Source organism: Pedobacter sp. R-06, from assembly GCF_049913135.1.
Classification (GTDB): Bacteria; Bacteroidota; Bacteroidia; order Sphingobacteriales; family Sphingobacteriaceae; genus Pedobacter.
Genome location: NZ_CP183977.1, coordinates 173015 through 230685, shown reverse-complemented (window position 1 = coordinate 230685; position 57671 = coordinate 173015). Strand labels below are relative to the sequence as shown.

The 57671-nt window shown below is 41.3% G+C and carries 45 protein-coding genes and 1 tRNA gene (2 of these 46 running past the window's edge); 15 read left to right on the top strand and 31 right to left on the bottom strand.

The features are described from left to right. Together ACN9MR_RS01020 and ACN9MR_RS01015 are read right to left on the bottom strand one after the other, a co-directional pair. A protein-coding gene (locus ACN9MR_RS01020) for a multicopper oxidase domain-containing protein (RefSeq protein ID WP_426327788.1) crosses the window boundary here: on the bottom strand, positions 1 to 2025 show its 5' portion. It extends 255 nt beyond the left edge of the window; 2025 of the gene's 2280 nt are visible here — the first part of the coding sequence; it begins with the start codon at positions 2023 to 2025; its stop codon lies beyond the left edge, outside the window. A gap of 15 nt (positions 2026 to 2040) precedes the next feature. Next, positions 2041 to 2517, bottom strand: coding sequence for a DUF3347 domain-containing protein (locus ACN9MR_RS01015; protein ID WP_426327787.1), 477 nt, complete (start codon positions 2515 to 2517; stop codon positions 2041 to 2043). A gap of 750 nt (positions 2518 to 3267) precedes the next feature. Between ACN9MR_RS01015 and nth the strand changes: the two genes are divergently transcribed. Both nth and recA read left to right on the top strand, forming a co-directional pair. After that, positions 3268 to 3933, top strand: coding sequence for an endonuclease III (gene nth, locus ACN9MR_RS01010; RefSeq protein ID WP_057935219.1), 666 nt, complete (start codon positions 3268 to 3270; stop codon positions 3931 to 3933). Positions 3934 to 4068: 135 nt separating this feature from the next. After that, positions 4069 to 5082, top strand: a complete 1014-nt coding sequence (recA, locus tag ACN9MR_RS01005) for a recombinase RecA (protein ID WP_057935221.1) — start codon at positions 4069 to 4071, stop codon at positions 5080 to 5082. A gap of 213 nt (positions 5083 to 5295) precedes the next feature. Here the strand turns inward: recA and ACN9MR_RS01000 are convergent, their stop codons facing one another. The 3 genes from ACN9MR_RS01000 to tsaD all read right to left on the bottom strand — a co-directional run bounded on the left by ACN9MR_RS01000 (position 5296) and on the right by tsaD (position 9187). Next, positions 5296 to 7650, bottom strand: coding sequence for a TonB-dependent receptor (locus ACN9MR_RS01000; protein WP_426327786.1), 2355 nt, complete (start codon positions 7648 to 7650; stop codon positions 5296 to 5298). Between the two features lie 78 nt (positions 7651 to 7728). After that, positions 7729 to 7926, bottom strand: a complete 198-nt coding sequence (locus ACN9MR_RS00995; RefSeq protein ID WP_057930348.1) for a hypothetical protein — start codon at positions 7924 to 7926, stop codon at positions 7729 to 7731. 259 nt (positions 7927 to 8185) lie between these two features. Further along, on the bottom strand, positions 8186 to 9187 hold the full coding sequence (tsaD, locus tag ACN9MR_RS00990) for a tRNA (adenosine(37)-N6)-threonylcarbamoyltransferase complex transferase subunit TsaD (RefSeq protein ID WP_426327784.1): 1002 nt from the start codon (positions 9185 to 9187) through the stop codon (positions 8186 to 8188). A 74-nt stretch (positions 9188 to 9261) separates the two neighbouring features. Between tsaD and ACN9MR_RS00985 the strand changes: the two genes are divergently transcribed. Next, the gene (locus ACN9MR_RS00985) at positions 9262 to 13692 is read left to right on the top strand and encodes a translocation/assembly module TamB domain-containing protein (RefSeq protein WP_426327783.1); all 4431 of its coding nucleotides are present in this window, start codon (positions 9262 to 9264) and stop codon (positions 13690 to 13692) included. A gap of 714 nt (positions 13693 to 14406) precedes the next feature. Here the strand turns inward: ACN9MR_RS00985 and ACN9MR_RS00980 are convergent. The 3 genes from ACN9MR_RS00980 to ACN9MR_RS00970 form a co-directional block, all read right to left on the bottom strand. Beyond that, complete coding sequence (locus ACN9MR_RS00980) at positions 14407 to 15618, bottom strand: bifunctional 3,4-dihydroxy-2-butanone-4-phosphate synthase/GTP cyclohydrolase II (RefSeq protein WP_086544752.1); 1212 nt, start codon at positions 15616 to 15618, stop codon at positions 14407 to 14409. 139 nt (positions 15619 to 15757) lie between these two features. After that, positions 15758 to 17182 carry an LptF/LptG family permease gene (locus tag ACN9MR_RS00975; protein WP_426327782.1) on the bottom strand — a complete coding sequence of 475 codons (1425 nt, stop codon included), beginning with the start codon at positions 17180 to 17182 and terminating at the stop codon, positions 15758 to 15760. Positions 17183 to 17211: 29 nt separating this feature from the next. Continuing rightward, positions 17212 to 17592, bottom strand: coding sequence for an START-like domain-containing protein (locus ACN9MR_RS00970; protein ID WP_029278206.1), 381 nt, complete (start codon positions 17590 to 17592; stop codon positions 17212 to 17214). A gap of 1076 nt (positions 17593 to 18668) precedes the next feature. Between ACN9MR_RS00970 and ACN9MR_RS00965 the strand changes: the two genes are divergently transcribed. Continuing rightward, positions 18669 to 18742, top strand: a tRNA-Met gene (locus ACN9MR_RS00965). A gap of 5 nt (positions 18743 to 18747) precedes the next feature. Further along, positions 18748 to 18930 (top strand): hypothetical protein, encoded by a 183-nt coding sequence (locus ACN9MR_RS00960; protein WP_426327780.1) that lies wholly within the window; start codon positions 18748 to 18750, stop codon positions 18928 to 18930. Positions 18931 to 19290: 360 nt separating this feature from the next. Here ACN9MR_RS00960 and ACN9MR_RS00955 read toward each other — a convergent pair whose 3' ends face one another. After that, positions 19291 to 19449: a winged helix-turn-helix transcriptional regulator gene (locus tag ACN9MR_RS00955; RefSeq protein ID WP_426330209.1), complete on the bottom strand. Its 159-nt coding sequence runs from the start codon at positions 19447 to 19449 to the stop codon at positions 19291 to 19293. Between the two features lie 215 nt (positions 19450 to 19664). On the opposite strand from ACN9MR_RS00955, the gene ACN9MR_RS00950 reads away from it, so the two are divergent. The 4 genes from ACN9MR_RS00950 to ACN9MR_RS00935 are packed head-to-tail and all read left to right on the top strand — an operon-like array spanning position 19665 to position 23919. Next, entirely contained in the window at positions 19665 to 20705 is a 1041-nt protein-coding gene (locus ACN9MR_RS00950; protein ID WP_426327778.1) for a CBASS cGAMP-activated phospholipase, read from the top strand. A 3-nt stretch (positions 20706 to 20708) separates the two neighbouring features. Next, positions 20709 to 21704: a CBASS cGAMP synthase gene (locus ACN9MR_RS00945; RefSeq protein WP_426327776.1), complete on the top strand. Its 996-nt coding sequence runs from the start codon at positions 20709 to 20711 to the stop codon at positions 21702 to 21704. Between the two features lie 5 nt (positions 21705 to 21709). Beyond that, complete coding sequence (locus ACN9MR_RS00940) at positions 21710 to 23464, top strand: ThiF family adenylyltransferase (RefSeq protein ID WP_426327775.1); 1755 nt, start codon at positions 21710 to 21712, stop codon at positions 23462 to 23464. After that, positions 23464 to 23919 (top strand): Mov34/MPN/PAD-1 family protein, encoded by a 456-nt coding sequence (locus ACN9MR_RS00935; protein ID WP_426327774.1) that lies wholly within the window; start codon positions 23464 to 23466, stop codon positions 23917 to 23919. Before ACN9MR_RS00940 ends, ACN9MR_RS00935 begins: the two co-directional genes overlap by 1 nt. Before the next feature lie 8 nt (positions 23920 to 23927). Here the strand turns inward: ACN9MR_RS00935 and ACN9MR_RS00930 are convergent, their stop codons facing one another. The 3 genes from ACN9MR_RS00930 to ACN9MR_RS00920 all read right to left on the bottom strand — a co-directional run bounded on the left by ACN9MR_RS00930 (position 23928) and on the right by ACN9MR_RS00920 (position 26455). Continuing rightward, positions 23928 to 24479, bottom strand: coding sequence for a hypothetical protein (locus ACN9MR_RS00930; protein ID WP_426327773.1), 552 nt, complete (start codon positions 24477 to 24479; stop codon positions 23928 to 23930). Between the two features lies 1 nt (position 24480). Continuing rightward, on the bottom strand, positions 24481 to 24699 hold the full coding sequence (locus tag ACN9MR_RS00925; RefSeq protein ID WP_426327772.1) for a CHC2 zinc finger domain-containing protein: 219 nt from the start codon (positions 24697 to 24699) through the stop codon (positions 24481 to 24483). Positions 24700 to 25231: 532 nt separating this feature from the next. Further along, on the bottom strand, positions 25232 to 26455 hold the full coding sequence (locus tag ACN9MR_RS00920) for a putative phage abortive infection protein (protein ID WP_426327770.1): 1224 nt from the start codon (positions 26453 to 26455) through the stop codon (positions 25232 to 25234). Positions 26456 to 26879: 424 nt separating this feature from the next. Here ACN9MR_RS00920 and tcmP point away from each other — a divergent pair, with 424 nt between their 5' ends. The 3 genes from tcmP (at position 26880) to ACN9MR_RS00905 (ending at position 29068) form a co-directional block, all read left to right on the top strand. Beyond that, the gene (gene tcmP, locus ACN9MR_RS00915; protein ID WP_426327768.1) at positions 26880 to 27713 is read left to right on the top strand and encodes a three-Cys-motif partner protein TcmP; all 834 of its coding nucleotides are present in this window, start codon (positions 26880 to 26882) and stop codon (positions 27711 to 27713) included. Positions 27714 to 27718: 5 nt separating this feature from the next. Next, the gene (locus ACN9MR_RS00910) at positions 27719 to 28480 is read left to right on the top strand and encodes a DUF5131 family protein (protein WP_426327767.1); all 762 of its coding nucleotides are present in this window, start codon (positions 27719 to 27721) and stop codon (positions 28478 to 28480) included. A gap of 111 nt (positions 28481 to 28591) precedes the next feature. After that, entirely contained in the window at positions 28592 to 29068 is a 477-nt protein-coding gene (locus tag ACN9MR_RS00905; RefSeq protein ID WP_426327765.1) for a hypothetical protein, read from the top strand. Positions 29069 to 29946: 878 nt separating this feature from the next. Here ACN9MR_RS00905 and ACN9MR_RS00900 read toward each other — a convergent pair. The 3 genes from ACN9MR_RS00900 to ACN9MR_RS00890 form a co-directional block, all read right to left on the bottom strand. Beyond that, positions 29947 to 31077, bottom strand: coding sequence for a Gfo/Idh/MocA family protein (locus tag ACN9MR_RS00900; protein WP_426327764.1), 1131 nt, complete (start codon positions 31075 to 31077; stop codon positions 29947 to 29949). A gap of 28 nt (positions 31078 to 31105) precedes the next feature. Beyond that, entirely contained in the window at positions 31106 to 32104 is a 999-nt protein-coding gene (locus ACN9MR_RS00895) for a hypothetical protein (protein ID WP_426327763.1), read from the bottom strand. A 113-nt stretch (positions 32105 to 32217) separates the two neighbouring features. After that, on the bottom strand, positions 32218 to 32541 hold the full coding sequence (locus tag ACN9MR_RS00890; RefSeq protein ID WP_138820248.1) for a nuclear transport factor 2 family protein: 324 nt from the start codon (positions 32539 to 32541) through the stop codon (positions 32218 to 32220). Between the two features lie 202 nt (positions 32542 to 32743). Here ACN9MR_RS00890 and ACN9MR_RS00885 point away from each other — a divergent pair, with 202 nt between their 5' ends. Then, on the top strand, positions 32744 to 33058 hold the full coding sequence (locus tag ACN9MR_RS00885; RefSeq protein WP_426327762.1) for a winged helix-turn-helix transcriptional regulator: 315 nt from the start codon (positions 32744 to 32746) through the stop codon (positions 33056 to 33058). A 73-nt stretch (positions 33059 to 33131) separates the two neighbouring features. Here ACN9MR_RS00885 and ACN9MR_RS00880 read toward each other — a convergent pair whose 3' ends face one another. Beyond that, positions 33132 to 34019, bottom strand: coding sequence for a pirin family protein (locus tag ACN9MR_RS00880; RefSeq protein WP_426327761.1), 888 nt, complete (start codon positions 34017 to 34019; stop codon positions 33132 to 33134). Between the two features lie 100 nt (positions 34020 to 34119). Between ACN9MR_RS00880 and ACN9MR_RS00875 the strand changes: the two genes are divergently transcribed. Further along, a complete protein-coding gene (locus ACN9MR_RS00875; protein WP_426327760.1) occupies positions 34120 to 34467 on the top strand; it encodes a winged helix-turn-helix transcriptional regulator in 348 nt (115 codons plus the stop codon). Positions 34468 to 34494: 27 nt separating this feature from the next. Here ACN9MR_RS00875 and ACN9MR_RS00870 read toward each other — a convergent pair whose 3' ends face one another. Continuing rightward, positions 34495 to 35289 carry an SDR family oxidoreductase gene (locus ACN9MR_RS00870; RefSeq protein ID WP_426327759.1) on the bottom strand — a complete coding sequence of 265 codons (795 nt, stop codon included), beginning with the start codon at positions 35287 to 35289 and terminating at the stop codon, positions 34495 to 34497. A gap of 616 nt (positions 35290 to 35905) precedes the next feature. Between ACN9MR_RS00870 and ACN9MR_RS00865 the strand changes: the two genes are divergently transcribed. Further along, positions 35906 to 37183, top strand: a complete 1278-nt coding sequence (locus tag ACN9MR_RS00865; protein WP_426327758.1) for a condensation domain-containing protein — start codon at positions 35906 to 35908, stop codon at positions 37181 to 37183. Between the two features lie 241 nt (positions 37184 to 37424). Here the strand turns inward: ACN9MR_RS00865 and ACN9MR_RS00860 are convergent, their stop codons facing one another. The 14 genes from ACN9MR_RS00860 to ACN9MR_RS00795 all read right to left on the bottom strand — a co-directional run. Continuing rightward, the gene (locus tag ACN9MR_RS00860; RefSeq protein ID WP_426327757.1) at positions 37425 to 38249 is read right to left on the bottom strand and encodes a hypothetical protein; all 825 of its coding nucleotides are present in this window, start codon (positions 38247 to 38249) and stop codon (positions 37425 to 37427) included. A gap of 155 nt (positions 38250 to 38404) precedes the next feature. Continuing rightward, the gene (locus ACN9MR_RS00855) at positions 38405 to 38878 is read right to left on the bottom strand and encodes a DinB family protein (RefSeq protein WP_426327756.1); all 474 of its coding nucleotides are present in this window, start codon (positions 38876 to 38878) and stop codon (positions 38405 to 38407) included. 640 nt (positions 38879 to 39518) lie between these two features. Further along, entirely contained in the window at positions 39519 to 40079 is a 561-nt protein-coding gene (locus tag ACN9MR_RS00850) for a TlpA disulfide reductase family protein (RefSeq protein ID WP_426327755.1), read from the bottom strand. A 2-nt stretch (positions 40080 to 40081) separates the two neighbouring features. Continuing rightward, positions 40082 to 41254: a DUF4369 domain-containing protein gene (locus tag ACN9MR_RS00845; RefSeq protein ID WP_426327754.1), complete on the bottom strand. Its 1173-nt coding sequence runs from the start codon at positions 41252 to 41254 to the stop codon at positions 40082 to 40084. Between the two features lie 9 nt (positions 41255 to 41263). Continuing rightward, a complete protein-coding gene (locus ACN9MR_RS00840) occupies positions 41264 to 42736 on the bottom strand; it encodes a RagB/SusD family nutrient uptake outer membrane protein (RefSeq protein ID WP_426327753.1) in 1473 nt (490 codons plus the stop codon). A 4-nt stretch (positions 42737 to 42740) separates the two neighbouring features. After that, positions 42741 to 46373: a SusC/RagA family TonB-linked outer membrane protein gene (locus ACN9MR_RS00835; protein WP_426327752.1), complete on the bottom strand. Its 3633-nt coding sequence runs from the start codon at positions 46371 to 46373 to the stop codon at positions 42741 to 42743. A gap of 116 nt (positions 46374 to 46489) precedes the next feature. Then, positions 46490 to 47617, bottom strand: coding sequence for a FecR family protein (locus ACN9MR_RS00830; protein WP_426327751.1), 1128 nt, complete (start codon positions 47615 to 47617; stop codon positions 46490 to 46492). A 67-nt stretch (positions 47618 to 47684) separates the two neighbouring features. After that, positions 47685 to 48266 carry an RNA polymerase sigma-70 factor gene (locus ACN9MR_RS00825; protein ID WP_426327750.1) on the bottom strand — a complete coding sequence of 194 codons (582 nt, stop codon included), beginning with the start codon at positions 48264 to 48266 and terminating at the stop codon, positions 47685 to 47687. Between the two features lie 498 nt (positions 48267 to 48764). Further along, on the bottom strand, positions 48765 to 49193 hold the full coding sequence (locus ACN9MR_RS00820) for a hypothetical protein (protein WP_426327748.1): 429 nt from the start codon (positions 49191 to 49193) through the stop codon (positions 48765 to 48767). 97 nt (positions 49194 to 49290) lie between these two features. After that, on the bottom strand, positions 49291 to 50043 hold the full coding sequence (locus ACN9MR_RS00815; RefSeq protein WP_426327747.1) for a hypothetical protein: 753 nt from the start codon (positions 50041 to 50043) through the stop codon (positions 49291 to 49293). 141 nt (positions 50044 to 50184) lie between these two features. Next, positions 50185 to 51840: an alpha-glucan family phosphorylase gene (glgP, locus tag ACN9MR_RS00810; RefSeq protein ID WP_426327746.1), complete on the bottom strand. Its 1656-nt coding sequence runs from the start codon at positions 51838 to 51840 to the stop codon at positions 50185 to 50187. 327 nt (positions 51841 to 52167) lie between these two features. Next, positions 52168 to 52536, bottom strand: coding sequence for a BON domain-containing protein (locus tag ACN9MR_RS00805; RefSeq protein WP_426327745.1), 369 nt, complete (start codon positions 52534 to 52536; stop codon positions 52168 to 52170). Between the two features lie 60 nt (positions 52537 to 52596). Next, positions 52597 to 54957: a phosphoketolase family protein gene (locus ACN9MR_RS00800; RefSeq protein WP_426327744.1), complete on the bottom strand. Its 2361-nt coding sequence runs from the start codon at positions 54955 to 54957 to the stop codon at positions 52597 to 52599. A 326-nt stretch (positions 54958 to 55283) separates the two neighbouring features. Then, on the bottom strand, positions 55284 to 57671 hold the 3' portion of the coding sequence (locus ACN9MR_RS00795) for a cation-translocating P-type ATPase (RefSeq protein WP_426327743.1). It continues 303 nt past the right edge of the window; only the last 2388 of its 2691 coding nucleotides appear in the window; the start codon falls outside the window, past its right edge; it ends in the stop codon at positions 55284 to 55286.

Here is a 57671-nt window from a genome sequence, read left to right as displayed (position 1 = left end):
CATACTTCTTTTATCCTTTGTGCTTTTCTGGCCAAAAATATTGGTTTCGGGTTCACCAGTTTCCATTTTCCGGTAGCGCCAATCAAAACCCACAAAAGGCATTAGCCACTGCATCCGGTCTATATACCGGCCAATATGGGTTTCGGTTTCAAAGCCATGCATCTTATTGTAACCTAAGCGCCACTCAGCTCCAATACTCCAACGCGTATTTGCCAACATGGCCATGCCGTCGTTCCCGTTGCTGGCAAAATCGTTTTCGGCCATAAAATGAAACATCCTGTCGTCGGCAAAAAGTTTTCGCTGTGCCAATTTAGGGTTTGGGATTTCGGGGTTTAACGGTGAGTTTTCATAGCTGAAAATTTTACCCATCCCGCTCATCATGTGGTATAAAATATGGCAGTGAAAAAACCAATCGCCACTTTCTGAAGCGCTAAACTCAATAGTATCGCGCTCCATGGGCATGATATCGAGTACATTTTTTAAAGGGGCGTAATCGCCCTGGCCATTAATTACCCTAAAATCATGCCCGTGCAGGTGCATAGGGTGGCGCATCATACTGTTGTTATATAAAATGATCCGCAGGTTTTCGCCCTTTTTGATGAGGATTCTGTCTTCTTCAGAGATGGTTTTATTATCCAAAGTCCAAACATAACGGTTCATATTGCCCGTTAACTGAAACTCCATTTCACGGGTTGGGGCTTTAGGCAAAACCGTTTTTTCAGGCGAGCGCAGCATATTATAATTCAATGTTGTCATGGGGCCTTTTACGCCTTTACCGTTACCCATATCATGGCCCTTATGTGCATCAGCAACAACCGTATCAGTCCCGGCATCATCCAGTTCAGCATACATTACGGTATTCATATCCATTACCTGGTTCTGCATTTTCATGCCTTCCATCTGTACCAGATTACCGTTCATATCCATCATTTCGTTCATCATTTTCATGCCTTCGAAATACTTCAATTTGGGCAATTTTTGAGCAGATACTTTTTGTCCGCTACCCAGCCATAAAGAGGCATATTGGGTACGGTCTTCGGGCGTGAACAAAAACTCATAACTTTTATTTTCAGGAATGGTTACGATTACGTCATAGGTTTCGGAAACGGCAATAATCAGCCGGTCTACCTCTACCGGCGTTACATCGTTACCATCATTGGCCACTACCGTTATTTTACCACCCGCATAAGTGAGCCAAAAATAAGTAGATGCTCCTCCGTTAGCAATGCGCAACCTTACCTTGTCGCCTGCTTTGAGGTTGTTAGGTACCTGGTACTGATTTTTTCCATTCACTAAAAAAGCTTCGTAATATACGTCACTCACATCCATGGCGGTCATCCGTTTCAGTTCGTTGGTGAGTTTGGTTTTAAAGTGTCCGCCTTTTATGGCTTCGGCGTAACTTTGTGTAGTGCCTTTTTTTATCGCGAACCAATCATTGGCATTGTGTAACCGTCTGTCAACTTCGTGGGGCATCATATTTGTCCACTCACTTAAAACAACAGGTACTGTAGGTATAGCGGGCTCTTTCCTTTTATTTAAGATCATTGCGCCGTACATTCCAATCTGCTCCTGCAAACCCGAATGGCTATGGTACCAATGGGTACCGTTCTGTATAATAGGAAAACGGTAAACATGGGTTTTATTGGGTTCAATAGGCATTTGGGTCAAATAAGGAACCCCATCATATTGATTAGGGAGAAACAGCCCGTGCCAATGCAATGAGGTTGACTCTTTTAGCCTGTTGTGCACATGTATTTCTGCCGTATCGCCCTCGGTAAAGGTTAGTGTTGGCATGGGGATTTGCCCATTCACCGCAATGGCTCTTTTAGCTTTCCCGCCAAAAGTTACGGTTGTATCGGCAACATATAAATCATAGCGCACAACCCTTGGCGGCTTGTTGTTGCCTAAAGTTTTTACATCACTTGCTTTCTGGAGGTCAGCTGCTTTTACCTCGTTGTGCTGATGTTGGCCAAAAGCAAAACTACTGAGCAAAATACTAAGGCAACAAACTAAAATAAACTTCATTTTGTAGCGTGTGTTTTATTTAAGTACTTCGGCAACCTTGCCACAAGTTAACATTTTATTGCCGTAATATGGATTTTTTATCGCCTCGCCTTCGCTTAACCAATAGCTTTTCTTCATCGGACAATAAGCATAATAAACAGGCTTATCGTTAAGTTTTACCGCTTTTACCAAGGCATAAAAATCGGTTGATAAAGAAGTAAAATGATCTCTTTGGTGTTCGATATCTTTACTCTCGGCAATGTGCTCGGCATCAAATAATATTTTATCGCGTAATACTTTCGAAGCGTTGGTTTTTTCGTTGGCTTTTATCGCATTAATTAATGCAGTAGCCTTGGTGCCAGCAACGCTTGCATTGCTGCCAATTAAGGCATCTTTAACTTCGTAATAAGCCTGTAAAGGGTTAACTGCTGCTGCTTTTTCCTGTGCTGTTACACTGCCGGCCATAATTAGTACAATAACCTGGATCGTACATAATTTAAATAAGGTTTTCATTGTGTGTTTAAATTTTAAACAAAACTAGCGGTATGGCCTTTCCGGATGTTACACATTTACCGAAAATGTTTACATAATTATGTGTTTCATGATCGGATCAAAGGCTGGCATTAAGCCATTAACAATTAAATGGATTAAAACAATTATAAAGGTATTTCTACACTAGCAGTTACTTACCATATCTTTTTTTTGTTTTTGGAAACGGACGTCCGGTAATTCTTCGGGAGCAGCAGTCCCGTTATCCGCTTTATCCCGATAGAAACCTGTGAAACAAGCAAGCATACCAAAGTTAACATAAACGGGTGCTTAAATCGGGATGCACGCTCCTACCGGGTTTATTTAACAAAGGTTACTGCAAAAACGGCGAAACTCTTTAGTAATATCTCACGCTCATCCAATATCTATCTGATCGGGTTTAGAAACTAGGGATTATGCAGCCTGCAAACCCTAAAAATGAAATACTGTATTGCCCACCTAGCCCTGGTTGCAGCGTTACCCTGCAGCAACGAGGCACGAGGCAGCGAAGCGTAAAAGCGGAAAACAGGAAAAAACCTTAATCTTAGCAGCAAATTGCGCTCCTAATCCTGAACTGATTAATGTCTTTACCTTACCCGTCAAATCTGGTCAGGGCTGAAAGGTTCCTATATAATTCAAAGCGACAAATTACAGTTTATCTTCTGGTTCTTCCGTTCTACATGCTCTTCTTCCAATTTAGCAGTTACATTTTCCATCTTTAACCTATATTTGCACATGCTTAAAAAAGAACGCTACAAACTTTTTGTAGAACATTTTTCGGCCAAGCAGCCTGATGCAGAAACCGAGTTACATTATAATAATCCTTATCAGCTTTTAGTGGCGGTAATCCTTTCTGCACAGTGCACCGATAAAAGGGTAAATATGGTAACCCCTGCGCTTTTTCAACGCTTCCCTAATGCTAAAGCGCTGGCCGAAGCTACTCCCGATATTGTTTTCGACTATATCAGAAGCATCAGCTACCCCAACAATAAGGCGAAACACCTGGTGGGTATGGCCAATATGCTGCTTAACGAATTTAACGATGTGGTGCCATCAGGCATAGACGACTTACAGAAAATGCCGGGTGTTGGCCGCAAAACCGCCAATGTAATTGCCTCGGTAATTTACAATGCACCGGCCATGGCGGTTGATACCCACGTTTTCCGTGTGGCCAACCGTTTGGGTTTAACCAATGGTAAAACCCCCTTGGCAGTTGAAAAAGATTTAGTTAAAAACCTTCCCGAACACGATATCCACATTGCACACCACTGGCTTATTCTGCACGGACGTTACGTTTGCGTAGCCAGAAGCCCCAAATGTGATGTTTGCGAAATTACCTACATGTGCAGGTACTTCGAACGTTTAACCGCACAAAACGAAAGGGATAAATTAAAAGCTTAAAAAATTATTTTTACTTTACTATTGACATTAGCTAAAAAACATTTACCTTAGCTAAATATATTAGCATTATAAATATCAACATTTAAGCATATTAGCCGATAAACGATTATATTTACGCAATCAATGAAAAAAGAAATGAGCACTGCAAATCCAGATAAATTAAAAGCCCTACAACTTACTTTAGATAAGCTAGAGAAATCATACGGTAAAGGTACCATCATGAAACTTGGCGATTCTGCCATCGAACCGATAGATTTTATTTCTACAGGATCAATCAGTTTAGATATTGCTTTAGGTATCGGCGGTATTCCAAAAGGCCGTGTAATTGAAATCTATGGTCCGGAATCTTCTGGTAAAACAACTTTAGCTACACATATTATTGCCGAAGCACAGAAAAAAGGTGGTATTGCTGCTTTTATTGATGCAGAGCATGCCTTTGATCAGTTTTATGCGAAAAAACTGGGTGTAGATACCGATAACCTTTTAATCTCTCAACCCGATAATGGCGAGCAGGCATTAGAAATTGCCGATAACTTAATCCGTTCGGGTGCTATTGATGTAATTGTAATCGACTCTGTTGCCGCTTTGGTTCCTAAAAGTGAAATTGAAGGTGAAATGGGCGACAGTAAAATGGGTTTACATGCACGTTTAATGAGTCAGGCACTACGTAAATTAACCGGAACAATTTCGAAAACCGGATGTTGCTGTATTTTCATTAACCAGTTACGTGATAAAATTGGAGTAATGTTCGGCAACCCAGAAACCACAACCGGTGGTAATGCATTGAAATTTTATGCATCGGTACGTTTAGATATCCGTCGTATTTCGCAGATCAAAGATTCTGACGAAGTTTCCGGTAACCGTGTGAAAGTAAAAATTGTTAAAAATAAAGTGGCGCCGCCTTTCCGTATTGCAGAATTTGATGTGATGTTCGGCGAAGGTATTTCTAAAAACGGTGAGATTATCGACTTAGGTGTTGATTTTGGCATCATCAAGAAAGCAGGATCATGGTTCTCTTACGGAGATACCAAACTTGGCCAGGGTAGAGATGCCGTAAAACAATTGTTGAGCGACAACCCTGAATTGGCAGAAGAATTAGAAATTAAAATCAAAGCTGAAGTAACCGGCGATAAACTGGCTGAGAAATAGAAATCACCATATATTCATTTACAAAAAGAGGCTGTATCATAAATTGTAATTAGATTTGTCACGTTGAGCCTCCCGAAGAATCGGGACAAGTTGTCGAAACGCCTTGTAAGACATTTAAAACAGGTCTTTCGACAAGCTCTCCGTAGGAGTCCTTTAGACAGGATGACAATTCTATATTTATGAGGCAACCTCTTTTTCTATTTTAGAATTTGGTTAATAACTAACCGAAATTCCAAAATTTACAGCAGTACCTCGCCCTTTTGAGTAAAAACCAGGCTGCATAAACCATTGCGCCCTGGCAGGAAAATAATCCTGGTTAAAAATATTATCAACACCTAAGCTAAGCTTGGTGTTCTTTTTAACCTGGTAAATCCCGGCAAAACTGAATAAATGATAAGCCTTTACTGCACCTTCGTTTCCATTGTACACTCCATTGCTGTTTTTCTCGAACCTATTGCGGGAATTGATCCCGGTATAATTCAATGTTAAATCTAATACCTTTAATGGGCTATAGCTTACCGAAGCCGTAACTTTAGGCGCAGAAATGCGGCGGCCGTTCAGGTACAGATCTCCGTCATCGTTAAACTTTCCGTTTTTATCAATATCACGTTTGCCTTCTGTATAGCTGTAGCTTGCAGACAAATCCAGTTGATCAAAAAAGCGGTAATCAGCGGCCAGTTCAAAGCCATAAATTTTTTCAGGATTTCTGGCGGTATTAAATAAACCGGTAGCAGGATCGTAAACCACTTCGATACCTAACTTAGAAGTACTGATATATCCTGAAGCAGAAAATGTTAGTCCGGCAATCCTGCTTTCAAAACCTGCTTCGTAATTATTAACTTTTACCGCATCGGTATTGATCTTATCGATGCTATTTACTTTCGCATCGCGCAAAGCAAGCCCGATATCCATTACCGAAAAGCCTTGAGAGAAACTTACAAATGGACTAAAAACATTAAATTGGTTGTACCTTAAACCTGCATTAAAAAGATAGGTATTGTATTTCAAATTGCCACCAGCTACATCAAAAGAAGGTGTAATGGTGCTATTATTGGCACCTGTAGTCCTTAAAGTACGGTAATCATCAACTGCTATGTTTACATTTTCGTAACGCAGTCCGGTTTTGAATACGAGCTTTCTTAAAATATTAAAATCTGCCTGGGCAAAAGGGGCAATATTGGTCATATCCATGGTTGGCACCCACACCCTACCATCTACCAGTGGCTGAGCAGTTTTATCTTTCATAAAATCGGCACCATAGGCAATCCTCGCTTTTAAGAAATCAAGATTCAATACTGGCGTTTCCAAAAACAAACGTGCTCCTTTTTTATCATTTTTGGCAAGCGATTGTCCGTCTCCTCCATCAAAGCGGCCTAAAGAAACATAAAAAACATCTTTACGGGTTTCGTAGTAAACATCTACGTTCAAACTCGAATGCAAAAAAGTACTATCAATCTTGTACGATAGATTTAAATTGTGGTTATAATCAACTCCGGTCGGGATACCAAGTGGCTTCCCTAGAACACCGGTTGCTTTCTGACCAGTTGCCAGATTACCGTTTACCAAAGTAAAATTACTGTTCTGCAAGCTGCTGTATGTATTATAGGTAAGCTGAATACGTTGATTTTTTGCAGGTGTATAACCAAACTTGGCAAAAGCATTATAGCTGTCGGTTTCACCTAAACTATAATTAGGTCCTACAATATCGCCCTTTGCATCTTTATACTCCCCGGTTTGCTCGTACATACCACTCACCACATAATCGAACTTTCCAAGTTTGCCATAAAACATCTGGTTAATCCTTCCGCCTGCGGAGTTTTTTACCTTTACCAAGGAACCGTTTAAATTGATCTGGGTTTTACCGGCAAACCTTGCAGCGGTATCCGGAACCATGGTAATATAATTTACCAATCCACCGGCAGCACCGTTTCCATAAATTGCGGTTGCGCCTTTTACTACCTCTATACGCTCCAATACCGAAGGATCGATGGATCTTAAATCCACCTCGGCATTTCTTAACGGCGAAGACTGCGAAACCCCATCGATCATCACCAACATAGGCCTACCTCTTAAATTCTGGCCCACATTATTACCTGTTTGTGCAGTAGGTGCAAAACCTGGCACCTGATTGGCGAGTATAGCACTCAAATCAGGGTTAATGGCAATCTCTTTTTCGAGCTTTTTCTTATTTACAATACTTACCGAAGTGGTAACATTTCTAATATCCTCCGGTTTCCTGGAAGTAGAAATCACAACGTCATCAAGTGTATTGCTTAATGCTTCCAGGGCAACATTTATAGTGGTATCGTTTTTAACCGATAAAATATGCTGGGTAAACGTTTTGTAACCCACGGCATTGATATCGATTTTAAAAGAAATACCGCTTTTGATATACAAGGAGTAATAACCTCTGCTATCTGTTTGAACTTTTTGCCCCAACAGGGAAACGGTTACATAAGGGATTTCGCTTTTTTTGTCTTTAACATATCCTTCAACCTTAACGTTCTGTGCATGCACGCGAAGGAGATTAAGCAAGAAGACGGCAACGATCAGTATAATTTTTTTCATCTATCTTTAATTTGCGGCAAAGATAGGCAATCGACCTTAAATAGATTAGGTCTAAATAAGATTAACAGAAATATTCTTTTAATTCTGACTAAAAATGGCGCTAAAATCTTTAGTTACATATACAATTACCAAAAGTGCAGCAATAACCAAAGCACCCAGGATAATTACGCCCCAGCTTCCTTTCAGCTTGTTTTTATCATTTCTGATCAACCAATATAAAATACCGATTAGCGGTATCGCACAAACAATCCAAAATATTAACGATGCTCCAGTCATATATATAAATTCAATTTAAACAATTCTCATTGCCAGTTTTCTCTTGGCGGTTTACAGTTTTTTGCCACGGAAGCACAGAAACACGGAGGTACATTGCATTAACCACTGTGGTAGATTGCTTCGTTCCTCGCAATGACGAACGAGGGAATTAACCAGTTTTCAGTTGCCAGTTAACTACTCCAGGCAATTAACCATAAACTATTGACCAATGAACCAATGACCAATGAACTAATGACAAATGAACCAATGAACCAATAACCTAAAACTCCATCCGCGCCATTGGCGAAACATCCTGCCCTACGAAATCCTTTTTCAGGTATTTCTGGTAGCCTGCTATGGCAATCATGCCCGCATTATCTGTACAGTATTGAAATGCGGGGATATAAACCTTCCAGCCCAGTTCATCGGCAGTTTGCTGTAATCCATTTCTTAAGCCAGAGTTCGCCGAAACACCTCCTGCAATAGCAATTTCATTAATTCCGTATTGTTTTGCCGCTTTCTTTAACTTATTCAGCAAAATCTGCACAATGCTATGTTGAACCGATGCACAGATATCAGCTAAATTTTCGGCAATAAAATCAGGGTGCTCTTTTTCCTGTTTCCTGATAAAATACAGGATAGAAGTTTTAAAACCGCTAAAGCTAAAATTCAGATCGGCAATCTGCGGTTCGGCAAATTTAAAGGCCAACGGATTTCCATGCTGCGCATGTTTATCAATCAGGGGTCCACCAGGATAAGGCAGCGCCAGTAATTTAGCGGTTTTATCAAAAGCTTCTCCTGCAGCATCGTCTAATGTTTCGCCAATTATTTCCATGTCAAAGTAATCTTTTACCAGCACAATCTGTGTGTGCCCGCCCGAAACCGTTAAACAGATAAACGGGAAACCTGGCTTAGGATCATCAATAAAGTGCGCTAAGATATGCGCATGCATGTGATTCACAGAAATTAAAGGTATATTTAAAGCTAATGCAAAAGATTTTGCGAAAGAAACACCAACCAGCAACGATCCTAAAAGACCGGGGCCACGTGTAAAAGCTACGGCATTAATGTCCTGTTTTGTAACTTTAGCATTAATTAAAGCTTGTTGTACGGCAGGCACAATATTTTGTTGATGTACCCTTGAAGCTAATTCAGGTATAACACCACCATAATTTTGATGAATTGTTTGGTTTGCAATAACATTGGCAGTAATTTTGCCGTTGTTACAAATAGCAACGGATGTATCATCGCAAGAAGACTCGATAGCAAGTATAACAGACAAATTATTAATATTTAAGCTGCAAAATTATTAAAAAACTATTTAAAATACTCCTTTGGGTAATCGCATCAATAATCTTGCTGCTTGCGCTTATTATTTTTTCGCTACAATTTAAGCCTGTTCAAACTTATTTTGCGCAGAAAGCTGCCGCATATTTATCTAAAGAGCTTAAAACCACCGTATCCATCAAGAGTCTCTACATCAAGCCATTTAAATCTATTGTACTCGAAGATTTATTGGTTTTAGATTTACAAAAAGACACCTTACTGAGCACACCACAGTTTATGGTCGATATTAATCAATTATCCATTGATAAAAAGATCATTGATATCAATACCGTTCAAATTAACAATGGGCAGTTTTTCCTAAAGGATTTCAAAGATAAGTCTTCTAATCTCGATTTCATTATAAACTACTTCGATTCTGGTAAACCTACTGTAAAGAAAAAGAAAAGCAAACCATACGATATTAATATTGGCCGCATTATCCTAAATAAATTTGCCTTCAGGTATATCAACTACAGGGCAAAAGATACTACCCAGGGTAAAAGTGTAAACTTCGAAAACGTAAGTGTTAAGGAGTTGAGCGGAATTTTTGAAGGGCTCGATACCAAAAACCATCTGATTAAAACCAATATTAAAAACCTCACTTTTAAAGAGCGTAGTGGGTTTTACCTTAAAAACCTAACGGCCCAAACCACGATAGACAGTAATGCCATCGAACTGAAAAACCTATTGCTCGAAACCAATCAGAGCCGTTTAACCGATTACTACCAGATGCGGTTTAAAAGTTATAAAGACTTTAACCACTATGTAGATAATGTGCGGATGAAGGCCATTTTTAAAGATAGCCACATCAGCTCAAGAGACGTTGCGTTTTTTGCGCCGGAAATGAACACCATGAAACTTGATCTGGATGTTGATGGCCAGATTACGGGTTTAGTGAACAACCTTAAAGCCAAAAAACTATCGTTAAAAACCGGAAGGGCCACACATATTAAAGGCGATTTTATTTTAAAGGGACTGCCAAAATGGAAAGAGACCTTTATGGACCTCAACATAGAAATGGCGGGAACAAATAAAACCGATCTGGAGGAAGTGCTGGCAGGCATTACCAACAGCAAAAAGAAAATTGTTCCGGTAATTGTAAATAAATTCGGCAACATTAACTTTAACGGAAGTTTTACCGGTTTCCAGAACGACTTTATTGCCTACGGCGAATTTAAAACCAAACTTGGCCGTATTGTTTCGGATGTGAACATGAAAATCGATAAAAACGATGTTCCGTCTTATACCGGGAACGTAAAAACCTACGATTTTAACCTGGGTAACCTGATTGACGAAAAAAGCCTTGGCCGGATCAGCTCCTCGCTATATGTTAAGGGCCGCGGCACCGAGCTTAAAGAATTAACCGAGAAGATAAACGGCAATGTAGACTATATCGACTTTAATAATTACCGTTACCATAATGTGAAGATTGACGGAACTTTTAACAAAAAGTATTTCGATGGCAAGCTGAGCATTAACGACCGTAACGTTAAACTGGTTTTTGACGGCGGGGTAAACCTGAATCCTAAATTGCCGGTATTTAACTTTAATGCCACTATTTCTAAAGCAAGATTAAAGGCTTTAAAACTCCTGAAAGATTCATTGCAGGTTGATGCTAAATTTACCACCAATTTCTCGGGCACCAACCTGAACAATATTTCCGGAAAATTATTAATAGAACAAATCAGGCTGCAAAATCCGAAGGGTATCTATAGTGTAGATTCGGTACAGTTAATTGCCGCAGGAACGGGCGCCAGCCGCGTACTCGATATCCGGTCAGATATTTTAGATGCCAGTATTAAAGGCGAGTACGATTTAAATTCTATTGTTTCGTATTACAAAGCCATCGCCAAAACGTATATCCCTTCGTTAAAGGCCGATATTATCAAATACAACCACCAGATTTTTCAATTTAACCTGAAGGTTAAAAAGTTCGAACCGCTGGCGCAGATATTTGCACCGGGTTTAGAATTAGAAGAAGGCGCTACGGTAACCGGCGATTTCGATTCGCGCAACAATACCGCAACGCTGAACGGCTTTGTTAAGAAACTAAAGTACAATGGTATTGTGGTAAACAACATCATCCTCGATGAAAATACCACCACACAACAGCTTCAACTGATTGTAACTTCCGACAGGGTGCAGATTAACGACAGTTTGTTTATTAAAGATGTAAACATTTCCAACATCCTGCGGAACGACAGTTTGGCTTTCAACGTAAAAATGTCGAACGCCGAAGAGGACAATCAGCTCGATTTAAACGGCCTGGTAGAATTTACCAAAAACCAGGATACCACGGCAAGACTAAGCGTATTGCCTTCTATCTTAAAAATCAACAATGAAGAGTGGCGCATCCAGGAGAAGGTACGCATTGTGCTCAACAATGGCAAAACCGAGATCAGTAATTTCGATTTAACCAACGGAAAGCAGCAGGTTATTATTGATGGATTAATTTCGGAAGACCCTAAAGATTTAATCAGTGTTGGTTTTAAAGATTTCAACCTAAAAACCCTCAACCCTTTTACCAAAGGCTTTGGTGTTAAACTGGGCGGAAACCTGAACGGAACAACCGATCTGTACGGCATATTAAAAGCGCCAAGGGTAACCGACGATTTAAAGATCGATTCATTAAATTTTAACGATATCTATATCGGTACTTTAACCGATACCTCATCGTACAGCAACGAGAGTAAAAAAATCAATGTATTTACCCGCATCATGGCCGACGATTCGGAGACTTTTAAGCTGACCGGAAATCTCGATCTAAAAGAAAAAGAAATCGACCTTGCTGTAAAAATGGATGAAAGTAAACTTACCATCCTTGAACCTTTCGTTAAACAACTGGTATCGAATTTAAAAGGGAACATCTCTGCCGACTTAACGGTAAAGGGAAAATTCGAAAAGCCAGAAATTAACGGAACTGTAGCGCTAGATAAAGGCCAGCTCATGGTAAACTACCTTAAAACCACTTATGTAATTACCGATGATGTGGAAATAAATAACAGCGTAGTTGAACTCGGCGATTTTGAGCTTAAGGACCTGGAAGGGCATGAGGCTACTGCACGCGGCACTGTCGATTTAAACGACATCAACTACCCTACATTAAAAGTAACGGTAAATGCAAACAGTTTAATGGCCTTAAACACTACCGCGAAAGACAATTCGGTATACTATGGCCGTGCTTATGGCACAGGTGTATTTACGTTTACCGGGCCTACCAATAAAATGAAAATCGATATTAAGGCGAAAACGGAGAAAGGAACCGTGTTTAACCTGCCTTTAAACAGTTCAGAAACCATATCGGATAAAGATTTCATTAATTTCGTAAGCCGCGATTCGACCGTTCTGGTTAAGAAAAAGACCAACTTTGATGGCCTCACCCTAACCTTCAAATTAACCATCGACCCGAATACCACGGCGAATATATTTACTACCCTGGGTAATTTAAGTGGCAAGGGTAATGCCGAGCTGAACTTAAACATCAACAGTTTTGGCGATTTTGAAATGTCTGGCGATTATATCATCGAGACCGGAAGTTTCGATTTTACGGCCCAGGAGGTCATCAACAAAAAATTCGAGATCAGGCAAGGTGGAACAATCCGCTGGACGGGTAACCCTACGGCTGCACAGATTAACTTAAAAGCAGTATACGCTTTGAGGGCGAGTTTGAACGATCTTTACAAGGCAGCCAACCGCGATGCCAGTAGTAATGCCAACCAAAGGGTAAATACCGAGGTTGAGATGGGCTTAACGGGCTTACTCTTAAAACCAGATATTAAACTTGATATCAATTTCCCTGCCCAGCCTTCTATCAAAGAAGAACTGCAAACCTATTTCAGCGATCAGAACAACCTGAACCTGCAGGCTTTCAGTTTAATTATCAGAAGAAGTTTTGCTCCTGGAAACGGAGGAGAATCGATCGGGAACCAGCTCAGTTCTACCGCAGCCAGTACAGCTACCGAGTTGGTATTCAACCAGTTTAACAATGTACTTTCTTCATTAAACTTAAACTTTGTCGATCTGAACGTACGCTCCTTGAGCGAGGCCAATGCATCGTTCAAATTCTTTAGCGATCGTTTAATTATCAACGCAGGTATTGTAGACCGGAACAGTGTGAACGATTTTACGGTTATCGATTTCTCTAAAGATAACGTGGGCAGAGAGGTTGAGGCCCTTTTCTTAATTAAAAAAGACGGAAGTTTAACCATTAAGGCCGCAAATAAACCACCTACGCAACAAAGTATCTTTTTGAACAGCGGGATTAGCTCAACGGCAAACGTAACCTCTTTTGGTTTGGTGTATACCCAGCAGTTTGATACGTTTAAGGAATTTATTCAGAAAATTTCTGGTGCTTACCGTCGGAATTTGAAGCGGAAACAAAGTCAGGCTCCTGTTAAAACAAATAAATCGATCAATAAAGAAGCGATTATCAATCAGAGTAAGGGGAACCAACGGAGGTAAGTTCATTAGTCAATAGTTCATTGGTCATTGGTCCAGGCGAGGGCCGGGCAATGTCATTAAATTAAGCATAGGTGTTGTCAGTCTGGCTATCAATGAAAGATTCTAAAAATCGGCGCCATCTCGACCGGAGCAACGCGTAGTGGAGAGATCTGTGGACTATATTTTACCTACCGGTTGGTGTCCCATCGGAATGACGCATACCACGATCTGACCCATAAGTAAGGAATCGACCCGGACTATGGCGGTCGTCATTCACGCGCAGGCGGGAATCTTTCACCTATCGGTTGGTGTCCCACCGACCGAAACTTAATCAGTGTGAACAAGATGAAATAGAAACATTTACCTATCGGTTGGCGTCCCACCAACCGAAACTTAAAAACATCCTGACCACGAAGCAGCTATTAGGCCACTGAAAACAATTAAATCTACTAATAAATAAATCCGATAACTATCGGATCAGCATGACGAGGCGCCTGGATTAGAAGCGATAAAAAGCAAATACATGCTGCTAATATTAATCGAACTTAGGTTATAAAGATCCTGAAACAAGTTCAGGAAGACGAACGCCCCGTGATGACTCCCGATTTTGAACTAAACAAAAAAACCAACAATCGAACACCCGTTCAACTGTTGGTCTTGTATAAGTTTTCATTTAACAATTTTCAGTTCGCACAATCCAAACTGTCAACTGCAACCTGTTAACTGCCAATTAAATTATCCTTTCATAATCGAATGGCCCATTTTATCTCTTTTGGTGGTTAAATAACGTTCGTTATGTACATTACTGGCAATTTCGATCGGGATGTTTTCCACCACTTCCAAGCCATAACCAATTAAACCAGCTCTTTTGGTTGGGTTATTACTCATTAAACGCATTTTAGTCACCCCTTCCGATCGCAGGATCTGCGCACCTACACCATAATCGCGTTCGTCGCCTTTAAAGCCTAATTTAATATTCGCTTCTACCGTATCGAAACCGGCATCCTGTAAGTTGTACGAACGTAATTTATTGATCAGCCCGATACCTCTACCCTCCTGGTTCATGTATACCACTATACCTTTACCTTCTTTTTCGATCATTTCTAATGCTTTGTGCAACTGCGGACCGCAGTCGCAACGGCATGATCCAAAGATATCGCCCGTTACACAAGAGCTGTGTACACGTGCTAAAATCGGTTCGTTGGCATTCCATTCGCCTTTAGAAATGGCTAAATGGGTGGCATTGTTATCTAACTGCGTATAAGCCGTCATTTTAAAATCGCCCCAAGCCGTAGGTAAGTCGATGCTCACCTCTTGTTTAATCAAACTATCTATGGTTAAACGGTAAGCGATTAAATCTTCTATTGATATAATTTTTAACTGGTGCTGTTCGGCAATTTTAAATAAATCAGGAAGTCTGGCCATTTCGCCATCTTCTTTTAAAATCTCTACCAATAAACCTGCAGGTTTCATGCCCGCTAAACGCGCTAAATCTACCGCAGCTTCTGTATGACCTGCACGGCGGATTACGCCGCCATCTTTGGCAATTAAAGGGAAAATATGTCCTGGTCTGCCCAGCTCTTCAGGATTGGTTTTAGGATTAACCAGGGCCAGCATGGTTTTGGAGCGGTCGCTTGCTGAGATCCCTGTGGTACAACCGTGTCCAACCAGATCTACCGAAACCGTGAAATTAGTTTCGTAAGCGGCTGTATTTTTACCCACCATCAGGTTCAGGTTTAACTCTTTACAACGTTCTTCTGTTAAGGGCGCACAGATTAAACCACGGCCGTAAGTAGCCATAAAATTGATGATCTCGGGCGTTGCGTTTTCGGCTGCCGTTAAAAAATCACCTTCGTTCTCTCTATTCTCGTCATCTACAACAATAATCACTTTACCAGCTTTTATATCTGCGATGGCCTCTTCTATTGTGTTTAATTTTGTTTGCATGTTATAAACATTATGGGGCAAATGGTGTGTAAAGCGTATTAAAATCAGTTTTTACCACAAACAATAACCCGTACAAATGTACAACCTTATTGAGCAATATTTGGATTAAAATATCATCTGTAAGTAAAGGAAAAGGCGCCTATTTTTTCTTCTTTTTAAACAGCTGAACGAAGAGCTGTTTGTAGTAATTTACATCAAACAGGGCCGAATCTACGGTAGCTTTATAGGTTAAAAAGGCCGCCAGCGGCGATAAAACAATTACGGCGATCCACATCCCGAATATCGGGTTTAAATTACCTTCGCGTGCCGATTTTTCGGCCACCGTGGTAATAATGTGGTACACCAGGAAGAAACAAATGGCTACCACCACTGGTAAACCCATGCCCCCTTTTCTAATGATGGCACCCAATGGTGCACCTATGAAAAACAAGAGGATACAGGATGCAGCCAGGGTAAATTTACGCTGGTATTCTACTGTGGTAAAAATAATCTCGCCGGTTAAATCGGTTTGGCGCGGCCCCCAGTTGGGTACGTGCTGCATAATATTCGCTACCGTATTATTTGCATTATCGAGGGCCAGTTTCCGCGATCCGTTCGGGATATTCTTCAGTATTACATCATCAATCGCTTTCGGCGCGGCTTTTACTTTGCTATAACCTTTAGTTACATTAAACTGCTTAAAGTTGCTGGTGAGGTTGGCAATGGTCTGCATTTTCATCGTATCCAATTGCTTGGTCAGCGAGTCGCGCTTTTTAACAATCCCTTTCAGGTTTAACATGGGCGTACTGTTTCCGAAAGCATTCGGATCGGTGGTATTGGGATCAAAAGACGACATATCGAAACGCGGTGAGGTCTCTTTAAAACGGTTCCGCGTAAAAATCTGCCGTGGGTTGTACATCCCGTTTTTCGAAGATTGCTCTTCGTACTGCACGCCATTTTTAAGGTAAAGTACCAAAAACTTACCATCGGAGGTTTTATTCATTTTACCTTCTCTGGCCAGAATTACTTTCGGAATCCCGTTATTTTCACGGTGATCGTAAATCATGATATTGTGTAACGTACCGTCTTCCTCTTTCGAATCGACACGGATGGCATAACCCGGAATGGCATTATTAAAAACCCCTGGTTTGATTAAAAATGAAAGTTTTTTGTTTCTGATATCGTACAGTAGCGAGCCAAATTTGAGGTTGGCTTTGGGCAGCATGTAGTTGGCAAAAAAGAAGGAGGCTATGGTGAGCATCAAAATCACCACAAACAGGGGGCGCATGGCTTTCTGTAAAGAAATTCCTGCCGATTTAATGGCCACCAGCTCATAATTTTCGCCTAGCGTACCAAAAGTCATGATAGAAGAAAGCAGTACCGATAGTGGCAGCGCCATCGATACGTTGGCAGCCGAGGCATAATACATCAGCTCCAGAATGGTATACCATTCGAAACCTTTTCCTATTAAATCATCAATCCATTTAAACAGAAAAAACATCAATAGAATAAACATCATAACAAAAAATGTTGCTATGAATGGCTTCACAAATGCTTTTATTAATAGAAGATGTATTTTTTTCACCCTACAAAGGTAAACAATACGAAGGTAATTTATGCACCCAAAACGCTAATCAGATAATCGATCTGGTTATCCCAGATTAATTTTTTCTCTGCAAGAAGCTCATCGGTTGTAAAATCAGTAATCGAGAGGGCAACATCATTGGTTAGTTCGTCCTGTACAATTTCCATCTCAAAATAACATTGAGGTTCATCATCCAGCCACTTAAATTTAACGAGTTTATTTTCTTTAATGGAAACCAGTTTTGCTTTTTGCTGCTCATCATCCCAGGTAAAAGTATATACCTGATCGCGGAAATTCACATCGTCCGCAAACCATTGCGATAAGCCGTTTGGTTCACTTATAAAACTATACAATATTCTTGGTGACGATCTAACTTCGTACTCTAGTGTAAATTTTTTCTTTTCTGCCATGTTAGTACACTACCAGGATAATTTCCGGACTATTTTTTAATATTATTTTTCTAAAGAAAGGTAATTTATTCTATATCTGCAACAATATAATTTTTATTGGTTCAAGGTGCATCAGTTCATTGGTCATTGGTTCATTCGTCAGTGGTCATTCCCCTCGTTAGTTCATGCCAGAGGGCTATTTTGATGACGAACGCAGGGTGGTATTTGATTAATCGGCTCCTAATTTCTGCTCAACATCTGCAATACTAACCAATAAAAAATCTGATGTTTATATAAACCTGATATGATTAAGAAAAAGATGCCAAGTAGCTGACCACTTTGCGGGAGTAAAGAATACCACTAAATCTGTTATAAAAAGCTTGCGTACAGCCCTTTCACCACATAAGGAATTTTAGTCCATTTAAGTTTTCGATTGAACTGATATGAACCTTATATGCCTTAGTTGTTAAGAAAAGGCGGGTAATTGTTGAAATTATTTCAGTATAGGACAGGCAAAATGTTGTTTACCCTTCTCTACCCCCTTGTTTACCTTTCTCTACCTATTCTTTACCCTTTGTTTACCTTTTATTTACCCTTTCTGTACACCAAGTTAACCCCAGGGTTACCCCATGGTTACCTTTTCTTTACCCTGGCGCTACCTAATTTATTACCTAAAAGGTAAAGAATTGGCGAATATCAGCTACAGATAAGGTTACCTTAGGGATAACTTGGTACCACCAGGGGGTAATCAATCTTTTTGAAACCATTAATTTTATCAGCACAAATGGTCAGTTGAAAATATCCCTCACACCTACCTTAGGCAATAGACTTAATGATATACCAAGAACAGAAATACGGTTAATTTTGCGGTATCTGCCAAAATGCTGCGTTTTGTTGTGTTGTAATTTCTAAAAACAGGCTACCCTAAAGGCTTAAAATGACCCATGCAGCCTCTTAAAAACAATCAAATTTACTGAGCAGTAAGGCTTTAAAGTATTTTTCAAATTTCTTTTTAATAGAATGTATATTTATTCTATATTTGCAGCTCTTAAAAATAACCACATCGATATTTACGTTATGTAGTAAATATTAAGCCCGGCGGGGTAGCTCAGATGGTTAGAGCGCAGGATTCATAACCCTGAGGTCGGCAGTTCGATCCTGCTCCCCGCTACTCAAATGGCAAAAAGCCTTGAAGTTCGAACTCTTTCGTCGAAAGAAGCTCAAATTCAAGGCTTTTTTCTTTTCATTCCATTTTACCCTGAAAAGAAAAGAGAGACTACAAAGTCGCAATTAACTGAAAATAAATCAATTAGTAGTTCGATCCTGTTTGCGTTAACCGAAGCGGCAAAAAAACATTAACTACTGATTACCAAACAGTTAGAGTTCGAACTTAAAATCATTAATGATCTTTATTTTTGGCTCTTAAATGATTATTCACTATTATCTCTGAAAATCTTTTCAGTGTTCGAACGACTTCTTCAGCGTTACTGTCAGAAAAGTTTTTAAACATTGGCAGAGCCTTTGTAAAGTAATATCCGTTCATCTATTCGATTGCTGTAAAGCTATATCCGATAAGACGCATTAATAACACTGTGTTGATTGATATATACTCGCCGCCTGCTCATCGAGCAAAGATGCTATATGTAAAGTGCACAGCACGAGTAGCTATGTTCTACACAAGCGTAGCACATAAAACCAATATAGGATTATAACGGATAACTACGAGTCACTACCGCTAGCTGTGGCAATTGCCCCTCCGTGCTTAGCTCTCCATATTTCAAGTTGCTTCCAGATTGGCACCAGTTCCATAAACAATTCGGTCAGTTCATACTTAACTCTTGGTGGAGCTTCATTGTATTGGTCGATATAATTTCTCAAAACACCCGAAAAAAAAACGCCAAACTGACAGTAAATCAATACCTATTATGCCCAGATGTCTGTCATCTTTACTGTTGAATAAATTCTGAAAATCATTCCCGGAGGCTATATGTTATCGTGTAGTACTAGGAGACGAACTTTTATACTAAAGTTCAGATCGGTATAAAAATCATTGGCACTCTATGTGTCCCGGTACTCATAACCAAATATAAACTATGGAGGAAAGAACTACTCAAAAAGAAGAAAAGGTTTTTAAGATATTATCGATTGACGGTGGCGGCATTAAGGGACTTTACAGTGCTACGATTTTGCGTCACCTGGAAGAAAAATTCGAGTGCCAGTTATCGGATTATTTTGACATGTTCTGTGGGACTTCGACTGGTGGTCTGATCGCACTGGCTCTTTCGCTAAAAATACCGGCGTCTGAGATCTGCGATTTCTATGATCAGGAAGGACCGAAGATATTTCCCAATTTCAGGAAAATCAAATTCAGGGGTAAAAAATACAGCAACGGCACGATTAAGCAATTGATCAACGGCGGAAAATTCAAGGACAAAAACCTTAAGGCCGCACTGGTGAAAATTTTTGGGGAACGCAAGATTGGCGAAAGCAATAATCTGCTCTGTATCCCAAGTTATAATGTCACCGAGGCACGCCCTTTTATTTTTAAATATGACCATAAAGAAGGTGATCTGAACCGGGATAATAAGGCTTACTACGTGGATGTGGCATTGGCGACGAGCGCAGCGCCCACCTATTTTCCGATGGCACAGATCCCCTACTATGACAATAAACAGTTTATCGATGGAGGCGTGTGGGGAAATAATCCGACATTGGTGGGCTATTTAGAGGCCCTCCAGTATTTTGTGGGTAAGGACAAACCTTATGATAGGCTCAAAATACTTTCGGTCAGCAGCCTTTCACTTACCGGTGGAAAGCCTACTGGGCTTAAACGCCAACGCTCCTTCCTGGATTGGAAGGATGAACTTTTCGAAACTTCTTTTACCGGGCAGGCCTTTTTTACTGATTTTTTCATGAAAAAAATTGCTACTCTGAATGATCTTCCAGTGGATTACTTACGAATTCCTTCGTCAGAGGTGTCCAGTTCGCAGGAAGAATTGGTGCAGTTGGACGTGGCTACTCCTGCCGCGCTGGATCTGATCCGTGGGAAAGGAAACGATATGGGCGATCAGTTTCGCAAGAAATCCGAGGTAGCCGACTTTTTTAAACAGCAAAAACTTTATAAAACCAACTAAGTTATGGCAAACTGTCACGCTCAATTCGTCGATTTCAATTCGACGATTTCTTTAACGGACGACCGTAAAAGGAAGCTTAAAAAATCCCGGACTAACCTCAGGGACTGGATTAGGGATGATTTCAAGGAAAATCATAAAGACGAGATCAAACCGAAGTTCACCTCGCAGGGTTCTTCGGCAATGAAGACTACTATCAACCCTATTCCCCGTACTGTTCAGGAAGATGGCAAGGATAAAATTATCACCAAGTACGATACCGATGACGGGGTTTATTTTATCGGTCCTTTGGATCAGCGCAAAAGTGTGCAGACCTATCACAACTGGATATGGGATGCCGTTGATGGCTATACTGGAGTACCACCAGTTGATAAAAATACCTGCGTGAGAACAAAATTTGCAGATGGCCGCCACATTGACCAGCCGATTTATTTTATCGATGAGGCTAACCCGGACGAACCTAAACTGGCCCATAAAAGAGATGGCTGGGTACCAAGCGATCCCAGAGCGTTTAGTGAGTGGTTCAATGAACAGGCGGATGAAAATGAGCAATTGAGGCGGTTTGTGAAATATCTGAAGGCTTGGAGTGATTATCAGAATTTTAGTGACGGGTCTAAGAAGATGCCAACAGGATTTGTGATGACGATATGGGCGGCGGATAATTTTTGTGCGAACGAAAGGGATGATATCGGATTTCGTGATACGCTCCAAAAAATTTATGATGAGCTGAACTGGAGGTTTGAATGCCTGAGGCCAACTGTGCCGGCAGATGAGGATGTAATGGATGGATACAGTTATGAAAAATACTTCATGGATAAATTAGGCGCATTTTTAGAATCGGCAAATCAGGCCATTAATGAAACCAATCCTAAAAACGCCTGCCATAAATGGCAGAAGCATTTGGGTAACCGGTTTTCTTGCGCGAATGCTAAGGATGAGGATGAAGGTGCCAAACACTATTCTTCACCTGCGGTAGTAACCAGTAATGCTAAAAGCGCTTAGGGTAAATGGTGGATTTCGAACAGGCACGCGAGCAGGCTTTTGAGGAGCTTTCTAAAATCTTTTCTGTCGAAAAAACGACGATTACCAGAAAGACAAAAGAAGGCTATCCTCAAAAGATTGCGCAGTGGAAGGTAATTTTGGAGGTACCATTAGCTGACGGGGTCAGGGATTTCGCGGTGTTTGTAGAGCCAGGGAAGGAATTTCCGCTTTCCCTCCCGCGGATTTATTTATCCGAGGGGGATTATGAGAGTATCAAATATATTCCCCATGTTGATGATAAACGCAATGTCTGTTTGTTTGATGATGAGAATATTAAGCTGGATCCTGACAGGCCTACAGATATTGTTAAAGCCTGTCTGAAACGAGCTGCCATAATTATCGCTGATGGGATCAACCAAGTTAATACTGGCGATTTTAAAGATGAGGTGGTGGCTTACTGGTCAAATGTATATGGAAGCAAAGATCAGATATTTGAAGCCTATATGGGTGATGGGATCGAAACACTCGCTGCTGGAATGCACACTGGCTTAATTCTTTCTCCAGCTTATCACAATGTTGAGTTTTTTATGGGCTCGGATAACACCGGCTCAGAGCAGGTAATCGAGTTCTTTAAGCTCAGGGGACACAAGATAGAAGAGCAGCCTTTTTACTACCTGGGAGAAATTGAGGAATTGAAGCCCCCCTTTCTGTATGATAACCGGGCGCTGCTGGCTTTATTGAGAACAAAGTTTGCAGGGGAATGGGCCGGGGTCCGCAAGTACCTGAACCAGGGCTTCGGACGGAAGATATTTTCCTTTTCCCTAAATATTGACGGAGAGGTGCTGTTTTTTGGATTTTATATTGCTCCAATCAAACCTGAAATTAAGGGCTGGAGGCACAAAAACGTTTCGGTATTGAATGTAATGGAGACCGTCCAGCCTAAAAAGTCTATTGCCCGTATTTTGTTCCGCTATTTTAGTCAGTCGAGATTGCAAAAGCGGACTGATGGCGTTAATGTAAACAAACCTGCACATAAGTTCCTGTTAGCTGGTTTGGGCAGTATCGGATCTCATTTATTATATTACCTGAGCAGTCTGGAGGTTTCTGATTTTGTGTTGTGCGATCCGGATATTTTGGGCTTGGAGAATGTGAACCGTCATTTACTAAGCTTCCACGATGTAGGAAAAAGTAAGGTAGATGGGCTTTCCAGATATCTGACCTATAATAATCCATTTTTAAATATTGATAGGCACCAGGGATCAATTGTAGATCTGATCAGGAAAGACCCTGCGCTGGTGAATGCTATGGATATTATTTTTTGCTCTATTGGCAAGGATGCTGTGGAGAGTTACATCCTGCAATGCCTGAATGATGGAACGATCACCAGACCGGTCATGTTTTTCTGGGTGGAGCCTTATCTACTTGGCGGGCATGCACTTTATATCAACCCCTCTACTGGTTTTTCGTTGAGGGACCTGGAGGATGATGGGTTTTATAGGTACAATATGATTTCGCCTGAAACCTATAAGGATCCGAGCCGCCAGACGCAACTTCGAGAGGCGGGCTGCCAGGGTTCATATGTTCCTTACGGAAAGGCATCCATTAGTCTGCTATTCGCTAATCTGGTTCCTGAATTATATTCGATCATTGAAAACCCGCCTAAAGAAAATCTGGTGTTTAGTTTTGCAGGTGACCTATCTGTAGCGACAGCCCAAGGTTTTGAGCTTTCGGAACTCGGAAAACAAAATAAACCAAACAACTTAACGATAAATACACTGTGATGCAGATTAAGCTAGACCAATACGATATACTATTCCATGCCGAGGCGCTTACGATCCTGGAGCGGTTTACCCAAAATAAGTCTTCGCTACCTGAGGCAGGCGGAATTATTCTTGGAAAAATTATTGACGGACAAGTGAATGTGACTAAATTGGCCGTACCTACGCCGCTGGACAAATGTTCCAGATTTAATTTTGAACGCCATAGACACAGCGCACAAATCATTTTGGACTATGAATTCCATAACAGCAATGGGCAGACCATTTATTTGGGGGAATGGCATACCCATCCTGAACCCTATCCCTCTCCTTCGGGCACTGATCTAAAAATGATTGAATCTCAATTCAAGTTTAATCACCTGAAAACGGACTTTTTGATCCTATTGATCAAAGGTACGAAGGGGATATACCTTCGTATCCTTAGCCAGAAAGGTTACCATGAAGTGCAGGTAAAGTAATATAGCTTTTATTCGAATTCGATTGTTTGAAATAAATCTAGTACACCTGGGTTTTCAGCAGGGTAATTTGCTGAGAAATACGCCGCATGCATGGCTCCTGCATTATAATAAGTATAAAAATTAAAGCCTATTTTTGGTGATGGAAAAGACTTACCTACATATCGGTAAATATCGGTATTCGAAAATTCCGGCACGAAGTATAGTTTTCCTGCAACTACATTTCTATTCTTTAGTACTGTTAGCATTTCAAGATCGACATTAAAGAAAAGCGTATCATTACGCACATAGGATTTGGGATATTGCTTTTTGATAGCCTCCAATATTATATGATCGGCCGCATCACTGGGATAGTTTTTCTGTTTTAGTCCGTCCAAGAGTTTTAGGATCGGATCTGTTTCATTTTCTTCCGTTTCGGTCATTTTATATTCCGATGTAAATTCCCTTTTGTAGAAAATGCTTCCTAGTTCAATCTCGTTGTGATTTCGGTCTGCAATTACAACGATGTGTTTTAAAATTCGAAATTGGCCAGTTTGCAGCCATTCAAGCGTTTTAGTTTCCATTTTAATTTTTGTGGGCAATTTTGAAAGTGTTAATTATTTGTTTCTGGAACTTCGAGTTCCAGTTTATGGGCCAAAATTTGATTGCTGCCGGAAAAGATTTTTTTTCAATCTTCTGAATGAAATTGATCACTCCCCCGCCTTTGTTGCATTTAAAACATTTGTAAATCTGCTTATCGATAGAAACTGAAAAACCAGCGTTTTTACAAAAGGGCAAATTCACTTTAGCTGCGCACCCACGGGTGTAAGATTAACATAATCGGCAACTATTGACTCTATTGCTGTTTTCCTAATGATTTCCTCAACGAAATTCTTTGGTATCATCTCAATTATACTTGGTTGCTACATATTTAACCAATTCAGTACCAAGAAGTATAAATAGACAAATCTGGTATTGAATTTTTACGCATTTACTTAAAATCGAAAAATAGCTCAAAATTCTGGACTAGTTCGAGCTCCAAAATCCATAAGGGAAACAAATACGAATTATTCCTGAAGTTTGTCCGATCTAGCTAAACGGCGCAAATCTTCTATGAAATCGTTCGTGAATCTATTCTCAGTAGCTCTAAGGTAATAGCCTTTTCATAAATCAGCATATTTTGTGAGTAAGTTACTTTGTTGTATAATGCTGATGCGCAAGTCATCCATCTCATTCCCCCTTTCGCTTAGACATACGCTGGTGAGAGGGATACTATTCCCAAAATCTCCAATTTGGCTATTCTTTGATATGGGAAACTCTAATAGTTCTTGTTATTTTAACTTTCTTTATTTTCATATTTAACCTTTGGATAATATTTTTTGTATGTAATACCTACAAAATGATTGCCTGGTAGATTTTTAATAAGGTGGTATTCTGTTATTAAACCAGTTGAGGATGCTTCATCTCCTAGATATTTTACGTCGTTTTTGAAAGTATATTCCCACCTCATCCCTAAAGTTGAGATGCTGTTGATAAAGATTAAAGCTTGTTCGTATGTCGACAATTGAGCTCTCAAAGTTTTACCATAAAAATATTTTTGTTCTTTGATCAGCAATTTATTTTTATCTAGAAATTTATACGACTGAAATAAATGTCTGAAATAATGGCCTAACCTGTGTTGGTGTCCGCCATAATACTTTTCAAATGAATCTGGTAGTAGCGCAAGAAACTTTTTAGATAATTCATTCAACTCTATAGTCGGTTTTAAATGATTTCGATGAGTATAAACTTCATTAATTATCATTGTAAGATCTTTTAGATTTAGACTCTTAAGCTCTTTCCATAGTACAAACATTTCTTTATTTTCTGCTTTTGGTTTCAGTTTAATGTATGTTAACAGTTTGAAAAAATAAAGATTGTTATACTTAAGATTAAAACGATCTCTTAAAACCGATTCTCCATCTATACCAACACCAAAGAAAACAATTGAATATGAAATGTCGATTATTGCCATCTCTATGACATCAGCACTTATTTTGTTAGTTGATTTTAAATCACTCAATATTGCAAGATGATGTTTATTTATATATTCTTTGGGGTCCGTAGAATTAGAGAATTTTTTAACATCTCTATAACATTCGATGAATTCCTGAAATATAACACGCATTACTTGCCGGTTAGAATAAGTTCTAGTCTCTGACCCAATGAATTTACTATAATTTAATTCGCGAACATTGCTTCTGTGAAGCTTAACTAACTCAAAAAAAGTCCTTTCAAACCCATCAATTTCAGACTGGAGTTTCTGGGTTTTCAAATCTGCCTTCTGTTGCTCATTCGCTTTATACTGAACCCAGAAAGCTAAAAATGTTAAAAATGCTGCGGCAATTGCAACAAAAGGCCCCATGGTCCCACCAATAGTATCCCCGATAACCCCAGTAGTTTCATCAAACTTAGAATCCGTAGTTAAAAACAAAGGAAATGCACAAATTAAAAACACTATGATAAAAAAACAAATCGTGCATATGAGAAAAAATCTGTCAAAAGTTTTTATTTCTTTCATTCCAAGAGCTATATAATTTATCTATAAAGATACTGCGAGTTTTAATAAATTAAAGGACATACTAGAATCTGATTAAAATATTCTGATTATCTGAAGGAAATTTATTTGTTCAGAAGCATCATTACTTATATCAAATAATTCCTCATTTTAAAGACTTAACAAATACCCAGATCTGGCAAAGACTTTCTATTCTATGATTTGTATTAATTCCCTTAGGACAAAATATTGGTCTAGAAATTAAACTTTTAAATAATTATAACTTTCGCCAATTCCTGCAAATCAGACAAGAAATATTTGCTTATCGGCTCAGTGACTGCACCTGATTAAAAGCTCATAGAAAGGTGGAGGCTTTTTAATTGGTATTTCTAAGAACGTATAGTTTGATCTTAAAAACTTATATTTACAATTATCTTAACGCTTTTCAATGACTTCAAATAACAAATTCGGTGGAGACTGGACCCAAAAAAAAATAGAAATCATAACCTCCTATACTAGTGCATACTTGACTATTATGGCAGGCCAAAAATTCAAGCTTCTCTATTTTGATGGGTTCGCAGGATCTGGGGAAATAGAGACTATTAATGAGGAAGCCGTCACAGGTGCGGCAATAAGAATTATGGATATTGGCAAGCCAGCGGGATTTGATATGTACTATTTCGTTGAATTGGTAAAAAAATATGCTGATAATCTCAGAAGCACTATCGCTAAGAGATATGGAACATCTAAAAAATATTACGTAATCAACTCCGATTTTGAAAAAAAAATAGATTCTTTGGTTAGCTTTTTATGCCGGGAAGAAAATAAATATTACCGTGTTTTGGCCTTTGTTGACCCAAAGGGCATGCAAGTAAGATGGAAATCCTTGGAAAAATTGCAGGGCCATGGTATAGATATGTGGATACTAGTTCCGATCGGAATGGGTGTAACCAGACTATTAACAAAAGATGGCGAATTGAGTGATGAATGGATATTAAAGTTGAATGATTTTCTTGGAATGAGTAAAGAAGAAGTGTTAAAATATTTTTACTTTCCACCACAAACTGATCTTTTTGGGGATGTTTCAACCAAACGGCATAAACATGTGGTAGATAAGGCTGCAAAACTTTATCAGGAGAAATTAAACACCGTTTTTAAATTTGTATCAAAGGGGTTTGTATTAAAAAATTCTAAAAATTCGCCTATGTATCATTTTTTTCTTGCATCAAATAATAAAAATGCTGTAAAAATTGCAAATGAGGTAATGAATAAATACATTTAATAGACATGGCTGAATCGACAATTGAATGGACAGAGGTAACTTGGAACCCTGTAACAGGCTGCAAGAAAATTAGCCCGGGCTGCAAATTTTGCTACGCCGAGGTTATGTCGAGACGATTAAAATCAATGGGAGTAGAAAAGTATAATGGTGGTTTCCAGATACGTGTCCACCCAACATCATTAAATATACCTTTTACTTGGAAAAAATCTAAAGTTGTTTTTGTTAATTCTATGAGTGATTTGTTCCATGACGAAATCCCAGATGATTTTATTTTATCTGTTTTTGCCGTAATGAACCAAACACCCCAACATACTTATCAAGTTTTAACCAAAAGATCAGACAGACTGTTAAAAATCGCAGATAAAATAGATTGGACACCTAATATATGGATGGGCGTTTCAGTTGAAAATCAGGATTATGCGTTCCGTGCTAATGATTTGGTACAGACTGATGCGAAGGTAAAGTTTCTGTCAGTTGAACCTCTTTTAGGGCCGGTACATTTACTTCCAATCAAAAAACTAGATTGGATAATTGTTGGCGGTGAATCAGGACATAAAGCTAGGCGACTTGAATTATCCTGGATTATTCCTTTAAGGGATATGTGTATAAAACACGATGTTCCATTTTTTTTTAAACAATGGGGCAAGCCAAAATTCAATTCAGACATTGAAGATCCAACAATTGATAAAAATCATCCGCAACATGCGAAAGGGGGGTGCCAACTTGAAGGACAAATATACAGAGCAATGCCAAGAGTACTAAATTAAAAAGGCTATATGCAAATTGTTTATACAAGTTGACACTTGAAATTGAAAATATGAAGAGATTGATTAACGGATTCAAACCGAACAGGGAATTAACGCGGACTATAACAATATATGAAAATCTTATTTGACTCACCAGATGATATGATACCCCCTAGATGCATAATGTCTAAGACACCTAACGCAGCACAACGTGTTGTTTTTAGTTACGAAGATAAACCAAATGAATACCCAAGTACACCACAGGCATTTGAGGGCAATCCATTGGAAGCTTATTACGACAGGCTGACGAGCGGAGCGGTCTTCTTTCGCAACCATAATGGTGAGTACTTGGTTGTAAAAAGTGGGTTTTCGAAAGACCTGCAATCCTTGTATGTATTGACTATTGCTGCTTATACGTATCAAGAAGTAGAGGGCGAATGGATACCTGTTGCGATAGCTGGGTTTTCTGACCAAATTTCAGACGAAAGTAAACCTGATTCCCTCACGATTGTAACATATGAAGATAGTTTATTTGTGCATGATAGGGCTGTAAATGGTTTCCATCCAACAGAAGAGCTACAAGAGATATTCGCTAGTTCTACACAATAGGTAGCTTGATACCTGTGCCATATTCAAATAAATACAACTATGGTACAAGAACAATTTAAGGTAGCCGAAGTACAAGTAAGCTACAAACCAGATTACAACATCAACGAACGTCCAAAATTATCTCGTCAAATCAAACGTTTCAGCTTTTAAAGAATCAATGGTATATGAGAAAATTGCATTCCTCAAAGAATTTAAAGTGCTGCCACTTAACAGAAGTAACCGAATGCTCGGTATTGTTGATATTTCAATGGGTGGTGTCAGTGGTACATTCGTTGATTGTAAGGTTTGTTATTCAAACTCCAAAAAATATTTACAATAATTTCTTTTTTCTATACTGTCCCTCTATTTTATTTTTCAACACTTTTTCAAAATTTACTATAGCCCCACAATGCTCATAAGAGGCCGAACTTCCGCGGATTGACTCCACAACGATTCACCGAGTCTCAAGCCAATTTCGAAATATAAAAATCTCACCTTCATGGATAGCCAGAAAAAAATTCAATGGAAATCCAGATCTCAGTGAGATAAAGTTCTGGGCACTGATCATTACCTAATAATTTTAGTTCGGAAATTGTCTGGTAACGATCCTCTAAATTTTAAAATAATTTGAAACTTTAGCCAATTCCTGCAAATCAGACAAGAAAAAATTCGAAATTTGTCCAGTAAGGGCTACCAAAACGGCAAAAAGCCTTGAAAGTCGAACCTTTTCTTTGAAAGAAGCTCAATTTCAAGGCTTTTTCTTTTTATGAAATTTTCTTATGAAAAGAAAAAAACAGACATAAACCTGTTATTCATTGAAAATAAGGCAATTAAGAGTTCGATCCTGCTTGAGTTAACCCAACCTGCAACATTGACTCATGTATATGATTATCAATTAATTAAGGTTCGACTTTTTTATCACTATCACTCCTCACCCACGCTTCTTTTTTCTCTTGCGACGATTTCTCAATACGGTCAACCAATTCATGAAGCGCAACACCATCTTCGAAATCCGGCGTTTTTCTTGAACCCGTACGGATATCTTCAGCGATCAAGGCATACAGATGGCCAACATTCCGGGCGCCTGAAAAAGATGGCCATCCGCTGTAGACACCGGCAGGCGGGGTAAGTGTTTTCATTTTTTTTTCTTCTCCTCTCGCGCCTTTAATAGCCAGCTGAACAATTTGGCCATGACCATTTTCACCGGTTACCTGCAAGTCACCGTCTGTACCGTTAATCTCCCATAGTAAGTTAGTTCCCCTTGTTATGCCACCACGATAATGCACCGATAAGGCAGCACCGCTTTTGAGTGTACCATGTATCAATATCTGATCCTGGGTATTTTTAGGCTTTAACGCTCCTGTATCGGTCAACCTGACCTGGTCAAACTGGGTCAGCATCCGGGCCGACAACTCTTCAATGTTACCCAATACCTCCGTTAGGCCCACCAGCGTATGGGCTAAAGGTATGGCTTGCATTGTTGCACCATTGGCCTGATCATAGAGGTAATAAAGATCCGCTTCTGTTTCATTTCCCCAGCTACCACCGGCACCAATCAACGTAGTGGATAATACCTTACCTACATAGCCATCTGCTATAAGCTGCTTCAGGTAGGCCACCTCCGGCGCGTAGCGCATCTGTGTTCCGATTGCAGCGATAACGCCTTTCTGCCTGGCCAACGCTGCCAGTTTCCTGCCTTCCCCTAGTCCGTTTCCCAAAGGCCATTCGCAAAAAACATGTTTGCCGGCATTCAGTGCTGCGCTGACCAGTTCAAAGTGATAGGGGACTTTTACGGTTACCACAACCAGGTCAATCTCGCTTGAGCTAACCAGTGATTGCGCATCCTTAAAGGCAAGGGGAAGATTTAAGGACTGTGCTGTTTTTTTTGAGCTCTCGTAACTTCGGTTGGCCACTCCAATGATCTCGAAGTCATCAGACAATGACCTTAATGCGGGTAAATGGGCTGCTGCTGCCCAGTGGCTGTCGGGATTAAGCCCGATGAATCCTATGCGGATTTTTTGCTTATTCATATGATGATGGTTGTTGTTAAAACTTAAACTATTCAGCCTTTGCGTAAAAATATTGCATAAGGGGAATCCGCCAACTGACAGCGGCAGATTTGATCGGTTCGTAGCTGAAGATCTCTTTGCCCCTATCCTGAATCGTGATCCTGAAAGGCTGTTTAAGTTTTTTGGTAAAATGGGTGATGGTGAGGTATTCAGCCAGGTCTTCGTGCCAGCTGGAGGTAGCGTAAAGTGAGACAAAAGGCTTTTTGGCAGCTGATTCATAGATCTCCCTTGCAAGATGTATAGGTAATAGCCTGGCCCCGCCACGAAAGCGGCTGTGCAAGGTGAGGGTGTCAGCGAGGTTTGCATTTAGCTCAGTCCGGTCGGTCCAGATGCCTTGTGCAAAGTTTTTTTTCAGGTCTGCCTCCCTGTCAAAAGTCCCCGTGGTTTTATTCATTCCCAGCAGGTCAAGGGAGCCATCTACAACATGGGTCGCCTCGTGCAGGAGTACATAAAGTATTGCGTCAAGCCTGCCTGCATCGATGGAAACCTGCAAATCTGGGTTATCTATTTCATAATAGCCCATTTCCTTCCAGGTTAGCCACTGGGAGACATCCTGTTTTAAAATCTCGGCCCTAAAAGTGATGGTAAAAACCAGGAATGGGCTCTCCGGGTTCATCGTTGCAGTCAGCGCTGTATTGGGCATGTTGTCCAGAAAACTGATGCCCAGCAGGTGGTCCTTCAGGACACGGGCATGTAACGGAGGAAGCATTTTAAAGGCCCTGACCACCTTAACACTGTCGGCTTTGCTAAGTCTGTGGCGTGTCGGGGACATCCCAGCATCCCGGAATTTCTGGATTACTTCGGGCGGTGTATTCCCAATCCTTGCGGTCAGTGGCTTAGATGGATCAAGCCCGTACTTTTTTTGAACAACTGTTTTATGCTCACTCAGATCAAGACTTGTCGATTGCCCCTTGATGATCAGGGGAGAAATGAAAAGTATGCTGAACAGTATCAGTATTGTGGTGCAGGTATTTGTTTTGATTGACATTTGGATTATGGTAAAAAAATAGCAATGCTGCCGGAGAAGAACAATTTCCATTGCTGCATTGCTATGGTCAGGTGATTGGCAATTGTGTTCAGGCGGACGCGCTTTAACACCAGCTACCCGGTGATTTTTAGTGATCCGACCAGCCCGTTCTGAAACGTAAAATTAAAGCGCAGGACTGCCGGGCTACCGGGAAATGTTCCCGAAACCTCCGCTTCAAGCACCGAGCCATTTGCGCTATCATTATAGCTGATCGGTTTTAGCACGCTCTGATACTCCTGGTTCGACTTTTCTATCCAGTTCTGGATTTCCTGTTTTCCGTTATGTGTCTTTCCTTCGTCGAATACTACTGCATCGTCTGAAAAAAGGGAAGCATAAGCTGCTCCGTCGTGGATGTTCTGTGCTTCCACTAAGTCTGATATTAATTTTGGTAGGTTCATAATATTTATTTTTAAATTAACATATTGATGTACAAATTTCGATAGTACCTGCATAACCTGCAATAAGGGAACTACGATTCAGATAGGGAATAATTTATCCCTATTGATTGTTAGCTGGTCTACACATATCTTTGATACATGTATGAAAAAAAGACATTTCCGAACCTCAACTGCGGACTGGACCTGGTAGCGGAAGTGCTTTATGGCAAGTGGAAGATCAGGCTTGTGGTTCATCAGCGAAGGCTTTCTGCGTCCGAGCGAACTGCAACGTAAAATACCAGATGCAAGCCGCCGTGTCATCAACATCCAGCTAAAAGAACTGGAGGAACATGAACTGGTGACCAGGACAATCTACCCGGTAATGCCTCCAAAAGTTGAGTATACACTTACCGATTTCGGCAGGACGCTGATACCTGTACTTGCTGCTATCGGACGCTGGGGAGATGAAAATCAGCAAAGGTTAAAGCGGGCCATACTGAAGGGATATCCGGACTATGATCAATCAATGGAGATTTAAATCGCTATGACATGAGGTTAACCGGCATCGATTATTCCTGGCTGCAGCTAATCAATCGCTGATTCCATCCCTGTCAGGTAGCCTTTGAATCAATGCGCCCATCTGAATGATATGTAACCTTCTGTTCATCTGACAGGTCGTTCAAATGCGGGAACTGTCCATCTTTAAACTTCCGGTACAGCGGAGCGATTTCTTCCACCGAATCGGCTACGAAAGGTCCGTGCTGGACAACCGGAACATGATGTGGCTGTCCAGCATACAGCACAAAATGCGTATCCTCATCCAATGCCTCCAGGGTAAGCTGGCCACTGCCTTTTTCGTTTGTTCTTTCCAGCCAGCCAGCTTGCCCGGAACTGATAATTTTGTCACCCACCTTTACCCGGCCTTGAAGCACATAGACCAGGCCATGATACTGCAATGGAATTTCCTGATTTACCACCGCAAGCTTTTTCAGCATGAATTCAATCAGGATAAATGGTGTATGGGTTTTCAGGGGAGAGACCAAACCGTTGCTGCTGCCACCGTAAACACGGATTTCATATTCGCCGGTCTTAATTGTTGGCACATCTTCGAGTAATATTTTTCGCAAAAAAGGCTGGGCATACCGCTGTTCAGGTGGTAATGCCAGCCACACCTGTAAGATACGCAGTTTTTGCTTTGAAGTGATCTCCTCGGTGTGGACGATTCCCTTTCCCGCCGTCATCAGCTCAAAACTTCCCGTTTTCCATTCCCTGTCATTACCTTCCAGCACCAAAGTCAGGGTCTCAAATCCAGCGTGGGGATGTGCTCCCCCAACTGGCGCTCCGCCGGGCAGGTCCAATATGTCATCCATAAACAGGATAAAAGGATCGCTGTCTTTGTAGCTGACACCATCAAGGACAGCCATCGCCTTGTGGCCATTGCCCAAAAATCCATTGTGCCAATGGTTTTCGGTGATTATTGATATGCTTCTGTTTCTCATGAATGACTATCAATTGTTGATTAAGCCACAAATTTCCGAACAAATACTATACATTTGTTATCTGTTACAAAAAGGATAGTACTTACAAAAAGAATAGTATATGGTAAATCATACGATCGAAAGTTGTGCAAAAGCCAAAATGGCTATACGCGATACGCTGGACATAGTGGGCGGAAAATGGAAATTAATCTTGATTTCAGTGCTTCAGAGCGGCAAAAAAGGATTCAATGAGTTATCCAGGGAAGCGGCCATATCCCCGCGCATCCTGTCCAAGGAATTGCAGGAAATGGAAATGAACGGACTGGTAAGCCGAAAGGTATGCGATACTAAACCCGTTACTGTCCAGTATGAACTCACGCCTTATAGCCAAACCCTGGATGATGTATTGACAGCGATGGAAAAATGGGGATTCCAGCACAGGAATAAAATCATCCAGGGTATAAAGTAATCACGAACTGGTTACGGGAATGGTGTACTAGGTCGTAGGGATAGTGCCGCCGTCGATTACGAATTCTGTACCCGTTAAATAACCCGCCCTTGGAGAAACAAGGAAGCCAACCAGTTCCGCTACCTCTTCCGGCTCGGCGGGTCTGCCATACGGAATCCCGCCCAAAGCATCCATCACGCCTTGGGTAGCCTGTTCAATTGAAATTGCTGAGCTTTGCGATATTCGCTCCATCATTCTCTTGGCACCATCAGTCATGATCCAACCCGGAGATACCGTTACCACCCTGACACCTTTCGAAGCCACCTCATTGGAAAGCCCCTTGCTGTAGTTGATCAGCCCTGCCTTTGCTGCCGCATAAGGAAGTGTACTGTCATATAAAGGCAGCCTCCCCTGTATGGATGCGATGTGAACGATCACACCTGTTTTCTGTTGGATCATCTGCGGCAGAAAACCCCTATCCAGTCTGACCGGAGCAAGTAAGTTGGTCTGCAAAGTCTCTTCCCAGTGTTCATCGGTCAAGGCACTAAAGCCACCAGCGGGAGTTTCACTGCCTCCTAAGCTATTCACCAGGATATCAAGTTTGCCGTATTTTGATCGTACTTCAGCCACCACCTTATCCGTTCCTTCTGCCCTGCTCAGATCCGCCGGAATAAAATGAAGATTCTCATCATATATCCCAGGCTCGTTCCTTGCCGTAATGATGACCTGAGCTCCGGCAGCCAGTAACCTGTCAGCAATAGCTTTTCCGGTTCCCTTTGTTCCGCCCGTTACCAGGGCAACCTTTCCTGATAGTTCGTTATTGAAGTTAAATGACTTTTCCATTTTTTGAATTCTTTCATGCAAAAATCAGTGATACTACCGATCCCCGCAAGTACGGAATTACGATTCATATAGGGAAAAACAGATCCCTATGCCATTCGTATTTCCGTTATTGTCAAAGTTAAAAGTACACCCCCGATTTCTGGCCAGCACCCGGCAGTGAACCATTGTCTCCACCGTGATCGTCGCGGCAACGATCCGAAGCTAATCAACCCGTGATCAAATGTCCCTCAGCGAAACCTGCACTTTTTTCAGGGCTGATCTTCTTTGGCATTGTCATCAAACAAACCGGGCAGGCTGGTTCTCTTCATATCCAGAACCTGGTCAAAGGCATCCTTCCTTTACCAGTTACTGCATTCGTATATTCACCGATACCTTGAATTTTCTGCTGTCTTTTTCGCGCTTTAACCAAATGGGTGTATTCCTACGGTACTTGTAAATAACCTTTGCTTTGATATATCAACAGTTTCTTCAGGGGAAAATGTACAATACATCCTTCCATTTATCCATTCCAGCGGGGTAGCTGAAAAACGAGTTTTGTAGGGACAAATAGGAACATAACCAGAAGCTCGCTTCTAGCCAGATTTCGATTTGCAGTTCAAACATAATTTGTGACCTAATGAAAACTACACAAGACCGCACCCTGGGTGCATTCGAAAAAACGTTCTGGCTACTTGACCAGATCGATTCCAAAGACTTTGCGCTTGCCGCAGAAATAACAGGTACGGCAACAGTTGAGAAATGGAATCTCGCCATCTCCGCAGTACAGCGCAGACATCCCAACCTTTCGGTCAGGATCGTAATGGATGAATTTTCAAGACCAGTAAAACAGCACACAGACAAGCTGCCCATTCCATTTAGGGTAATCCATGTTGATGCTGACTACTGCTGGGAACAGGAAGTAGAAAAAGAGCTGGCGCAAAGATTTAACACCGCAGAAGGGCCGCTTATCAGGGTGGTGCTGGTACAAAAGCCGGATTCTACCGTGCTGATCATTGCTGCAAACCATACGCTCGCCGACGGCACTTCAGTAAGTTATCTGATCAGGGATCTGCTGAAAGCAGTAAACGGAACAGAACTGGAGAAATTTGAAAACCAACTGTCCAACGACCAAACTTTGGGATTGCCCGATGACGAGCCAGTCCAAACTGTACCTAAAAATGAATTGGGAATAAGTCAAAGGATGGTTAGTCCCAAAGTATCATCGCTGCGCCTCTCGGCAGCGGCAACCGACCGCCTTAGAAACAGGGCCAGGGAAGAAAACACCACTGTTCATGGCGCCATCTGCGCAGCGGCGATTATGGCATCCAGAAAGATGCGGTCCGAATGGTCAGAGGTTAAAATGGAATTGATTTCGCCTATCTGCTCCAGGGGCGTATTAAATCTGGATGACAATTTTGGCCTTAATATCACCACACACCCCGTATTCTTTGAAAACGAACAGGCGCTATCTTTCTGGGAGCTGGCAAGACTCGCAAAAACAGGCCTTGAGGGGACCTCAACCGTAGCGCACGTGCGCAATTACCTGGGGTTTTTCAGGGAATTAACCTTTGGCCATAACGATATCCAAAAAATGCTGGAGATCCTGAAGGGTGCATTTAACCATCAGATTATGGTGACCAATCTTGTTAACGTGAAATACGATACAGACTTTGGCCCACTGAAGCTCCATGCACTTTATGGCCCAATGGTGAGATCCGGAAAAGGAATGGAGCAAACGATAGGCGCAGTGAGCACCAACGGATCTCTTGCCTTAACCAATACCAGCGATACACCAATAAGTGGGCTGCTTAAAGAAATTGAATATATTCTTTTACAGGCATCTAAGGTAGATTTAAGTAATTCCGGCAATTTCCAAAGTAATAACAATGGCGGCCAAAGCTGTCTGTTACGCTAATAAATAGTGCTGACCCGGTGGACGATATGCCGCCGGGTTATTATATTTATTCGCATTTCATGTTATTAAAATACTTATCACCCTTGCGTATGGGTAAAAGAAGCTGCATCACTATATGTTCTTTGAAGCTTGACTCTACTGATTAAAAGCTCATCGAAAGATGGGCTTTTTTGTTCTAAAGTGATTTTGCAAGGGCCTTAGTGAGATGCTATGACCATAATGAAGGCGTAAATACCTTATGCTATTTGTTTTTCATTATTTTTTCGAATTCGGCCTGGGTTAGAATTTCTAAAAATTCATCGCGAAAGTGCCATGCAGATACATATCCGGCCGAAACAATGAAGCTGATCACCCAGGTGGTCTTTCCCTTCCATAATCTAAATGCACAAACATCTGTCGCGGTAATATAAGGACTTGTTTCACCTAAGTGTTGATGTGAGGATGCTTCTATCGTGTCTATACCACCGGTTCCCAGGGGAATAAGATTGTTATGAAGCTTTGTCTTTTTAATGATATTATTGTCTTTGTCAAAATTAATCAGGTAATCATTTCCTAATAACACTTCATCCGGTGCTGTTTGCGCAGTGATGACATATACTTTTTTTGCTCCATTTTTTATGATCGGGACAAGATTTAGACTGGTATTTTCATAAATTTTAAAAAGCGTGTCGTTTAAAACAGCCTGTGCAGCTTTTGACCGGATGGCATACAAGTCTTTTTCAACTCCGGTGAATTTTCTTGTCGTGGTGTCTATACTATATTTAGATGAGTCTAACTTATGGCCGAACTTAACTGTAGCTAACACTACCGGATCGTTATTTTTAGAAAAAAAGATCGTGGTCATTTCTTTTCCCGTCTCATAAGAAAAATATCCCCCGGATAATTGCTTCTTCCCGCCATAACCGGAGCTGAAAATCTGTGTGCTATAACCTGAAGCCCATTCAGAACGATAAAGCGCTTCCCCCTCTGCATTAATGCTATCAGCAATCTTTCTCAGTGCATTTTTTTGTGCTATTGCGTTTTGCGCCAGGATAAACAGGGCAATCAATGTTAACAGTTTTTTCATTAAGGCGAAAAGCTTGGTAAATATTTTGTGAATATAAATAACCATAAGGATTTTGTATAACGCGGTTGCGATAAAACGAATGGGTTTCAAACGTTCACATCGTGATCTAAAAAAGCTATATTTCTACTTTTTGTCGTAGTTTGAGGTAATGTACTTCATTCTTTGACAAGCAGCTTTAAATAAGTCAAAATCTGCCCACTATGCTCCGCTTCGTGATAGTTAGCAGCTTGCAGGGCTTCCACATGATTTTTTACCCGAAATCCGATAGGTAAGTCAAAGGGCTCATAGTTGACAAATAAGCTGGATTCCAGATCTGATTCAAGGTGGTTAACGGTATCAATCAATAAATGTTTCACCTCATTAACATCTGGATTAATTTCCCAGGAACGAGGAGAGGATCCAATTTTGAAGGACTCCATAAATTGTTTAGATATATACATTGGTAATCCACTACGCATATACATATGCCGCTGTTGAGAAGTGATGCAATGTCCTATTTGCCAGATTATATTATTGTTAAAACCCGCTGGAATTTTAAATAATATTTCGTTATTACTTGTTTCGATTAATCGCAACAGCCTATTCCTGCTAGCTCTTAAAATTTCACATTCGAAATGTACATTAATCATTTATTTGGTTTAAGTCTTCAGGAACAAAAGAATTCGTAATGCGCTCTAAAGTAACTTTTTGACATTAAAGTTCAAAATTTATATCTTTTTATGATATCTAAGTGCAGGGGCTGTATTGATACATTTCTTTTCTTGTTTAAAGGGATTTTTAACTACCCTCGTATTTCCGCTCTAGCAAACATGCACACGCGGCACGCGTGCGCCAGCGATGGGAAGGAACAATATTGTATTTACCCGGCAACCCATTTAGTGGCCGCTTTGCATTAAAATGGAAGGGTTACTTTTAATGAAATATACAGCTATTAGGTCCGCAACACAACAAGGTGCAATTCTCTTGAAGATTGATGCACTACCGGGAACTATGCAAAAGCAAAAAAGCAAATTTTATATTCTTAGACAGAAACCCAATTTCAGATATTAAAAATACGCGTTCAATAAAATCTGTTTACAACGATGGGATAAAAGTCCGCAAAGGTCCAATGTAAAAGTGTAAACTCATTCTAGTATTGAAATTCAGAAACGAAGGATAAACCACAACGAGTAACTTAAAAGTTTTATTATGATCCCGTTTTTCCAACCAAACCAGAAAATGCTACTGGCAACCAGAACGGTTACCAGTAGCAAAATCAGGTAATATTTTTTAGTTTGTAATTGATTTTTTTGCTTTTTCGATACTGAAATCGCCCTTGATCAGCATTTCAATAACGGCTTCGTTGATCATATCAGGAGAGGTTTGCCAAAGGAGTTTGTTTCCCTTTATAACAAAGGTTTGGGGTATCGCGCTCACCCCTGCCGGTTTGATCCATTCCCGTTCAAAATCGCTCCCCTTTCCGCCACCATAAGCAACATCAAAACCCATCATTTTGTCATTGGCTTTTAAGAAATCCAATACTTTTTGCCTGTCATCTTCCATCACATCCTGTGCTATAAAAACTACCCCGCGGTTTTTAAACTTCGATGCCATCGCATTAAAATGAGGCATGGCAGCAATGCAGGGCTTACACCATGTGGCCCATAGATCAACAATATAAACTTTTGAGCTGTCGAACTTACCCGTTGCATTTCCTTTAATCCACTCTACCTTGGGATAAACATTAATCGTGTCGCCCACATCCAGGTATTCCCTTGTTAATCCTTGTGCGCTAATGCTACCGATCGCTGTAACGGTAATCACGAATATCAATACTGCTATTTTTCTCATCTTTATTTGATTAATTGTGCAAGTTCCTGACCAAGACCGGTATCGTTTAATTTAAGCTGGCTCGCCAGTATCTTACCGTCCTCACCAATAAGGAGTGCATTAGGCAAGGTATAGTATGTCAAGCCATAAGCTTTTGCCGTTGGACTCACACTTCCTGCATTGTTCACACCACCAATATCACTCAGGTTTATCCAGTTAAAGTTCGATCTTTTTATTGTTTCCATCCAGTATGAATCCGGCCTGTCGGCATAACTATAATAAACGGTTATCATCACCGTATTTTTATCCTTCAAAGCCCTGTTAATCCGCCCAAGGTTGAAAGTAAAAGCATCATAATTCATAAAATCAGGCGTATAGAAACAAACGAATACATTCTTTCCCCGAAGTGAGGAAAGCGAAATTTCTTTGCCTGCCGTGTCCTTAAGTTTGAATTCAGGTGCAGGTTGTCCGGGTGCCAGTTTTTTTGCCAAATCGAACTTAGCCTGGATCTCTCTTCCGGCAAAGGTATTTCTAACCTCCGGACTGAACCTTTTGAACTCTGGCTCAAAGTTTGAACGAAGGGTTCCCCGATGTTTTGTTCTCCAGATGTCAAGGGAGAGAAAGCTGTTAGGGTTATCCTTAATGAAATTGCTGTCAATTTTCCCTGTTTTGGCGAATTCTGCATTCATCTCCAGTCTGGCAGCATCCATTGCTTTATTATCCCCTTTTTCCTTATAACCGGCGATCAATGTATTCAGGGAATCAACACGGGCCTGCACCGGCTTGTAAAGCTCAAACCTTCTCTGATAATCGGCCTGTGTTTTTCCGCCTTTGATGACAGCTGTTTTTGCGCCCGCAGATCCCGTGATCAGGATCTCGCCGGCATCGATAAAAAAGTCGCGAACGTCAAGACTCTTCACATTTTGCATGGTAGTTATGGCAGGTGGATCTACACTGATCCGCGCATAGGCCGGATCTCCGATCAGCCCCTTGAAAGTAAATTTACCCATTTCAGCTTTGGTGGAATCTTCTACACTCACGCCATTGTTCTTATAGGATAGCAAGACTTTTTTCCCATTAATCTCCGGCGAAAGCTGCCCTTTGATGGTGAATTTGTTCTGTGAAAAGGAAACTACTGAAAACAGAAGCAAACTTGAGGTAATCGTTAAGCGTTTATTGATTTTTAAAATATTCATGATCATTATTTAAGGGTTATTGGTAAAGCCCGGATTGGCATTCATTACGATTGGCGGGAGCCGAAGCGTAAGCCTGTCCTGAGGCAGATTAAAACTGGTAATATTGGTAGAAGTCTCATCGTTATAAATGATATGAGAGAATGTCTCGCCCGAGAAAATCGGATCGATTGAGCAGCGTCGCATATCAAACCATCGGTATCCTTCCATTGCGAATTCCCTGGTACGCTCCTGAAAGATAAATCTGATCAGTGACTCTTTACTGGAAGCAGCCTGAGCGGGAACACTGGCAACATTTACAGGCATACGGTTTCTGCGCAGCAGCTCCAGATCGGCAACTGCGGCTGCAAGGTTATTTAACCTCGCATTTGCTTCTGCCCTCAGCAGGTATAATTCGGCCAACTGTAATCCAAACTTTGAATAATTAACTGAATATTTTGATAGCCTGCCCGAAGGGTTAGGTGTAGAATACGGAAAAAAAGCGCCATAAAAATTCAGCCTCAAATCACCCGGGGCAAACAGCGCCTGTGCCTTCGGAGAGAGTACAAGAAAGTCATTCCCAAACTCATTTCCACTGTACGGCCCATTATAAAATGTTTTCGCCAGCACTGATTCGGTTACGTCGTCATAGTTTATCCCCGGCGAATTATTCGGGCCGTTGTAACCAATTGGATCAAACTTCCCTCCTGAAGCAAATTCCACATTGTAATCGTAGAGCTTAGCAGGCACGGCCTGGGCGGCAGCATCCGTTAATGCGGCATTAAACATGGCCAGGGCCTCCGCATTTCTGCCCATGTAGAGATAAACCTTCGCCAGCATCCCTTCCGCGGCGGGCTTTGAAAAACGCTGGGCAAACTTATTATTCAGCGGCAGGGTACTGATAGCGTCTTTGAAATCCTGAATGATAAAACCATATACTTCGGCCACACTATTTCTGACATGTCCACTCAAATTGATATCCGCATCCCTGATAATTGGAAACCCCAAATCCTGCGATGCCGTTGCAGTATTGTAAGGCCTGGCATAAATGTTTATGAGCTGGAAATATATCCATGCCCGGTTAGCCAGCGCTTCGGCTTTCAATGCAGTCTTCTGTGCGGCGCTCCCTCCCGTAGATTCATCGATCTCGTTAATTACCTTGTTTACCGTATACAGGTTACTTGTGTAAAGCTTGAAATCAAAGGTATTATCCTGAGCCCTGAATATATCCGCCTTATAATTGAATGCATTCTGGCTCATCGGTGACGCTGATGAGAAGTAACTGCCTTCTGCAGCGACGTCGTCTCCCATGAGCACCATCGATTGCCAGCCACCGGCAAAAGAGTAGAGATAAAGATCAGGAGCGTTCATGATCTTATCATAGTCGTCCGTTATCCTGGCAACTAACTGTCCTTTAGGCACTACTTCAAGGAAGGATTTTTTACACCCTGCTACAAACACCAGCAGCAGCAGGACAGATAAATATTGATATATTTTCATCATCATAAGATTAAAAGGTAAGGTTTGCACCGAAACTGAAACTGTGCTTAAAGGCAGGCATATTCCGCCCTCCCTGATTGAAAGTCTGGAACTCGGGATCTATACCAAAATCATTTGCTTTCCAGATCATAAAGTTCCCTGTTTGTGCAAAAAGCGATAAAGACTCCACGTGCAGGCGGTTCAATAACTTTGGCCCTACGATGTAATTCAGCGTAATGTCCCTGAGTTTAATATAGGAGGCGCTCACCACATTGATATCAGCATAAGTATAATAATCAATATTTCTCCGGCTTACATTCACTCCGGCACTGGCCACGTAAGATGGGATATTAGTGATGAGCTCATCCCCCGGTTTTTTCCATCTGTCCAGAAACTCCGGGCTCAGGTTACCTCCAAAACTGCCCGTGCCATATTCAATCCGTCCGTAATAATAACGGTTAACGTCCTTTCTCATCACATTGCCAAGATTATAAATCACGTTTGCAGTAAGCGAAAGGTTCTTGTATCGGAAAGTATTACTCAACCCGCCGTTAAATTTTGGAATAGTGGTACCCATATATATCAGATCTTCGGCCGTAGCGACTTCTGGATCTTTGGTAATGGTTCCATTTGCGAGACGGATCTGTGGATCGCCAAGGGCATCTAATCCTGCAAACTGATAGGCAAACAAGGGCTGTATACCATAGCCAACCACATAATTACTATTTATTCTGTCATTGGTTGTCAGCTGAGTGGGCTGGGGAGTCGAATAATTCAACAGGCGATTTCTGTTCAGACTAAAGGTTAGCCCTGTTGTCCAGCTAAAATCTTTAAGCTGCATATTCCTCGAATTCAAGGTGACTTCCAATCCACGGTTGGTCATGTTTCCAAGATTACCCCGAATAATAGATGCACCGTTAAGCGGATTCAGATCTACCTGCCCTAGCATATCAGTGGTCTTCTTGTTATACAGGTCAATACTTCCGCTGATGGAGTTCTGCAGGATACTAAAATCAATCCCAATATTAAACGTCGCAGTTTTTTCAAAGGTAAGCTGATTATTGGCAAGGCCTGCGAGCGAGTAATAATCACCGGTTACATTGTTCCGGCCAATCTGGATCACGTCCCTTGATGAACCTGCACCGATGAACGGCGAATTACCGGTGACGCCATAGGTGGTACGAAGCGCCAGATTATTGATCCATGTACTTTTCTCCAGGAAGTTTTCCTTACTTATCAGCCATTTCGTACCCACGCTGAAAGTCGGTTTACGTTGCTTTCCCTTTTCTGATCCAAACAGATTGCTATAATCCCTCCTTACACTGGCATCAAGCATGTACTTTTCATTCAGGGTGTAATTGAACAATCCGAAAAAAGATTCATTCCGGTTAAGTTGTTCAAAAGTCTCAAATGGCTTTTCGTTAAAAGTACTTCTAAAGGATGACACTGCTCCAAAGATTCCCTGGCTCAGGGCCAGATAATTAAGGCTTGCAGAAGTCAACAGATCAAGATCATAACCCCTGGCAATGGTCGTTCTGTTGGTTGCAAGCTGTTCAAGCGCTTCGTGACCAATCTGAACATTGATCCTATCCCGCCCGTCCCTGAGCCCCATATTGTAAATCAGCTGGTTTCGCAGTGTATAATTTCGCTGATCAATATTCACCGTTTTATAAGTCCCTCCCGAGGTAGGCAAATAGTAAACGGGAACATCATTAGCAGTCCGTGCCACAGTGAAGCCCAGCAGCTCCCTTCGTAGGTCGTAAGTTTTGCTATCATTATAAAGCTGGCTGGTAGAGGGTGCTTTCTGATAACTGTACGTACCATCAAAGCTTAATCCTCTCCATATTTTTAAGTTCACATTCCCGGTTAGGTTCACCGAGAGTGCATTTCCTTTTGTAAATCCCATACTGGCTTCGTCCAGTGGTGAATAATCCAGATTGATCCGGCTTCGGTTTTGGTAATCTCTTCTTACCTCCGGGGAAAGCCCCTGAACATAATTCATTTGCAGGTTATTGCCTGCATTATCCTGAAAGAGCTGATAAGGAATAAAATTGCTGCCGATTACAATACTTCTGTCGCTATCGGTTATGGTATTGTTCAATGCGGCATTCAGACTGATGCGAAGCCTGCTGATCGGCATAAAAGTCTGGTTGATATTTAAACGATATACGCCATTCTGATCTCCGGGATGGCTACTGGTGGTATTGGTGTAAGAACCAGAGGCATAGAAGTTGTAAGCTGATGATCCGCCTGAGGCAGAAAGCGTATGGTTAGTGGTGAAGGCATTTCTAAACAACAAATCTCTGATCTGGTCCCTGTTATCGATATTGCTCAGACTGTCCAGACTACGCTGCGCCTGAGCTGCACTGATCAGGCCCCGGTTCTGGTTGTAGAGAATTTGTTCGTGTGGCGCAATCACCGAGGTGCCAATAGATGCATATGGGTAAGCAGCGGGATTGAACAGCTCCCTCGCCGTTTGTATGTATTGCGCACTGTTCATCATTGGAATATAATCCAGATCTGGTTTACCGAAGAGCGAGATATTTCCTGAATAGCTGATCTTTAAGGGTTTTCCTGCAGAACCCTTCTTTGTTGTGATCACAATTACACCGTTAGAAGCCTTTACGCCCCAAATAGAGGCCGCAGAGGCATCTTTCAATACCGAAATATCCTGAACATCATCAGGATTGATTACTGACAAGTCCGTTACAGGAACACCGTTTACGACGTAAAGCGGATCTCTATTTGCCTGAATAGTCGATCTACCCCTGATGATACTTTGTTGCGTATTTCCACCGCCAAACTGCCTGTTTCCTATAAGTCCTTTCGGCCCGGCAATTACCGTTACCCCGGCAACCAGTCCATCCAACCTGGAAACCAGGTCTTGCGTAGCCACCCTGTTCTGATAAATCTGCATATCCGGTTTCCCAAAAGATCCCGTTGCCCGCTCGCGGGAAAGGGTTTGATAACCTGTGGAAACAACAGAGACTTCATCGATGGTATTGATTTGCTGATTCAGGATTACTAAAATTTCAGATGCCGATTTAACGGTCAGCGTATCCGATCTGTAACCGATATAAGAAACCACAATATTCGCGTCCCGAGGAATCCGCGAAAATACATACTCACCGTTTGTATCAGTGAAGCCTTTCAAACCTGCCTCTTTTGAGGTTACACTGGCACTGGGCAACACCCCTCCTTTTTGATCCTGTACCCGGATTTTAAGGTTGATCAAAAAAGCTTTGTTTTCTACTTTAACCCGGTTAACTACGACGATGATCCTGTTTTCTATGGTATAGTCGAAAGGCTGACCGCGAAAGCATTCATCCAGAACTGCTTTTAAAGCGGCATCCTTAACCTGGATGGTTACCCGTTTCGACCGGCCTATCTGCTCACGGTTGATTACAAAATCAACACCTGACTGCTTGCGGATATCCCTTAGCACCTCGCTCAAGGGAGCATCTTTTTTTGATAAGCTTATGCGCTCGTTCTGAGCAAAAGACCGTGCCGGAAACAGCAGAAAAAAGAAAAGTAAACAATATAGCCCGGGCGAAAAATATTTAGGAGCTATCCGTGCACCCTGACGGATCTTCCCAATAAGAGAACCTGACTTATGGACATGATTAGTTGGATCATATCCATTTCCATGGTATTTTTTATACATTTGTTTGGTTGGTTTTAGTTGATAATAGTGTTAGAACAATTACTCATCTGTACCGGCCTTCAACCGGGGGCGCCTCCAACGCTCCCGCTTTTTTACCAGTTCAGGAATTTTCCGGATTAAGGCATAACAGTTACCCTCCTTCCTTCCAGTTTAAAGTGAACCCCCTGATTCATTGTCAGCGCTTTCAATATCTCAGAAAGCTTTTTCTTTCTTGAAATGGTACTGTAGAATGCTGCATTATCCTGTTCCCCATCATAAACTACGTCTACATCGTACCATCTTGCAACCTGTCTCATTACCGTATGAAGGTCTTCCCCATTAAATACAAAATCATCATTTATCCAGGCATTTGCCTGCTCTGTATCTGCCTGTGAAACCGTAACTCCATTTGTAGTGAAATCTGCCTGTTCTCCAGGCTTAAGTGTTTTTGAGCCCTGCATACTGCCCGATATGCGTACAGAACCCGATAATAGCGTTGTCCTGATCTTTTTTTCATTAGAATAGGCTTGTATATTAAAATGCGTTCCCAATACCTGTACCGTCTGTCTTTGGGAACGAACCATAAACGGATGCGATTTATCGTGGGCCACTTCAAAATACCCCTCTCCGGATAACGTCACTATGCGTTCTTTTTTATTTTTGAAAGAGAGCGGATAGGTTAAGGTGGATGCTGCATTGAGCCAGGCTTTTGTCCCATCAGGAAGGATGATCGAAAATCTGCCACCATTAGGTGTTTCAAGCGTGTTGTTTTCGTCGGTTGCCGCCTGGTCAGCAGAAGTTTTGTAAATCACCATACCATCAGCTGATCTTGATATTTTAACACCCGGTTGGGCAATCTCCCCTTGTTGTAAATGATCCAGACTAACTTTTTTCCCGTCAGAGAGTATCAAATAGGCCCTATCCCCGCCAGGGTCTATATCATTTTTGTATACGCTTTCTACCTGACCGGAAAGGGGTGCCTTGTTCTGCATAAAATAGAGTCCGCCCAACGCCAACAGTACGATTGCGGCCGCAGCAGCAATTTTAGCTTTCAGCGCGATAACCCGAGGTTTGCGTTCAGGTAAGGCCGGCTCTACCTTACTCCATATCTCTTCTGAAATATCTTCAAGTTCCGCTGAAGAATATTTTGCATCAGTTTCCGAGCGGTAGTAGTAAAGCCAATAGCGAACGGCTTCCATTTCGGCTGCGTTACAAGTTCCGTTTTTAAACTTATCAAATAATTTTTCAGCTTCGCTTTTTTGCATTTTACATCTGTTCTATACCTACATTACACCTTACTCTGGCCAATCGGGTATAGAAGAGAAAAAAAAATTAAAGATTGATGAAATAAACTGAAAAAATCGCTGAACCGAGCCTCTTTCTAAGAATTTTTAACGCATTTTTCATCTGCGTTGCGACGGTATGCTCGGATAGGTTAAGTTTTAGGGCAATTTCTTTATTACTTAAATATTCTTTCCGTCTTAAATCGAAAACTTCCCGCATTCTACCAGGTAAATTTGCGATTTCCAGTTCGATCATTGCACTTATATCCTTTTCGCGGATCAGATAATCAGCAGAACCTTCTGAAAAATCATTAAGGGTATATTGCAGGGAGGCAATGTATTCTTCGGTTACCCCTTTACTGCGAAAAATATTAAGCACCTTATTTAATACTGACCGGTAAAGGTAAGGTGCCAGAGGTGCGCTGTCAATGATTGTTGCCCTGTTGTTCCACAAGGAAATGAAAACTTCCTGCACAATATCTTTTGCTGTTTCCTCATCCTGAAGCTTTTTCACAGCAAATAAAAACAGTAAGGTCTGATACCGACCATAGATTTCGCCAAACGCCTCCTTACTATCCTGCTTTAGATGTAGGACAAGTTGCTGATCATTATATGGAAGGTTTGCTGACATGGACCGAAGATGACCTGCGAATCTACAAAATAAATTAATCGGATATGTTAATTGGTTTTTCCAAAAGAGGTTACAATAACACCTTAGCAATAAAATATTAATGTAACTTTTTCTTTGTTCGATACTGTCCTTCCAGTTTGTTTTTCAAGACTTTTTCGAAATTGACTATAGCATCACAATGCTCGAACAAGGTCGAACTTCCGCGGATTGACTCTACTGAAACAGCAAAAAGCCTTGAAGTTCGAACTCTTTCAATGAAAGAAGCTCAAATTCAAGGCTTTTTGTTTTTAGCGCATTTTCTATTGAACATCTCAAATATAAGCAGAAACGCCTTATTCGCTAAAATAAAGCAATTAACAGTTCGATCCTGTTTGGACAGAACTACTCTGCTTCGTTTCACCTTTATACTGAGTAAACGAGTTTAATGTGGATGAAATCAAGGTTAATCTCCCGTCTGTATAATATTTAGACGAGCATTTTGGCTGACCTAAAATGAACTTAAGCCTTGGGTAAACCTTGCCGCTTTCTATCCTGTATTAATAAAATGACCAGAGAAAAAAGTTCCTGTTTAAGTTTTCTATAATTTGAATTCAGGTGGAGCATGGTGTGTTCCATCTGCTTTTGCTTTATCCCAAGCAATTCTCCATGGCCGTCAATAAGATTTTCTGTTTGTCCCTCCAGTACTTTTATATAATCAATCAGATCCGTATCAGCACTATATTTATCCTGTTCAAGCTGTAAGAATTTTTTACCGACGGCTTTTAGGTCATCAATATACACTGGGCCGGAGAGCAGTATAAAATGGTCATCAAGCAGATGATGAAGGAAAACTATTTCAATTTTAAAAAAATCGATGTCTGATGCCCAATGCTTTGCGATAGCATGATATTGGATATACGCCGGGGAGGCATTATTTATGCTGTTCATTTCTGTTTTATTTAGGTGAAATTATGAAGGGAATATTAGCATGGGCACAGGATTATACAACGCGCGATTATCTTTGAAATATTGCTGGGTAAGGGAATTAAAATGAAAATGCTGGTCTACCAGAACCAAGAGGTCGGCCTTCATTTCGTTCACTACAATTTCCAGCGTATCTATGGATTCGCCTTGATTTAGCATGTTTAGGAAGAGTTTCTTGTAACCTATTCAGGCTGACTTCATCATTAAACACCTCTTCTGCCTGATCGGTCTCCATCAGCGGAAGGCCACTGGCCGAAGCGTGTGCAATAACCAGATTAGCATCCCAACAGGTGGCAAGATCTGCCAGAAACTTTACTGTCCCGATGCCACAGAAACGCAGGTCTGTTATATACACCATGCGTTTGAGTTCGTTCTCATACCACGAGGAAGGAATGATCAATAGCGGCACCCGAATTTTATGTAGTAGATGATTAATGGCAAGATTAACATTCAGCAAAGCCTGAGGCAGAAATTCATCCAAACCCTTTACAACCATTAAGATTTCGTTTTCGCTGGCCAGCCTATATAGATCTCCCGTTTCAAAAGAAAAACTCAGTTCCTGAATTACAGGTTTAAATCCCGGATAGCGCATTTTTCTTTCAGAAAGAATTTTCATCAGCTTAGAATCGATCCCTACAGCATCCTGTACCTCTGGTAACATTTCTGTCCATCCATATTCATCCGTGGTTAGATTTAGAACTGGCAAATTAGCCAGGATAATATTTACCCCAAGACGTTGCGCCAGAACGAATGCAAATATAGCAGCATGCTCAGACTCCGGACTATGATCGTTGATGATGATAATGGATTTCATTTGTTATTTGCTTTAAGCTATACGCTGATAGCAAAGATCGGCATAGCTTAAAGCAATTGAAATGATGGTAGTCACCTTAATAGTTGCGGGTGATCATGAACCAAGGGTTTAGCACAGAAAAATCAAAAATAACGTAATTTTTTAATCGGCCTGACGGTACATCTGCTTATAATAGGCTTCTGCCATTCTCGCTGACTCGAATTCAGGGATAACACCTTTTATAGCGCTTTGAACCATATTAAACCATTTTGACGGATTATCGTAGTAAGTAGGCAAGACCGTTTTTTCCAGCGCATCCATTAAGTTGGCATTCTCTTTTTTATCTCTTTCCTCTTCGGATAGCGAACCTTCTGCAGGCTCAATAAGAAAACAGTTTTCTCCATTTAGCGCAAACTCAGGAATCCATCCATCCGGAATAGAAAGGTTGATAGCGCCATTCATTGCCGCTGTCATGCCGCTTGTTCCTGAAGCTTCACGGTACATTTTTGGATTATTAAGCCATACATCAGCTCCCTTTTTTAGAAGTGAGGATAAACCGAGTTCATAACCTACCAAAACGGCACAATTAGGAAACGCCTTTGTTTTATCAATAATCTGATTGAAGATTTGGTTTGCGCCACTATCTTCCGGATAGGGTTTTCCTGCCCAAATGAGCTGTATAGGATATTTTGAATGCTTTAATAACATCTCGAAACGCGTCCAGTCGCGCATCAGCAGATCTGCCCGTTTGTATCCGGCAAAACGCCTGGCCCATACCAGGGTGAGCACATTTTCATCAAATAGCTTTCCTGTCTGATCGGCCACTTGCAGAAACAAGCGTGATTTTAATTCCTTTTTCCGGTCCAAAAACGCCTGTTGATTATTGTCATTTACGCGCTGAGCGATAGCCTTATCCTGCCAGTACTTTTGATTCTGTGCATTGGTTATGAAAACAATCTCACATATGCCATCATAGCCTCCCCACATTTCGCGGGCAACTTCACCATGAAGTTTGGAAACAGCGTTTGCTTTGCCAGAAAACTTCAATGCTGCCAGCGTATAATTAAACTTCTCGCCCTCCATTCCCAGCACAAATTTAACTTCATGTTCCTGCATGTGGTAAAAGAACGACATCTCTTTTAACAACGAAAAATCATGTTCTTCATTACCTGCAAGCTCAGGGGTATGGGTTGTAAAACGCATTCTTTTTTTAATCTCTTCGAGATTTTGATACTTTGAATACAGATAAAAATTAAGTGGCACCGCATGCCCTTCATTCATATGATAGTAATCTGGCTGCAGGTTGAGCTGATCCAGCAGCATTCCGCCACCAATCCCCAGAATGATTGACTGCGCAATCCGGGTGGCCTCGTTTGGGTCGTATAACCGGTGAGTAATGCTCCTGCTTACTTCATCGTTTTCAGGGAGATCGGTACTCAGCAAAAATAAAGGTGCGGTGCCAAATGTGGCAGGCCGCAATAAAAATGCTTTGACTTTAACGGTAGCACTATGTACCGGAACAGAGAGAACAATCCCTGTATCTTCCAGAAACGAATAATCTTTCTGAATGAAGGCCGGAACCATATTGTTATCCTTATCCCTTACCTGGTCGTAATAACCGTATTTCCAGAGCATGCCGATGCCTAACAAATTTTGTTTCAATTCGAATGCACTCCGAAGATGGGATCCGGAGAGAAACCCCAGGCCTCCGCTATAAATTTTAAGGGATTGATCAATGGCAAACTCCATTGAAAAATAGGCTACACTGGTTTGATATGCTGCATCAGGGCTGTACCCAAAGTACTCGGTTCTGGTCATAGAAAACGTTTTGTTCGTGGATTATTTTATTGGAGAATTAAGAAATTGTTAAAAAAGAACCTGTTTATATATTCAGGATCAAATAATAAGTTCCTTAAAAGTATTCTACAAAAACCAAACCAATGAACCCGTCCGCATTAAATTGTTCCCCATTTTTTAAAGATTTTTTTGATATACCTTCCCAAGGGCAGATATGGCCAGCGCATCATGTCTTTGGAAAGCATTACAAATAAATGCCGGCTGGAGATCCAGTTCAATATACCCAATTTCAAAAGTAAATATCGACGGGACAAGCCGATTCCATGTCCCCTCTTATCATTTCCCTTTTCACCAGATTTCATTAGCACTCCTTTCAAAGTGCAAATCCGGATGCAGCGGACCTATGAGATGCATAGGTTGGTCATTGTCATTTTTATAAGCATGCTTACTATCCAAGGCCAGGTTTGCGCCCATGTAAACAATCAGGTTGCTTTTAAATGAAAACCTGACTTCTATTTTCTGAATAACATTTTTCACCCCCTTCACAGATTTTGCGACATGTTCTGCAGCAAGTTTTTTGGCGTAGCTATCCACTGATCCTTTAAGGGTCACCAAACCATGTTCCACCGAAACCTCTATTTTCTCTACACCGATAAGGGAGTCGGTCGTGATCGCCAGTCTAACCTCCTCCGCTAATTTTTTATTCTTCTTTTTCATTATAATTTCCACTATTAATGGGCCAAATTTGCTCCTTCTCATCATCATATTTTGTTTATTTTATCCGCGCCTGTTGAATCTCCAGTTTTTTATTTCTGGCATATCATCAAGATGTACACCTATGTATTCTTTATGGCTGGCTAATTTGTCCTCACAAAAACGGATAAATTCATCAGCCTGTTGCTGGAACCGGGGAACGCGTTTAACCGCTTCCATAGCTAAATGATACCGGCTCATCTGATTTAATACCACCATATCAAATGGTGTGGTGGTTGTTCCTTCCTCCATAAAGCCCCGAACATGAAACCGTGCGGGATCGGGCCGTCCATGAACCAGATCATGAATAATACGGACGTAACCATGGAATGCAAAAATCACCGGGGCAGCATCGGTAAACAGGTCTTCAAAATATTCATCACTTAATCCATGCGCATGGTATGCTCTTGGAGAAAGGGCCATTAAATCAACCACATTAACAACCCTTACCCGAAGTTCAGGCAGGTGTGTGCGGAGAATTTCGGCGGCTGCGATCGTTTCCTGGGTGGGTACGTCTCCGGCGCATGCCAGGATCACCTCTGCTTCGCCAAGATCATTTCCAGCCCATTCCCAAACGGATGCCCCTTTTTCACAATGCGCTACAGCTTCCTCCATCCCTAACCACTGCAGCTCAGGCTGTTTACCTGCAACCACAACATTAACATAGTTTTTACTTCTCAGGCAATGATCCATTACCGATAACAGCGTATTGGCATCGGGTGGTAAATAGATCCTGATTACACTGCTTTTTTTATTGACCACCGTATCAATAAATCCTGGCCCCTGATGACTATAACCATTATTATCCTGCCTCCATACATGAGAGGTTAACAGATAGTTTAACGAAGCTATTGGTTTACGCCAGGGGATTTCCTGAGTGGTCTTCAGCCATTTTGCATGCTGGCTAACCATAGAATCGACAATGGTTACGAAAGCTTCATAACAAGGAAACAGGCCATGCCTGCCCGTTAACAGATAACCTTCCAGCCAGCCCTCGCAAAGGTGCTCGCTCAATACTTCCATTACCCTGCCATCCGGAGATAATTTATCATCAGTATCGATAATTTTCTCCATGAAGCACCGGTCAGTAACCTGAAAAACAGCTTCTAATCTATTTGAGTTCGTTTCATCGGGACAGAACAATCTAAAATTCTTATTGGCTGCATTCATGGTAAATATTTCACGCAAAAACTTACCTAGATTCCGGGTGCTTTCTGCCTGGATTGTTCCCGGATGCGCTACTTTGATCCCGTAGTGTTTGAAGTCTGGCAGAATAAGATCCTTTAACAATATTCCCCCGTTTGCATAAGGTAATGCGCTCATTCTTTTATCCCCAACGGGCGAAAGGCTGCGGAGGTCAGCGTTTAGCGTACCATGCTCATCAAAGAGCTTTTCAGGCTCATAGCTGCGCATCCATACCTCAAGGGCTTGCAATTTCTCAGGGTTCTCCTTAACTCCGGCCAACGGAACCTGATGCGAACGGAACGATCCCTCGATAGGCAGATTATTCCAGGATTTGGGCCCGGTCCACCCCTTGGGCGTTCTTAAAATAATCATAGGCCATTTTCTTTGGTGGATTATACCTTCAGCCCTGGCATTGTACTGGATCTTTCTGATCTTATCATAAACAATATCCAAAGTAGAAGACAGCTGGTGGTGAACATTGTGCGGGTGCTCCCCTTCAACGAAAAACACCTCATATCCATATCCTTTGAACAGTTCACTTAAAGCGGTATCATCCATGCGGGAAAATATGGTAGGACTTGCTATTTTGTATCCGTTTAGGTGAAGTATGGGCAACACCGCACCATCTCTTGCGGGATTTAAAAAAGCAACCGAATTCCAGCTTGCTGCCAGAGGACCTGTTTCCGCCTCTCCATCTCCGATTACGCAGGCGGCAATCAGGTTTGGGTTATCAAATACAGCGCCGAAAGCATGCATCAGGGAATAGCCCAATTCGCCGCCCTCATTGATTGATCCCGGCGTGTGGGCACTTACATGACTGGGAATTCCTCCGGGAGTAGAAAACTGCCTAAAAAGTTTAAGCATACCTTCCTCATCCATTGTTACCTCAGGAAAAAGTTCGGTATATGTACCTTCCAGATAGGTATGGGCCACGATGGCAGGTGCACCGTGACCAGGTCCGCACACATACAGAATATCCGCATTTGTATCTTTTATCAATCTGTTCAGGTGGACATAAATAAGGTTTAAGCCGGGAGAGGTGCCCCAGTGGCCAAGCAACCTGGGTTTAATGTCATCTGGTGTAAGCGGGTTACGCAATAACGGATTGGCCTGTAAATAAATCTGACCAGCAGATAAGTAATTTACCGCTTGCCAGTATTGATGTATTTTATCGATTTCTATTTCTGAAATTTCTTGCATGGTATTTTGGATTAAGCTTTAAACATGTATTGTTTTAAGCTTCATGGATAATGATTCGACAGGTTTTTAGCTAAGTTTATATAGATCTGAAATTAAAAATCAAGACTTAAGACGAATAAAAAACTACATATCAAGTCTATATCATTCTAATCTGGTATGTTTAATCAAATATCCTCAACTATACTGGGCCAGGAAATGATAGTGGTCATGTTTAATAGAGATGTTGATCCTAAAATAGAAGATCAAGACTGAGTAAGTATGTTATTCAGCAGGTAACTGATATAGCCCGTTCGTGGTTTATTTGTAAGCACTAATTACTGTATGGATTATTTTTGATGCTTTTTTCCTAAAATCAATTTGTAAAACTGAACCAGTATCAGCGGCAGTGTACCTGCAAAAATTGCGGTGAGCCATGCCTGTAATGGTATTATGCTGAGATTAAGCACCTGCCGGCTTTTGGGAAAAACATACACCAAGGTGATAAGAGAAAAGCAGAATATGATTGCCATCCATACGAATTTATTTTTGGTCACCTCATTTTTCGTCATTCCCGAGCGCAAGGAAGACATATTGAATACATGAAATAATTGGGCAGCAGCCAGCGTAATAAATGCTACGTTATTGATGACCGCTACTTTTTCACTTACATATCTCATGCATATAAAAATCGCAAGCATAACCGAAAGCGTCATGAGCCCTGCATAAACCAAAATCACCAGCCAGTTACGGTTAGATATAATCTCAAGGCCAGGATCTCTCGGAGCCTTCAACATAATGGATTTATCGCCCTTCCCCAGGCCAAGAGCAAGCGCAGGAAAAACATCAGTAACCATATTCAAAAACAGAATCTGTAAGGGAAAGAGGATGGCACCGGTTCCCAAAAAGCCCAGTAGGGTTACAATAATAATTTCGCTCAGGTTACAGGATATCAGATAGATGACAAAGCGCTGGATATTCTGAAAGATTTCTCTTCCATTGGCAACGGCCCGGGTAATCGATACAAAGGAGTCATCCTTAAGCACAATATTTGCAGTTTCTTTTGCCACTTGAGTGCCCCGTAGTCCCATGGCAATCCCTATATCTGCCTTTTTTATTGCTGGCGCATCATTTACACCGTCTCCGGTCATCGCCACCAAAAAGCCAGCCTTCTGATAGGTATCCACAATTTCGAGTTTCTGTTTAGGAGAAGTTCTGGCAAAGACAGTAGTGGAAAGAATCCGATCCCTCCACTCCTGATCCAATGCGTCTTCCTGCGGAAGGGAATTCCCCAATATGACCTGATTATCCGCTATTTCTGTAATGCCAACCTTTTTTGCAATACTTAAAGCTGTTAACGGATGGTCTCCGGTAATCATAACGATTTTTATACCTGCAGCGCGGCAGGTTGCGATAGCGCCTTTGATATCACTCCGCGGAGGATCCAAAAACCCAACCATCCCCACATAGGTTAGCTCAGTTATGAAGTCGCCATCAGGCATTTCATTCAGGCTTTTGAAGGCAAAAGCCAATACCCTTAACCCACTTGCTGAAAGGTTTTCTGCATTGGCGAGTATTTTTTCCCGATCACTGGAAGTGATTTCATTTAAACTATTTCCAGACTGGATCTTTGTACACTTTAAGATCAAACCTTCAACTGCCCCTTTCACTGAAATGAAATAATCATTTCCATTTTGATCGGCAGTTGCCATCAGTTTAGTTTCAGCGCTGAATGGAATCTCCGATTTTCTCTGGTAATGTGCTGCAGACCCCTCCCCGGAAAACGCCGCGGCTTTGTTCAACAGCAATAAGGCAATTTCAATAGGATCACCAGATACCTTAGCCGGCTCAGTTTGATCGACAGGGGCGTTGTTACAAAGCGTGCCGATTTTAACCAATAGCTCAAAATTTTTCTGGCTTCTGTTAATACCCATATCATCATACACTAAATGTCCCTTTTCCATAGAAACATGTACTTCTTCGCCAGGAAAAGACAGGACTTTTACAAAAATCTTATTTTCAGTCAAGGTTCCGGTTTTGTCTGTAAGGATGACGTTCACTCCGCCTAGCGTTTCGACCGAGGAAAGTCTTTTAACGATGGCATCTCTTTTTGCCATGCGCAGCATGCCAAAAGCGAGCGCAACCGTTGATACAATAGGAAGGCCTTCAGGAAAGGCAGCCACAGCAAGTGCTATAGACGTTTCCAGAATCTCGAGCCAGGGTTTCCCTTCAATAAAAGCGGTGAGTGCAAAAAAAGCCGTCATGAACAGGGTGATGTAAATTAACTTTTTGGTCAGATTTCCGATTTTGATATCCAAAGGTGATTTGGTGGCAGCTGAACGACCAACCATCTCGCTGATCTTGCCCAGTTCGGTGTTTGCGGCAATGCCTGTAATAATGACTTTGCCATTTCCGTTCATCACCGCTGTGCCTTTGTATACCATGTTTATTGATGCAGATGCATCAGTATCTGCCCCCTGGCTATCGCTGGTTTTAAGGATGGGAAATGATTCCCCCGTCAATGCAGACTCATCTACCTGAAGTCCGTTTGATTCGATAACCCGGCCATCTCCAGATACCATGTCTCCGGAATCAAGCAGCAGCAAATCTCCAGGGGTCAATTGTTCGGAAAGCACATCTATGGTTTTTCCGCCCCTAATGACTTTAGAGACACTTAGGTCCATTTCTTTCAATGCCCGCATGGAACTCCTTGCCTGAAGTTCCATAAAAAAACCAAT

Coding starts and splice junctions, on each gene's coding strand:
- ACN9MR_RS01015 (WP_426327787.1), bottom strand. CDS start 2,517: ATGAAAACCTTATTTAAATTATGTACGATCCAGGTTATTGTACTAATT.
- nth (WP_057935219.1), top strand. CDS start 3,268: ATGCTTAAAAAAGAACGCTACAAACTTTTTGTAGAACATTTTTCGGCC.
- recA (WP_057935221.1), top strand. CDS start 4,069: ATGAGCACTGCAAATCCAGATAAATTAAAAGCCCTACAACTTACTTTA.
- ACN9MR_RS01000 (WP_426327786.1), bottom strand. CDS start 7,650: ATGAAAAAAATTATACTGATCGTTGCCGTCTTCTTGCTTAATCTCCTT.
- ACN9MR_RS00995 (WP_057930348.1), bottom strand. CDS start 7,926: ATGACTGGAGCATCGTTAATATTTTGGATTGTTTGTGCGATACCGCTA.
- ACN9MR_RS00980 (WP_086544752.1), bottom strand. CDS start 15,618: ATGCAAACAAAATTAAACACAATAGAAGAGGCCATCGCAGATATAAAA.
- ACN9MR_RS00970 (WP_029278206.1), bottom strand. CDS start 17,592: ATGGCAGAAAAGAAAAAATTTACACTAGAGTACGAAGTTAGATCGTCA.
- ACN9MR_RS00960 (WP_426327780.1), top strand. CDS start 18,748: ATGGCAAAAAGCCTTGAAGTTCGAACTCTTTCGTCGAAAGAAGCTCAA.
- ACN9MR_RS00950 (WP_426327778.1), top strand. CDS start 19,665: ATGGAGGAAAGAACTACTCAAAAAGAAGAAAAGGTTTTTAAGATATTA.
- ACN9MR_RS00945 (WP_426327776.1), top strand. CDS start 20,709: ATGGCAAACTGTCACGCTCAATTCGTCGATTTCAATTCGACGATTTCT.
- ACN9MR_RS00940 (WP_426327775.1), top strand. CDS start 21,710: ATGGTGGATTTCGAACAGGCACGCGAGCAGGCTTTTGAGGAGCTTTCT.
- ACN9MR_RS00935 (WP_426327774.1), top strand. CDS start 23,464: ATGCAGATTAAGCTAGACCAATACGATATACTATTCCATGCCGAGGCG.
- ACN9MR_RS00930 (WP_426327773.1), bottom strand. CDS start 24,479: ATGGAAACTAAAACGCTTGAATGGCTGCAAACTGGCCAATTTCGAATT.
- ACN9MR_RS00920 (WP_426327770.1), bottom strand. CDS start 26,455: ATGAAAGAAATAAAAACTTTTGACAGATTTTTTCTCATATGCACGATT.
- tcmP (WP_426327768.1), top strand. CDS start 26,880: ATGACTTCAAATAACAAATTCGGTGGAGACTGGACCCAAAAAAAAATA.
- ACN9MR_RS00910 (WP_426327767.1), top strand. CDS start 27,719: ATGGCTGAATCGACAATTGAATGGACAGAGGTAACTTGGAACCCTGTA.
- ACN9MR_RS00905 (WP_426327765.1), top strand. CDS start 28,592: ATGAAAATCTTATTTGACTCACCAGATGATATGATACCCCCTAGATGC.
- ACN9MR_RS00900 (WP_426327764.1), bottom strand. CDS start 31,077: ATGAATAAGCAAAAAATCCGCATAGGATTCATCGGGCTTAATCCCGAC.
- ACN9MR_RS00895 (WP_426327763.1), bottom strand. CDS start 32,104: ATGTCAATCAAAACAAATACCTGCACCACAATACTGATACTGTTCAGC.
- ACN9MR_RS00890 (WP_138820248.1), bottom strand. CDS start 32,541: ATGAACCTACCAAAATTAATATCAGACTTAGTGGAAGCACAGAACATC.
- ACN9MR_RS00885 (WP_426327762.1), top strand. CDS start 32,744: ATGGCAAGTGGAAGATCAGGCTTGTGGTTCATCAGCGAAGGCTTTCTG.
- ACN9MR_RS00880 (WP_426327761.1), bottom strand. CDS start 34,019: ATGAGAAACAGAAGCATATCAATAATCACCGAAAACCATTGGCACAAT.
- ACN9MR_RS00875 (WP_426327760.1), top strand. CDS start 34,120: ATGGTAAATCATACGATCGAAAGTTGTGCAAAAGCCAAAATGGCTATA.
- ACN9MR_RS00870 (WP_426327759.1), bottom strand. CDS start 35,289: ATGGAAAAGTCATTTAACTTCAATAACGAACTATCAGGAAAGGTTGCC.
- ACN9MR_RS00865 (WP_426327758.1), top strand. CDS start 35,906: ATGAAAACTACACAAGACCGCACCCTGGGTGCATTCGAAAAAACGTTC.
- ACN9MR_RS00860 (WP_426327757.1), bottom strand. CDS start 38,249: ATGAAAAAACTGTTAACATTGATTGCCCTGTTTATCCTGGCGCAAAAC.
- ACN9MR_RS00855 (WP_426327756.1), bottom strand. CDS start 38,878: ATGATTAATGTACATTTCGAATGTGAAATTTTAAGAGCTAGCAGGAAT.
- ACN9MR_RS00850 (WP_426327755.1), bottom strand. CDS start 40,079: ATGAGAAAAATAGCAGTATTGATATTCGTGATTACCGTTACAGCGATC.
- ACN9MR_RS00845 (WP_426327754.1), bottom strand. CDS start 41,254: ATGAATATTTTAAAAATCAATAAACGCTTAACGATTACCTCAAGTTTG.
- ACN9MR_RS00840 (WP_426327753.1), bottom strand. CDS start 42,736: ATGATGATGAAAATATATCAATATTTATCTGTCCTGCTGCTGCTGGTG.
- ACN9MR_RS00835 (WP_426327752.1), bottom strand. CDS start 46,373: ATGTATAAAAAATACCATGGAAATGGATATGATCCAACTAATCATGTC.
- ACN9MR_RS00830 (WP_426327751.1), bottom strand. CDS start 47,617: ATGCAAAAAAGCGAAGCTGAAAAATTATTTGATAAGTTTAAAAACGGA.
- ACN9MR_RS00825 (WP_426327750.1), bottom strand. CDS start 48,266: ATGTCAGCAAACCTTCCATATAATGATCAGCAACTTGTCCTACATCTA.
- ACN9MR_RS00820 (WP_426327748.1), bottom strand. CDS start 49,193: ATGAACAGCATAAATAATGCCTCCCCGGCGTATATCCAATATCATGCT.
- ACN9MR_RS00815 (WP_426327747.1), bottom strand. CDS start 50,043: ATGAAATCCATTATCATCATCAACGATCATAGTCCGGAGTCTGAGCAT.
- glgP (WP_426327746.1), bottom strand. CDS start 51,840: ATGACCAGAACCGAGTACTTTGGGTACAGCCCTGATGCAGCATATCAA.
- ACN9MR_RS00805 (WP_426327745.1), bottom strand. CDS start 52,536: ATGAAAAAGAAGAATAAAAAATTAGCGGAGGAGGTTAGACTGGCGATC.
- ACN9MR_RS00800 (WP_426327744.1), bottom strand. CDS start 54,957: ATGCAAGAAATTTCAGAAATAGAAATCGATAAAATACATCAATACTGG.